This is a genomic window from Pseudomonas sp. GW821-FHT07B01 (assembly GCF_059419065.1).
The window spans coordinates 1-57,671 of sequence record NZ_JBWKRA010000012.1 but is presented as its reverse complement, the minus strand read 5'-3'; the positions used below and the strand labels follow the sequence as shown (position 1 = coordinate 57,671).

Genomic DNA, 57,671 nt, shown 5'->3' with positions numbered 1-57,671 from the left:
CGGCTTGTTTTTTACCCTTCCACACTTCTTGTGCGCACTTTGCGCGCCTGACCCGAGGATCTTCATGCAACTTAAGCCAGCTGTTACCGCTCTGGTCACTGCCGTCGCCCTGGCATCGCTGCTCAGCGGATGTAAAAAGGAAGAAGCGGCACCGCCCGCTCAAACCCCTCAGGTCGGCGTGGTCACCATTCAACCGCAAGCCTATACCCTGACCACCGAGCTGCCAGGCCGCACCACGGCCTTCCGCATTGCGGAAGTTCGGCCGCAGGTCAACGGCATCATTCTCAAGCGCCTGTTCAAGGAAGGCGCCGACGTGAAGGAAGGGCAACAGCTCTACCAGATCGACCCGTCGGTGTATGAAGCCACGCTCAAAAGCGCACAGGCGAGCCTGACCCAGACCAAGTCCATCACCGATCGCTACAAGCAACTGGTCGATGAACAAGCCGTCAGCCGTCAGGAATACGACACTGCCGTCGCCAACCGCATGACTGCCGAGGCAAACGTGCAAACCGCCCAGATCAACGTGCGCTACACCAAGGTGTACGCGCCGATCTCCGGGCGTATTGGCCGTTCTTCGGTCACCGAAGGCGCACTGGTCAGCAATGGCCAGGCCGACGCCATGGCGGTGATCCAGCAACTGGACCCGATCTACGTCGACGTCACGCAATCTTCAGCTGAAATGCTCAAGCTGCGTCGCGATCTGGCCAGTGGCCAACTGGAAAAAGCCGGCGACAACGCTGCCAAGGTCAAGCTGACCCTGGAAGACGGCACGGCCTACGCCCAGGACGGCAAGCTGGAGTTCTCCGAAGTGTCGGTCGACCAGACCACCGGTTCCGTGACCCTGCGTGCCGTGTTCCCCAACCCTGACCACGTGCTGCTGCCGGGCATGTTCGTACACGCCCAGTTGCTGGCCGGTGTGAACAGCAAGGCCATCCTGGCTCCGCAACAAGGCGTGACCCGTGACCTGCGCGGCATTCCGACGGCGCTGATCGTGAACAAGGACAACAAGGTCGAGCAACGCGAACTGGTTGCCAACCGTACCGCCGGTGCCTACTGGCTGGTGGAAAAAGGCCTCAATGCCGGTGATCGCGTCATCACCGAAGGCTTGCAGTACGTCAAGCCAGGCGCCGAGGTGAAGGTCACGGAAGCCTCCAACGCTAAACCCGCCGGTACTGCCGCAGCGCCTGCTGCCGCTGCTGGTCAAGGGGAGTAATCCATGTCGAAATTTTTTATCGACCGTCCCATTTTCGCCTGGGTAATTGCCCTGGTGATCATGCTGGTCGGGGCACTCTCGATCCTGAAGTTGCCCATCAACCAATACCCGGCCATTGCGCCAACGGCCATTGATATCCAGGTGACCTACCCAGGTGCTTCCGCACAAACCGTGCAGGACACCGTGGTGCAGGTGATCGAGCAACAGCTCAACGGTATCGACAACCTGCGTTATGTCTCCTCGGACAGTAACTCCGACGGCAGCATGACCATCACCGTGACGTTCAACCAGGGTACCAACCCGGATATCGCCCAGGTCCAGGTACAGAACAAGCTGAACCTGGCCACCCCACTGCTGCCGCAAGAAGTGCAGCAACAGGGTATCCGTGTGACCAAGTCGGTGAAGAACTTCCTGATGGTGATCGGTCTGGTGTCGGAAGACGGCAGCATGACCAAGGACGACCTCTCCAACTACATCGTGTCCAACATCCAGGACCCGATCTCCCGTACCGCGGGGGTGGGTGACTTCCAGGTGTTCGGTTCGCAGTACGCCATGCGTATCTGGCTCGACCCGGCCAAACTGAACAACTACCAGCTAACGCCAGTGGACGTCAGCAATGCCATCAAGGCCCAGAACGTGCAGGTGGCCACCGGCCAACTGGGCGGCCTGCCTGCCCTGCCCGGCACCCAGCTGAACGCCACGATCATCGGCAAGACGCGCCTGCAAAGCACCGAGGAATTCGCCAAGATTCTGATGAAGGTGAACACCGACGGCTCCCAGGTTCGCCTGGGTGACGTCGCGCGCATCGAACTGGGCGGCCAGAACTACAGCATCAGTGCACAGTTCAACGGCAAGCCGGCTTCGGGTATGGCGATCAAGCTGGCGGCCGGTGCCAACGCACTGGACACTGGCAAGGCCATCCGCGAAACAGTCAAGTCCCTGGAGCCGTTCTTCCCGCCAGGCATGAAGGCGGTGGTGCCGTATGACACCACGCCGGTCGTGACCGAATCGATCTCCGGTGTGGTTCACACCCTGGTCGAAGCGATCGTGCTGGTGTTCCTGGTGATGTTCCTGTTCCTGCAGAACTTCCGCGCCACCATCATCACCACCATGACCGTACCGGTGGTATTGCTGGGTACCTTCGGGATCCTGGCGGCGTGCGGCTTCACCATCAACACCTTGACCATGTTTGGCATGATCCTGGCCATCGGTTTGCTGGTGGACGATGCCATCGTGGTAGTGGAAAACGTCGAACGGGTAATGGCCGAGGAGCACCTGTCGCCCAAGGAAGCAACGATCAAGTCCATGGGCCAGATCCAGGGCGCCCTGGTGGGTATTGCCCTGGTACTCTCGGCGGTACTGCTGCCGATGGCATTCTTCGGTGGTTCCACCGGTGTGATCTACCGGCAGTTCTCCATCACCATCGTTTCGGCGATGGCGTTGTCGGTGCTGGTTGCCCTGATCTTCACCCCGGCTTTGTGCGCCACCATGCTCAAGCCGATTGATCCGGAAAAACACGGCCAGCCCAAGCGCGGCTTCTTCGGCTGGTTCAACCGCACCTTCGACCGTGGCGTACTCAAGTACGAGCGCGGCGTGGGCGGCATGATCAAGCACAAGATCCCGGCATTCCTGGTGTACGCGCTGATCCTGGCCGGCATGATCTGGATGTTCACCCGTATTCCAAGCGCGTTCCTGCCTGAGGAAGACCAGGGTGTGATCTTCGCCCAGGTGCAGACACCGGTCGGTGCTTCGGCTGAGCGCACGCAGAAAGTCGTCGACGACATGCGCGCCTTCCTGCTGAACGACAAGGAAGGCGAGCCAGGCGAAGGCAAGGCGGTGAAGTCGGTGTTTACCGTGAACGGCTTCAACTTCGCCGGTCGTGGCCAGAGCTCCGGGCTTGCGTTCGTGATGCTCAAGCCGTGGGATGAGCGTGATTCGAGCCAGTCGGTGTTCGAAGTGGCCAAGCGTGCCCAGGGTTACTTCTTCGGGGCCTTCAAGGACGCCATGGTTTTCGCCATCGTGCCGCCTTCGGTGCTGGAGCTGGGTAACGCCACCGGTTTCGACGTGTTCCTGCAAGACCAGGGTGGCGTCGGCCACGACAAGCTGATGGCTGCACGTAACCAGTTCCTGGGCGCTGCGGCACAAAGCAAGGTGCTGGCCGGCGTGCGCCCTAACGGCGTGAACGATGAGCCGCAGTACGAGCTGACCGTTGACGACGAGAAGGCCAGTGCCCAAGGCATCAGCCTCGCCGATATCCAGCAGACCCTGGCCATTGCCTTGGGTGGTAGCTACATCAACGACTTCATCGACCGTGGTCGCGTGAAGAAGGTGTATGTACAAGGTGACGCCGCCAGCCGGATGTCGCCCGAAGACCTGGACAAATGGTACGTGCGCAGCAACGACGGGAAAATGGTGCCGCTGTCGGCCATCTCGTCGGGCAAGTGGATCTACGGTTCGCCCAAGCTTTCGCGATACAACGGTGTAGCGGCGATGGAAATCCTCGGTACCCCGGCACCGGGCTACAGTACCGGTGATGCGATGGCCGAAGTCGAACGCATTGCCAAAGAACTGCCGGCCGGTATCGGTTATGCCTGGACAGGCCTGTCGTACGAAGAACGCCTTTCCGGTTCCCAGGCGCCAGCGCTGTACGCACTGTCGCTGCTGGTTGTGTTCCTGTGCCTGGCAGCACTGTACGAAAGCTGGTCTATTCCGATCGCGGTGATTCTGGTTGTACCTTTGGGTGTGATCGGTGCGTTGATCGCCACCAGCATGCGCGGCTTGTCCAACGACGTGTTCTTCCAGGTGGGCCTGTTGGTGACGGTGGGCCTGGCGGCGAAAAACGCCATCCTTATCGTTGAGTTCGCCAAGGAACTGCACGAGCAAGGCAAAGGCATTGTCGAGGCGGCTATCGAAGCGTCCCGCATGCGTCTGCGCCCGATCATCATGACCTCGTTGGCGTTCATGCTCGGCGTATTGCCGCTGGCGATCTCCACGGGCGCCGGCTCAGGCAGCCAGCATGCGATCGGTACCGGCGTGATCGGCGGTATGATCACGGCCACTGTTCTGGCGATCTTCTGGGTCCCGCTGTTCTACGCAACGGTATCCGCCGCTGGCGAACGCAAAAAGAAAGACACTACTGAAACTCCTAAAGAGGCTGGCCAATGAGCAAGTCGCTACTTTCCCTAGCCGTCACCGCATTCGTGCTCAGTGGCTGCTCGCTGATACCTGACTATCAGCGCCCCGATGCGCCGGTGGCCGCGCAGTTCCCGCAGGGGCCGGCGTATTCGTCGGCCCAGGCGCCGAGCCAGGCCGCTGCCGAGCAAGGCTGGAAGCAGTTTTTCCATGACCCTGCCCTGCAACAGCTGATCCAGACCGCGTTGGTGAACAACCGTGACCTGCGTGTCGCGGCGCTGAACATCGACGCCTATGCAGCGCAATATCAAATCCAGCGTGCCGACCTGTTCCCGGCCGTGTCGGCCACCGGTAACGGCAGCCGTTCGCGCACCCCGGCCAAGTTGTCGCAGACCGGCGAATCGACCATCGCCAGCCAGTACTCGGCGGGCCTTGGGATCAGCTCTTATGAGCTGGACCTGTTCGGTCGCGTGCGCAGCCTCAGTGAAGAAGCGCTGCAGAAGTACTTCGCCACTGAAGAAGCACGTCGCAGCACCCAAATCAGCCTGGTGGCCAGCGTGGCGAATGCCTACCTGACCTGGCAGGCCGACAAGGAGCTGCTCAAGTTGACCCAGGACACCCTGGCCGCGTTCGAGCAAAGCTACAAGCTCACCTCGCGCAGCAATGAAGTCGGCGTGGCCTCGGCCCTCGACCTCAGCCAGGCACGCACCTCGGTGGAAAACGCTCGTGTGCAACTGGCCCGTTACACCCGCCAGGTGGCCCAGGACGAAAACAGCCTGACCCTGCTGCTGGGCACCGGCCTGCCGGCGAATATCGCCAGCAAACCGCTGTCCGATGACCTGCTCAGCGAAGTGCCTGCCGGGTTGCCCTCGGACCTGCTGCAACGTCGCCCAGACATCGTGCAAGCCGAGTACAACCTCAAGGCCGCCAACGCCAACATCGGCGCGGCCCGTGCGGCGTTCTTCCCGAGCATCAGCCTGACCGCCAGCGCCGGTACTGCCAGCCCTACCCTGGGTGGCCTGTTCAAAGGCGGTTCGGGTACTTGGGCGTTTGCCCCGCAGATCAACATCCCGATCTTCAACGCCGGTAGCCTGCGCGCAAGCCTGGACTACTCGAAGATCCAGAAAGAGATCAACGTGGCCAACTATGAGAAGGCCATCCAGACCGGCTTCCAGGAAGTCTCCGACGGCTTGGCCGCGCGTGCGACCTACAAGCAGCAACTGGATGCCCAACGCGGCTTCGTCGAGGCTAACCAGGATTACTACCGCCTGGCCGAGCGTCGCTACCGCATTGGTGTCGACAGCAACCTGACCTTCCTCGACGCCCAGCGCCAACTGTTCAGTGCCCAACAATCGCTGATCACCGATCGCCTGGCGCAGCTCACCAGCGAGGTCAACCTGTACAAGGCCCTCGGCGGTGGCTGGAACGAGCAGACTGCGAAGAACGAGCCATTGAAAGAAGAAGCACCGCCGTTGAAGTTGTTCTGATAGCGCGGGTGTGAAAACCGCTTCCCTCACCGGAAGCGGTTTTTTTATGCCTGCATTGTTGCCCTTACAACTTGCGTTCGATCATCGCCCACAACCCACCTTCCCCTACTTTCATCGCCCCCGCACCGCCGCGCACCATGGCCGCCACCTGCATAAACCCAATAACAACAGGTTCACACCATGAGCACTTTCCAACCGCGCCAGCTGTTGCTGGCGGCTGCTGTCGCCAGTTCTGCCCTGCCCGTTCTCGCCCAGGATCATGGCTTTCTCGAAGACGCCAGCGCCAACCTCAACCTGCGTAATTTCTTCTTCAACCGCAACTACACCAACCCGACCAAGGCTCAGGGTGGCGCGCAGGAGTGGACGCAAAGTTTCATTCTCGACGCCAAGTCCGGGTTCACCCAAGGCACAGTCGGTTTTGGTGTGGATGTGCTGGGCTTGTACTCGCTCAAGCTCGATGGCGGGCGTGGCACAGGCGGCACGCAGTTGCTGCCGCTGGACCATGACGGCCGGCCAGCCGATGAATTTGGTCGGCTGGGCGTGGCATTCAAGGCGCGCTTTTCCAAGACCGAGCTGAAGGTGGGCGAATGGATGCCGGTGCTGCCGATCCTGCGTTCCGACGATGGCCGCTCCCTGCCACAGACCCTGCGTGGTGGGCAGATCACCTCGAAGGAAATCGACGGCCTGACCCTCTATGGCGGCCAATTCCGCGCCAACAGCCCGCGGGACGACGGCAGTATGAGCGACATGTCGATGTTCGGCAAAACCGCCTTCACCTCCGACCGTTTCAATTTCCAGGGCGCCGAATACGCGTTCAACGACAAACACACCCAAGTCGGCGTGTGGAATGCCCAGCTCAAGGACATCTACAGCCAGCAGTTCGTCAATCTGATCCACAGCCAGCCTGTGGGCGACTGGACCCTGGGCGCCAACCTGGGCTTCTTCTACGGCAAGGACGACGGCAGCGCCCGCGCCGGCGACCTGGACAACAAAACCTGGTCCGGCCTGTTCTCGGTCAGGTACGGCGGCAACACCTTCTACGTCGGCCTGCAAAAACTCACCGGCGACAGTGCCTGGATGCGCGTCAACGGCACCAGCGGCGGCACCCTGGCCAACGACAGCTACAACTCCAGCTATGACAACGCACAGGAAAAATCCTGGCAGGTTCGCCACGACTACAACTTCGCCGCCCTCGGTGTACCGGGCCTGACCCTGATGAACCGCTATATCAGCGGCAGCAACGTGCACACCGGCACCATCACCGACGGCAAGGAGTGGGGCCGCGAGACCGAAGTAGGCTATACGGTGCAAAGCGGCACGCTGAAAAACCTCAACGTGCGCTGGCGCAATTCGAGCATGCGCAGGGACTACAGCAACAACGAGTTCGATGAGAACCGGTTGATCGTCAGCTATCCGATCAGTCTGCTGTAAACCGGCATAGCACTTACTGTATGGTGCGCGCCTGCCGCTGCTGATCCCCTCAGCAGCGGCCTTTACTCGGGCCCTGCACGGCATGAAATCCTTCGCTACAGCAATCGCTTTGTTTGCCCTGGTCTTGAGCCTGGGGGGCTGTATCAGCGCACCCATCGCCCTGACACCACAGACCGAACAACGCCTGCTGGCCCAGGCGCCGATCCGCTTTTTGCTGACCTTCGACGATGGCCCAAGCGCCTCGGGCTACAACAATCCGAGCCGTTCGGTAGTGGCGGACCTGGCCAACAACCCGGTGCTGCCGGGGATCAAGGCGGTGTTCTTCCTGCAGACCGAAGCCGCTCGCGCAGGCGGCAGTTCCCGAGGCCGCAAGACCATGGAACGAGAATTCGCCGCTGGCCATATCCTGGCCTTCCACACGGCCACCGCTTTTCACACCAATCATCGCTGGCTGAACGACGCCACCCTGGAACACACCCTTACCGAAGGCGCCGCAGACATTGCTGCCATCACGGGCGCGCCCCCCGTGCTGGTACGCCCGCCATTCTGGAACTACGACAAGCGCACCTTCGCCGCCTACCAACGCCACGGCATGCAGGTACTGTTGACGGATTTGAGCGCCAATGACGGCAAGATCTGGGGCTTCAACGCCAGCCCGCGTCGGCGGGCCAACATGGATCGGCAACTGTCGGTGGTACGCGAACGCATCGCCTTGGGTGAACTACCGACAGTGGAGGGTGTGATCCCGGTAGTGGTGACCTTTCATGACATCAACCGCTACACCGCGCGGCATATGCAGGAGTACTTGCAGATTCTGATGGACAGCGCACGGGTCAACGGTTTGAAGACCGCCGCCCAGCCGTTCTACACCGACCACGCCGCGCTGGAACGCGCAGCGCTGGCCCGTACGGTCAAGGCTGTGAACGAGCCGGTGCATCTGCCGGGGGTGTGGAATTGGCTGTGGGATGCTGATTCCCACTAATACCTTAAACCTGTGACGATCCCCTGTGGGAGCTGGCTTGCCTGCGATGCAGACAACACGGTCCCCAGTCAGACCTCGTCGCTGCAATCGCAGGCAAGCCAGCTCCCACAGGTGATCGCCTTTCACATTCAGTCTTGTTGGCGAGACTCCACACCCAACTCATCCCACACTGACTCAGCCAAATGAAACGTCGCATTCGCTGCCGGAATTCCGCAGTAAATCGCACTCTGCATCAACACCTCCTTGATCTCGGCGCGGGTCACGCCGTTGCTGGCGGCGGCACGCAGGTGCAGTTTCAGTTCTTCACTGCGGTTCATGCCGATCAGCATCGCGATGGTGATCAGGCTGCGGGTATGCCGAGGCAGGCCGGGGCGGGTCCAGATGTCACCCCAGGCATGGCGGGTGATCATTTCCTGGAACTCGCTGTTGAACTCGGTCAGGGCATTGAGGCTGCGGTCGACATGGGCATCGCCCAGTACTTCGCGGCGCACCTGCAGGCCTTCGGCATAACGTTGTTTCTCGTCCACAAATAGCTCCTCAGCGGGCCAGCAGAAATTCGATCACCCGGTCGCTGAACGCAGCACCGGCCTGAACGTTGGACAGGTGCGCCGCATAGAACTCGGCATACTCGGCACCCTGCACATGGCTCTGGATAAAGTGGCCGCCGGCTGGCGGCGTCACCGCGTCTTCGGTGCCGGCAATCACCAGGGTCGGCACCTTGATCGAGGACAATTGCTCACGAAAATCCGCATCGCGCACGGCGCCGCAGTTGGCGGCATACCCCTCGGGTGACGTGGCCGCGAGCATGTCGGTGATCTGCTTGGCCTGATGCGGGTTGGCAGCGGCGAAATCCGCGGTGAACCAGCGCGCAATCGACGCATCGCGCAGCGCCACCATCGCGGCTGCGCCATCACGCAGGACCATTTCGATACGCGGGTTCCACACCTCGGGCGTGCCGATCTTGGCCGCGGTATTACACACCACCAGGCGTTGCAGGCGCTCGCCGGCATGAATACCCAGCCATTGGCCGATCAAGCCACCCATGGACAGTCCGCAAAAATGCGCCTTCTGGATATCCAGCGCATCCAGCAGCGCGATCACGTCTCGGCCCAGTTGCTCGATGCTGTAAGGCCCCTCGGTCACAAGGGATTGGCCGTGGCCACGGGTGTCGAATCGCAGCACACGAAAATGCTCGGTGAAGGCCGGGATCTGGATATCCCACATATGCAGGTCGGTACCCAGGGAATTGGACAGCACCAATACCGGTGCGTCGGCGGGCCCCTCGAGTTGGTAATGCAGTTCGCCCTCGGCGAGTTGTACAAAAGCCACAGCGTTCTCCTCAGGCAGTCAAAGCAAAATGTTCGGTCACCGCACGCGTGACCCAGGTAGACGCCTGGCCCAGGTAGTGGGCAGGGTCGAGCAGGCGATCCAGTTCAGCCGCCGACAGCTCGGCGGTGACGTGCGGCTCATCCGCCAGTACCGCGCGCAAATGGCGCTGCTCGGCGACCGCACGTTTGCAGCACTGTTCCAGCAGATGGTGTGCGGTGTCACGGCCCAAGCGTTGGGCGAGCACGATACTCACGGCTTCGGCCAGTACCAGGCCTTGGGTCAGGTCGAGGTTCTGTGCCATGCGTTCGGCATTCACCTCCAGCCCTTCACTGACCAGAATTGCCTGATGCAAGGCACCGGATACCAAGCGGCAAATCTCTGGCAAGGTTTCCCATTCGGCGTGCCACAAGCCCAGGCTGCGTTCGTGCTCCTGGGGCATGGCGCTGAACATTGTCGCCACCAGGCCGGGTACGCGGGTGGCTGCGCTGATCAGCACCGCGGCGCCCACAGGGTTACGCTTGTGTGGCATGGTGGACGAACCGCCCTTGCCCGGCGCCGAAGGCTCGAACACCTCCGCCGCTTCGGTCTGCATCAGCAGGCTGATATCGCGGCCCAATTTGCCGAGGCTACCGGCGATCAGGCCAAGCAGGCTGGCAAACTCCACCAGGCGGTCGCGCTGGGTGTGCCAGGGTTGCTCCGGCAAGCCCAGTTGCAACTCGGCAGCCAAGGCCTCGGCCACGGGCATGGCGTGTTCGCCCAGCGCTGCCAAGGTGCCCGAGGCGCCGCCAAATTGCAGGACCAGCAGGCGCGGTTTCAATTCGGCCAGGCGCTGGCGACTGCGCGTCACCGCGCCCAGCCAACCGGCGATTTTCATCCCCAAGGTGACCGGTGTCGCGTGCTGCAACCAGGTGCGTCCGGCCAACGGCACGCTGGCGTAACGCTGAGCCTGGGCGGCCAACACCTCCCCCAGGCGAGCCAGGTCGGCCTCGATCAATTCCACCCCACGGCGCAGTTGCAGCACCAGGCCGGTGTCCATCACATCCTGACTGGTTGCGCCCAGGTGGACATAACGCTCGGCGTCGGCATCCTCACTGGCGATCAACTTGCCCAACGCCTTCACCAATGGAATCGCAGAGTTGCCCGCCGTGGCAATCGCGCTGCCAAGGGCGTCCACGTCATACAGCGACGCCAGGCACGCCTGGGCAATCGGTGCGACGGCGGCCTGGGGAATCAACCCAACCCGGGCCTGCGCCCGAGCCAGCGCCGCCTCGAAATCCAGCATGCCCTGCAAGCGCCCCTGGTCACAGAACACCTCGGCCATGCTGTCAGCGGTGAAATAAGCGTCGAACAGTTGATTGCTCGTGCGCAACGTCATAACTCATCCCTTACAGATCGTGATGCAGGTACGCCGCCTGTTTCGGCAGGCGCAAGCTGAACAGGAAGGCCACCGCCATCATCGCGGTGACGTACCAATAAAAGGTGTTTTCCATGCCGATGGATTTGAGGCTCAGCGCAACCACTTCTGCCGAACCGCCAAACACCGCGTTAGCCACCGCATAGGCCAGGCCCACGCCCAAGGCACGCACCTGCGGCGGAAACATCTCCGCTTTGACCAGGCCGCTGATGGAGGTGTAGAAGCTGACAATCGCCAAGGCCAGAGTGATCAGCACAAATGCCAAAAACGGGCTGGTCACGGTTTTCAAGGTCAGCAGGATCGGCACGGTAAACAGCGTGCCAAGGCCGGCAAACCAGAGCATGGAATTACGCCGGCCAATCTTGTCGGCCAACATGCCGAACAACGGCTGCATGCACATGTACAGAAACAGCGCGCCGGTCATGATGTAGCTCGACGTCTTGGCGTGCATGCCCACGGTATTCACCAGGTACTTCTGCATGTAGGTGGTGAAGGTATAGAAAATCAGCGAGCCGCCGGCGGTGTAGCCCAGCACCGTAATGAAAGCTTTGCCGTGGTCGCGAAACAGCGCGACGATACTGCCGGCGTCCTTGTCTTCACGCATTTCCTTGCTGGTGGTTTCTTTCAGGGTGCGACGCAGCAGCAGGGAGATCACGGCGGCTATGGCGCCGATCACAAACGGGATGCGCCAGCCCCAGGCGCGCAGTTCTTCTTCGGTGAGGATCTGTTGCAGGATCACCACCACCAGCACCGCCAGCAACTGGCCGCCGATCAGGGTCACGTACTGGAACGAAGCAAAGAAGCCACGCTGGCCCTTGAGCGCGACTTCACTCATGTAAGTGGCCGTGGTGCCGTATTCGCCGCCCACCGACAAGCCCTGGAACAGACGCGCCACCAACAGCAACGCTGGCGCCCAGGCACCGATGGCGTTGTAGGTCGGCAGAAAGGCGATGACCAGGGAGCCGCCGCACATCATCAGCACCGAGATCATCATCGAGTTCTTGCGCCCGTGCTTGTCGGCCACCCGGCCAAACAACCAGCCACCGATCGGTCGCATCAGGAACCCGGCGGCAAACACCCCGGCGGTGTTGAGCAACTGCACCGTGGGGTCGTCCGAGGGGAAAAACGCCGGAGCAAAATAAATCGCGCAGAAGGCATAGACGTAGAAGTCGAACCATTCGACCAGGTTGCCGGAGGACGCACCGACAATCGCAAAGATCCTTTTGCTGCGTTCTTCTCCGGTGTAGTGGCTGGTTTTTGTTGTCATGTTTTTTTACTCAGTGGGAACGGTTATAGCCTAGACATACTTTGCAACAACCCTGTTCCGCAAGCAGACTTTTGGATAGGTGGAGCCTGAGAGGGCCTCATCGCGGGCAAGCCCGGCTCCCACATTTTGTGTTGTGAACACATTCAAGGTGGGAGCTGGCTTGCCTGCGATGGAGCCCTACAGCCAACTCAATAGTCGAAGAACACCGTTTCCTTATCTGTGCCCTGCAAAATCACATTCCACTGATAAACCCCTGCCGCATCCGCCTGGGCAATCAAGGTGCCACGACGTTCTGCCGGCACACACGCCAGCAACGGGTCATCGCCGTTCAATGCCTCACCGTCAAAATAAATCCGCGTCAGCAAGTGCTTCACCAACCCACGGGCAAACACCAGCACCACCAAATGCGGCGCCTGGGTGGTGCCCTTGAGCCCCGGCACACTGCCCGGCTTGATGGTGGTAAAGCGAAAACGCCCTTCGGCATCCACCGGCACGCGGCCAAAGCCTTCGAAGTTCGGGTCGAGCGCTTTGTCCTGCTCGTCTTCGGGGTGAGCATATTTGCCGGCGGCATTGGCCTGCCAGACTTCCAGCATGGCGTCGTTGACGACATCACCGTTGCCGTCCACCACTTGGCCGCTGATTGCCACGCGTTCGCCGAGGGTGGCGGTGACGGTCAGATCTTCACGGTTCAGCCAGGTCAGGCCAATGTGGTAATACGGCCCGACGGTGTGGGACGTGGTCGCGTTGAGTGTCATCTCATTTCTCCATCGGCGTGGCGTCGCGGCCGCGCAGGACGATGTCCCAGCGGTAGCCGAGGGCATAGGAAGGAATGGTTTTTTCCAGGTCGAAGCTAGCGATCAAGCGTTGCTTGGCGCTGGTATCCGGCACGCAGTTGTAGATCGGGTCGTATTCCAGCAACGGGTCGCCCGGGAAATACATTTGCGTCACCAGGCGCGTCAGCACGCTGGGGCCGAACAGCGAAAAGTGGATATGCGCCGGGCGCCAGGCGTTGTGGTGGTTGCCCCACGGGTAGGCGCCGGGCTTGATGGTCTGGAACTGGTACCAGCCGTCGGCGTCGGTGACGGTGCGCCCGGTGCCGGTGAAGTTCGGGTCCAGGGGTGCATCGTGCAGGTCGCGCTTGTGGTTGTAGCGGCCGGCGGCATTGGCCTGCCAGATCTCCACGAGGATGCCCGGCACTGGCAGACCGTTTTCGTCCAGCACACGGCCATGAATGATGATGCGCTCGCCTTGCGGCTCGCCGTCATGCTGGGCTGTCAGGTCGTTGTCCTTCTCATTGATACGTTCGGCGCCGATGGTCGGGCCGGTGATTTCCGACAAGGAATGGGGCAGGAACACCAAAGGCTGGGACGGCGAACGCAGGTTCGTCGACTGATACGCCGGGTGCAGGTAATCAGGTTGAGTGCCCGCTTGCGGGCGCCGATAACCGGGCTTGTCACTCATGGAGCAATCCTCTTTTATTGATCAGACGCGTTCAATCGCCAGGGCCAAGCCTTGGCCGACGCCCACGCACATGGTCGCCAGGCCTTTGCTGCCGCCGGTTTTTTCCAATTGGTGCAGGGCCGTCAGTACCAACCGCGCACCACTCATCCCCAAGGGATGGCCGAGGGCAATGGCGCCGCCGTTGGGGTTGACCTGGGGCGCATCGTCCGCAATACCCAGCTCGCGCAGCACCGCCAGGCCTTGGCTGGCGAAGGCTTCGTTGAGTTCGATCACATCAAAGTCGGTGACAGCCAACCCAAGGCGCTCCACCAGTTTGCGCACCGCCGGCACCGGGCCGATGCCCATCACGCGCGGGGCGACACCAGCACTGGCCATGCCCAGCACACGGGCGCGGGCGGTGAGGCCGTGTTGCTTGACGGCCTCGGCGCTGGCGAGGATCAGCGCGGCAGCGCCATCGTTGACGCCCGAGGCATTGCCAGCAGTGACGGTCTTGTCCGCGCCGTTGACCGGCTTGAGCTTGGCCAGGGCTTCCAACGTGGTGTCCCGTGGGTGTTCATCGTGTTCCACCAGGGTTTCGCCTTTTTTATGGGCGACCCGCACCGGAACGATTTCCTCGGCAAAGAACCCGGCGGCCTGGGCAGCGGCGGTGCGTTGCTGGCTGCGCAGGGCGAAAGCGTCCTGGTCGGCGCGGGAAACCTGATAGTCATCGGCCACGTTATCGGCCGTCTGCGGCATGGCATCCACGCCGTACTGGGACTTCATCAGCGGGTTGATAAAGCGCCAGCCAATGGTGGTGTCTTCCAACTTCATGTTGCGCGAGAACGCCGCGTCGGCCTTGCCCATCACAAACGGAGCGCGGGACATCGATTCGACGCCACCGGCAATCGCCAGCTCCATTTCACCACTGGCAATCGCACGAAAAGCGGTGCCGATGGCATCCATGCCCGAGGCGCACAGGCGGTTGAGGGTCACTCCAGGAATACTTTCCGGCAGCCCCGCCAGCAGCAACGCCATGCGTGCCACGTTGCGGTTATCTTCACCTGCCTGGTTGGCGCAGCCGAGGAAGACTTCGTCTACGGCGCTCCAGTCCACCGACGGGTTGCGCTCGATCAGCGCCTTGATCGGCAGCGCCGCCAGGTCGTCGGCACGCACTGTGGACAGGCCACCGCCGAAACGGCCGATAGGCGTGCGAATGGCATCACAGATAAAAACCTCGCGCATCAGGCTTCTCCCGGTGCTTGGCCGTGGGCAGCCGCGGTGCGCGCTTCGAGGTCACGCAGGGCGGTCAGTTCGGTCTCGGTGGGTTCAGCGGTGGTGCTCACTTGGTCGGCAAAGCGAATCGCCCAGCCGGTGGCGGCGATCACTTGCTCGCGGGTCACGCCCGGATGCAGCGCAGTGACCACGAACTCATGGCTGCCCTCCTCCGGCTCCATGATGCACAGGTCGGTAATGATGCCCACCGGGCCGGCGCCGGGCAGGCCCAGACGCTTGCGTGAGTCGCCACCTTCGCCGTGACCGACGGAGGTGATGAAGTCCAGTTTGTCCACAAACGAACGGGACGATTGCTTAAGGATGATCAACACGCTCTTGGCTGAACCTGCGATTTCCGGCGCGCCACCGGCACCCGGCAAACGCACTTTGGGCTGGTGATAATCACCGACTACGGTGGTGTTGATATTGCCGAAACGGTCGACCTGGGCCGCACCGAGAAAGCCGACATCAATGCGCCCGCCCTGCAACCAGTAGCGAAAGATCTCACCGGTGGGCACCACGGTGTCGGCGGTCTCCGCCAGCTCGCCATCGCCGATGGACAGCGGCAACACGCTGGGCTTGGCCCCAATCGGGCCCGACTCGTAGATCAGCACCACATCCGGCGAGGACGTCAGGCGCGCCAGGTTGGCCGCCTTCGATGGCAGGCCGATGCCGACGAAGCACACCGAGCCGTTCTTGAGGCGGCGTGCGGCGGCGACGGTCATCATTTCATTGGTGGAATAAGCCATTACTTAGCCTCCTGCGCGGCGGCCAGCTTGGCCTGGAATTCACTGAAGTCGGCAGTGCCGTGGATGTATTCGTCGATCCAGGCGGTAAAGGTGCCACGGTCGCGGGCAATCGGGTCCCACGCCTGGTAGAAACGGTTATCCCGCTCGTTGTAGCCGTGCGCGTAGGACGGATGGGCACCACCGGGTACGTGACACACCGCCGTCAGCGCCCAGGTCGGCAGCACGCAGCTGTTCATCGGCGCATTCAGGTCGTCGACGATTTCCTCGACGGTGACGATGCAGCGCTTGGCCGCCAGGGCCGCTTCCTTCTGCACCCCGAGAATGCCCCAGAGCAGCACGTTGCCTTTGCGGTCGGCTTTCTGCGCATGAATCACGGTAATGTCCGGACGCACCGACGGCACCGCCGCCAGCACTTCGCCGGTGAAGGGGCAGGTGACGGTCTTGATCAGCGGGTTGACCTTGGGCAAGTCGGAACCGGCGTAGGCACGCAACACCGCGAACGGCAGGCCGGAGGCACCGGCAACGTAGGCATTGGCCAGGTCGGCGTGGCTGTGTTCTTCGATCTCCAGCGCTTGCGGCCATTGTTTCTCTACCGCGTCGCGCAGCCGATGCAGGGAACCCACGCCCGGGTTGCCGCCCCAGGAGAAAATCAACTTGCGCGCACAGCCGGCACCGATCAACTGGTCGTAGATCAGGTCAGGCGTCATGCGCACCAGCGTCAGGTCTTTCTTGCCCTGACGAATGATTTCATGGCCTGCGGCCGTAGGGATCAGGTGGGTGAAGCCTTCGAGGGCGACGGTATCGCCGTCGTTCACGAAGCGCTTGACCGCATCACGCAGGGTGAGGATTTCAGCCATGGGGTTGGGCTCCCGGTGTTGATCGAAAAAGGCGCTGAGGTGGCGCCGAAGTGCTTGAAGATTAAGCCGGGGAAATGGGCCGAACAATCCGATAATCGACTGAGTGTTCGATTATCGAACCGATTGTTGCTTAACTAACCATCATAAGGAACAGGGTCAATGTGGGAGCTGGCTTGCCTGCGATGGCGCGAGTGGATTCAGCACCGCTATCGCAGGCAAGCCAGCTCCCACAGGGGTAGCGATTGGTTTCAGGTCGCATCGGCATGGCTGACCATGCCCTTAATCATTACCGCTGCCGTGGCCAAGGCCGCCGGTATCACCAATGCGGTGAGCACCTGCTCGAAGTTCCAGCCCAGGCCCAGCAAAGTAGCGCCCATCCACGCCCCCAGAATTGCGCCGAAGCGGCCGATACCGAGCATCCACGACACCCCGGTGGCACGGCCTTGGGTGGGGTAGAAACGTGCTGCCAGGGATGGCATCGCCGATTGCGCACCGTTGACGCACATCCCGGCGACCAGCACCAGGGTGGCCAACAGCGTGATGTTGCCCAGGCTCTGCCCCACCGCGTAGGCAAACACCCCGGCCAGCAGATAGAACGTGCCGATCACTTTGTGCGGGTTGAACCGGTCCATCGCCCAGCCCACGCCCACCGCGCTCAATACCCCACCAAACTGGAACAGCGCGCCGATAAACGCGGCCTGCTCCATGCTCGCGCCACTGTCGCGCATCAAGGTGGGGAGCCAACTGGTCAGCAGGTAAACGATCACCAGGCCCATGAAGTACGTGAGCCACAACAGCAAGGTGCCAGCGCTGTAGGTGCCCGAGAAGATCACCGCGAACACATTGCGGGCCTTGACGGTTTTTTGCTCCGGTACGCTGAAATGAGTGGCCTGGGCGACAATGCCGGGCTCGATGGGGGCAAGGGTCTTGCGCACCTTGTCGGTGCCGCGATTGCGTACCACCAGGTAGCGGGCAGACTCCGGCAGCCACACCAACAGCACCACCGCCAGGATCAAAGGCAGGATGCCGCCTATCAGCAACAGGCTGTGCCAGCCGAACGCGGGGATCAGCTTGGCCGAAATAAACCCACCACCGGCCATGCCGAGGTTGAAACCACAGAACATGCTGGTCACCAACAAGGATTTATGCCGCTCGGGGGTGTATTCAGACAGCAAGGTGGTGGCATTCGGCATGCCGGCGCCCAGGCCCAGGCCGGTGAGAAAGCGCAGCACCAGCAACTGGTCGACATTGGTGCTGTAGGCCGACGCCAGGCTGAACGCACCAAACACCAACACCGCGCCGACCAGCACGACTTTGCGGCCAAAGCGGTCGGCCAGCGGGCCGGAACCGAGTGCGCCAAACACCATGCCGATCAACGCGGCGCTCATCACCGGGCCAAGGCTGGCGCGGTCGATGCCCCAGTCCTGGGACAGTGCCGGCGCGATAAAGCCCATGGCGGCTGTATCGAGGCCGTCGAGAAAGACAATCAGGAAACACAGGATCACCACGCGCCACTGATAGCGCGAGAGTGGCTGGGTGTTGATAAAGGACTGTACGTCCAGGGTAGTACCGACAGATGGCTGATTCATTATTTTTATTCCACACCGATGGCGGGCTGACGACCTGGGGCCGTCATTCTTATTGGGCAGCTCCTCAGAGCGCTGCCGCACATTAATAAGCCAAGGGAAACACCGTCAATCGAGCCAGCCGGGATCTGTGCGGTCACCGAACAGCTTAGGCAAACAGCTGCGCACTCAGTTCACGGCTGGCGCTGAGCATGCTCGGTAGAAAGCGCTGCTCCAACTCACTGCGGCTGACCCGACCGGCGTGGGTGCTGACATTCAGCGCGGCCAATACCTGGCCGGACGCGTCATACACCGGCACCGCGATGGAGCGCAGGCCCTGCTCCAGTTCCTGGTCGACAATGCACCAGCCCTGCTGACGCACCTGTTGCAGGCATTCGAATAACGCTTGCGGTGTTGTCAGGGTGCGGCTTGTCTTGGTTTGCAGGTCGGCATGGTCGAGATAATCCTGCAGCGAGGCATCGTCGAGGGCGGCTAGCAGAATACGGCCCATGGACGTGCAATACGCAGGCAGGCGCCCGCCCACCGACAGGTCAACCGAGATCAGGCGCTGGGTGGTGGCGGAACGGGCGATATAGAGGATGTCATCGCCTTCCAGGGTAGCCATGTTGCAGGCTTCATGGAGCTGCTCGCTCATACGGTCCAGATAAGGCTGTGCCGAAACGGCCAGCGGTGTGGACGACAGATAGGCGTGACCGAGGGTCAGCACCTTGGGCAACAGCGAGTAGGTGCGCCCATCCGTGGTGGCGTAGCCGAGCTTGATCAAGGTGTGCAGGCAACGGCGCACGGCGGCGCGGGGAATTTCGGTGCGGTGGCTGATCTGGGCGATGGTCAGGTGACGCTTGCGTTCCTGGAACGCCTGCACCACGGCCAGGCCACGGGCCAGGGACGTCATGAAATCCGGATCACCGGTGAATGCCTGGATGCGCTTGGCCGGTGAAGCCACGATCGGCGGCGCCACTGATGCAAAGGAGTTGCGCAATTGATCGTTCATTTCAACGGGCCTTCTCTTGTTATCACCACGGGAGGGTTGGCGGCTATTACAAGCCGTGCCGGCCGCCCGGCACAAGTCAGCGCCGGTAACATTGGGCGATTATCGGACAACCATGCGATTATCGCAATTTGGCCGGCATGGGTGCAGACCCTGCAGATAACGTTCGAGATTTAGCTGATGTTGCCGAAAAGTGTAGGCATTTACCCTTCTCTCAGTATGAATACAGATATGAAGATGACGCTGTTCACAAATACGTCGGCGATATGTAACAAAACCCAAGCACGCCGTTGACGCTTTTTAACTTCATGATGATAGTGTTATTCAAATGCGCCGCTATAATGCAACCTGTGCAGAGGTCAGCCCGGTATCACTATCGGGAGGGGAGCTCACCAGGCATTGCAGGCTGCAGGCAACGCCGGTCACAAGTACTCGCTTAAAAGAACGGCCCTCAGGCCCGTATACCAACTTGAACGGTTCTACTGTTCTATTTGGAATCGCCCCGAGCACGACTTTCAGGCATGACACTGCGCAATCAATAACTCAACTCAATTAGGTAATACTGTGACGAAAGATGAACTGCGCGCGGAACTTGAGCGCCAGGAGCAACGTTACAAGGACGTCTACGGCGGGGAAGTCACCACCTACGCCGCGCAACCTGAGCCGGAACGCAAACCATGGCGCAAACGAGCCAGCCTGCTGGATCAGGCATTTGCCCAGGAAATCCAAAAGATCGAGCAGGAACTCAAGACCGAGGAGCCCTGAGCGTTTCGGTCGAGTTCAGCGCCTTGCAGTCGCTGCCGGTCAACCACTGGTTCAGCGGCCGCTGGTCAGTAACCTACAGCCACCCACGAAATTTCATACAAATGTTTCAGGCATGGCATTTTCATGACAAAAGCCCGCCTTCCGCGGCCCGCGCTTTATAAATCAAAGACTTGCCAAAGCCCCGAAAACCCTGGGATACGTGTGTCTTGCCGGTTTTTTTTCCAGGAAGATTGTTACCGATGAGCAGCTAATGCATCGATTACTGATGTTTTCTGGCATAATCGCGCCCCCTTACGACCGGGTCAGAAAACCTTCATGATCGATTTATTCAGCGGACTGGATGCTTGGGTTCTAGTGAGCCTGTTGCTCGCCCTGGCCTTTGTCCTCGCCTTCGAGTTCATCAATGGCTTTCATGACACCGCTAACGCGGTGGCCACAGTCATCTATACCAAAGCCATGCCGCCACACCTGGCCGTGTTCTTCTCCGGGGTGTTCAATTTCCTCGGCGTATTGCTCGGTGGTGTCGGTGTCGCCTACGCCATCGTGCACTTGCTGCCGGTGGAGTTGCTGATCAATGTGAACACCGGCCATGGCTTGGCAATGGTCTTCTCGTTGTTGGCAGCAGCGATCACCTGGAACCTGGGCACCTGGTACTTCGGTATCCCCGCCTCCAGCTCCCACACCCTGATCGGCTCGATCCTCGGTGTCGGCCTGGCCAACGCGTTGATCAACGACATCCCCCTGGCTGACGGTGTGAACTGGCAGAAGGCCGTGGATATCGGCGCGTCCCTGGTGTTCTCGCCGATGGCGGGCTTTCTGGTCGCCGCTCTAGTACTGATCGGTCTGAAGTGGTGGCGTCCGCTGTCGAAGATGCACAAGACCCCGGACCAGCGCCGCAAGCTTGACGACAAAAAGCACCCGCCATTCTGGAACCGCCTCGTCCTGGTGATTTCGGCCATGGCGGTGAGCTTCGTGCACGGCTCCAACGATGGCCAGAAGGGCATCGGCCTGATCATGCTGGTGCTCATCGGTATCGTGCCGGCGCAGTTCGTATTGGACCTGGGCAGCACCACTTACCAGATCGAACGTACCCGCGACGCCACCCTGCACCTGAACCAGTTCTACCAGCGCAACCACGAGACCCTCGGTGAATTCCTGGCCCTGGGCAAAAGCGTGAAGGATGACCTGCCGGGCAAGTTCCGCTGCAACCCGCAGCAGACCGAACCGACGATCAACGCGCTGCTGGGCACCCTCAAGGGCGTCTCGGACTACCACTCGCTGACGGCCGACCACCGCATCGAAGTGCGTCGCTACCTGCTTTGCCTGGATGACACCGCGAAAAAGGTCGGCAAGCTGCCAGGCCTGGACTCCCGTGAGAAGTCAGACCTCGACAAGCTGCGCAAAGACCTGACCGCCACCACCGAGTACGCCCCGTTCTGGGTGATTCTCGCGGTCGCACTGGCCCTGGGCCTGGGCACCATGGTGGGCTGGAAGCGCGTGGTACTGACCATTGGTGAGAAGATCGGCAAGCAAGGCATGACCTATGCCCAGGGCATGTCGGCGCAAATCACCACGGCCACCATGATCGGCTTTGCCAATATCTTCGCCCTGCCAGTGTCCACCACCCACGTCCTGTCTTCTGGCGTGGCGGGCACCATGGTTGCCAACAAAAGCGGCCTGCAAGGTGGCACCGTCAAGACCATCCTGATGGCCTGGGTATTGACCTTGCCAGCGACCGTAGGCCTCTCGGCCGGGTTGTTCTGGTTGGCGTCCAAGGCTTTGGGCAACTGATAGCCAGCCGGCGATAAAAAAGGTGCGATCCGCGAGGGTCGCACCTTTTTTTATGATCGTTCGTTCCCACGCTCTGCGTGGGAATGCCGCCGCGGACGCTCCGCGTCCCACTGGCGCACGGGTGACGCGGAGCGTCACGGGATGCGTTCCCACGCGGAGCGTGGGAACGATCAAAAACTGTGGTGCGTTTTGCCAAAAAAAAGGGCGACCGAAGTCGCCCAAAATGCCTTGCGTGCTCATGTAACCCGGAAAGACTTAAGGTTTTTTACGCTTGTTCGCGTCTTTCCAGATAAAAAATCCAAACCCTACAAAAAACAGCACCATGAGGCTAACAGTCAGCACTCCGGCGAAAACCACATTATCGAAAAACATGACCGGCCTCCTGCACTTGCCCTGTTGCGATAGGGCTAAGTTAATGGAGAAGGCGCAGTGGGAAATTGACCAGGATCAATGTCGCCCACAACGGGGCGTAAAGAAGGGGAATAACTGACCTGCATCAATGGATGCAGGGCGTTTCAACGTTTTTTCGGCTTGTTCTTGGACTTTTTCTTGGACTTGCCCAAGGGCATGGCTTGTTCAAAGGCTTGGCGCACTTCATTCAAGCGTTTGTCATTGAGGTCGTGCACGCGCTTGGCACGTTCGGCGTTCAGGTCGATCAGCTTGTCGTCATCACTCATGGCTTGGCTTACGTCGTGGCGGGAATGCCTCAATAATGCGGCCTGCCCCGCCCGACGGCAATTAAGCGGGCGACAAAATGCAGGCCATCGACCAAAATCGGCATTTTCTACCCTGCCCAGGAGGCGCATCCAGGTGGCCTTGCACAACGACCTTCCACCGCTGCTGGCCCTGCGCGCCTTCGAGGCCGTGGCGCGGCACTTGAGTTTTATCAAGGCGGCCAACGAGTTGTCGGTGACCCAAAGCGCGCTGAGCCACCAGGTACATAAGCTCGAACACCACCTGGGCAAACCGTTGTTTATCCGGCGAACCCGTGCGATTGACCTGACGTTGGCCGGGCAAGATTACTACGCGCAAATCCGCCCTGCCCTGGACGCCATCGCCGCTGCGACGCGCAACCAACGGGGTGCGCCCAGCGCCAGTGTGTTGCGTATCGGCTTGCTGGCATCCTTTGCCACGTTATGGCTGGCGCCGCGCCTAGCCGAGTTTCTACGGTGCTACCCGCATATCCAGGTGGAGTTGCTGCCCGCGATTCAATTGGCCAACGTCGCCACGGCCGAAGTTGATCTGGCCATCCGCTACGGCAAGGGCGACTGGCCCGACGTGCTCGCCACACGCCTGATGACCGAAACCCTGTCACCGGTATGCAGCCCGGCGTTCAAGGCCAGACAGGTCGCCACAGGCCCGTTGTTGATGGCGACCTCGCACCGCCCTTTCGAGTGGACCGATTGGTCGACCCATTACCAGGTCAACCTTGATCACCACCCCCGCGTGATGCTGCATGACTACAACATCGTGGTCGAAGCGAGCGTGGCCGGCCAGGGTATCGCCATGGGCCGCCATCGCCTGATTGAACGCAGGCTCCACGACGGCAGCCTGGTGGAGGCCTTTGACAGGCCGCCCTATCACAGCGACATCGGCTATTGGCTGATCGCCCCTCAGGGTCCGCTCAGTGAGGCGGCTGAATGCTTCAGTCAGTGGTTGAAGCAAGCGTGCGCCGACGCGTGAGTTTTTTAGATACGTCGGTTGAGATCTATCCGTTTGTCGCCCCTCGCCACCACCAACATGCTGGAACCTTCTGACACCAGAGGATTTCACCATGACTGACTCCATCCGCCAGCGCGTACACACCCTCGGCCTGACACTGCCTACGCACAGCCAACCCGCAGCCAACTACATCAATCATGTGATCAGCCAACACCAGCTGTTCATCTCGGGACAAATTCCCATGATCGATGGCAAACCCGCCTACCTTGGCCGGCTGGGCGATTCTCTCAGCGATGAAGATGGCGCCCAAGCGGCGGAATTGGCGGCGCTGGGCCTGCTGGGGCAATTGAGCGACGCGTTGGGCGATGACCTGTCGCGGGTGGTGCGCATCCTGCGCCTGGGCGTGTTCATTGCCAGCAGCGCCGACTTCCAGCGCCAAAGCCTGGTCGCCAATGGCGCTTCGAACCTGCTGGTCAATGCCCTCGGCGACAAGGGCCGGCACGTGCGCACCGCCGTAGGGGTCTGCAGTCTGCCGGCTGGTGTCGCCGTGGAAGTGGACGCCATTTTCGAGCTGCAGCCATGACCCCGCTGCAAGTCCAGCACTTGCGAGAAGCCACGCCCGGTTGCCAGTCCGGCATCGTGCACTTCAACCACGCCGGGGCGTCCTTGCCCAGCCAGGCGACGCTCGACGCCATCATCGAACAGCTGCAACGCGAAGCCCGCGACGGCCCGATGGAGGCCGGAGAACAGGGTGCCGTCTTAGTGGAAAAGGCCCGCCGAGCCGCCGGCAAACTGCTCAATGCGCCCGCCTCATCGATTGCCTTCGCCAGCAGTGGCTCGACGGCCTGGAGCATGGCCTTCCAGGCGCTGGGGCCATGGCAGCCGGGCGATCGTATTCTAGTGGGGCGCCACGAATGGGGCGGTAACCTGGCGAGCATGGAACTGGCCGTTCAAGCCGGGGCGCGGGTGGAGGTCATCCCGTGCGATGCCAGCGGCGCGGCCTGCCCGGTGGCGTTGGAGGCGATGCTGGATGCCAAGGTGAAGCTGATCGACCTCACCTGGCTGCCGGCCAACGGTGGCTTGATCAACCCGGCCCAGGCCATCGGCGATGTGGCCAGGCGGCATACCATTCCCTACTTCATCGACGCGGGCCAAGCCGTCGGCCAGGTGCCGGTGGATGTGCAAGCGTTGCAGTGCGATGTGCTCAAGTCCGCCGGCCGCAAACACCTGCGCGGGCCTCGCGGTACCGCGCTGCTGTATATCAGGCCGGATTTTCTGCCGCATCTGAACCCGGCCCAACGCGACGTGTTTTCAGCGCCCTGGACCGCCGAAGGCTTCGACCTGCGCAACGACGCCCGGCGCTTTGAAACCAGCGAAGTCTCTTTCGCCCTGCTGGCCGGCCTGGGCAATGCGTTGCACGAGATCAATCAACTGGGGATTGAGCAAGTATGGCAAAGGGTCTCGAAGACCAGCGCGCGAATCCGCGAGGCACTGCGTCAGATACCGGGAATTACCTTGCATGACTTAGGCAGAACGCATTCAGGCTTGATCGCGTTCAACCTGGCCGGCTGGGATAGTTTTGAACTCAAACAACGCCTGGGGTTAAAGCGCATCAACATCGGCGCCAATGGCGTGGCCTACACCCCGCTGGACATGCAAGCACGTGGGTTGAGCAGCGTTGCGCGCATCTCCGTCAGCCCGCTCAACACCGATGACGATATTGAGCTGCTGGTGAAGGCCCTGCGCGAACTGAACGGTTAGACCTCGATATCCACCCACAGGCCCTGGCGCGGCGCGTCTTCGATCAGCGGCGCCACGGGCACGGTGTTGTCAGCGTTGAGCAAGTCGCCGGGAATCGGCAAATGCTGCTCCGCGTCGTCGTCGGCTTCGCGCCGGCGTTTCTGCTGCTCCTGCTGGCGACGCTGCTCTTCGCGCAGCAGAAAGGTCGATTGCTCGGCATCGCCTTTTTTCAGGTCGATCGTGCTCTCGTTGGAGCCCGGTTGAACGGGCACCACCGGCGGAATATCCGGTTTCTGGCGTGCCGGGTCGAGTTGCGACGTGACCGGCACAACACTGACGGGCAGCATGGGTGGCAGCATGATAATTATTCTCCTGATCAACAGGCTGTCGGCGGGTGGCAGGGCGACTTGAGCACCGGCGTGCCAAGCTGTGACTCAGTCGACACTCTCAAGTGCCCGCCACCCGTCGATTCAATTTCCGCCTGCCCGTACAAACAGCGTAGTTTTTGTCAGAGTTCTTGGGCGCCGGGCCGTGTTCCGTTAACATAGTCGGCTTTTTCACGGCGGGAGTCAGGCAGCATGGCGCAGCAGTATCAACCGGGGCAACGCTGGATTAGTGACAGCGAAGCAGAGCTGGGGTTAGGCACCGTTCTGGCACAGGACGGCCGCTTGTTGACCGTGCTCTATCCGGCCACTGGCGACACTCGCCAGTATGCGCTACGGAATGCGCCCCTCACTCGCGTGAGGTTTTCGCCGGGTGACACCATCACCCATTTCGAAGGCTGGAAAATGACCGTACAGGAAGTCGACGACGTCGATGGCCTGCTGGTCTACCACGGCCTCAATGGGCAGAACGAGCAGGTCACCCTGCCGGAAACCCAACTGTCCAACTTCATCCAGTTCCGCCTGGCCAGTGATCGCCTGTTCGCCGGGCAGATCGACCCGCTGGCGTGGTTCTCGCTGCGCTACCACACCCTGGAACACACCAGCCGCCAGTTGCAGTCCTCGCTGTGGGGCCTGGGTGGCGTACGCGCCCAACCGATTGCCCACCAACTGCACATCGCCCGCGAAGTTGCTGACCGTATCGCGCCACGCGTGTTGCTGGCGGACGAAGTGGGGTTGGGCAAGACTATCGAAGCAGGCCTGGTGATCCATCGCCAACTGCTCTCGGGCCGTGCCAACCGCGTACTGATCCTGGTCCCGGAAAACCTGCAGCACCAATGGCTGGTGGAAATGCGCCGCCGCTTCAACCTGCAGGTTGCGCTGTTCGATGAAGAGCGCTTTATCGAAAGCGATGCCACCAACCCGTTCGAAGACACCCAGCTTGCACTCGTTGCGCTGGAATGGCTGGTGGACGACGAGAAGGCCCAGGACGCGCTGTTCGCCGCCGGCTGGGACTTGCTGGTAGTCGACGAAGCCCACCACCTGGTGTGGCACGAAGACAAGGCCAGCGCCGAATACTCGCTGGTCGAACAACTGGCCGAAGTGATTCCTGGCGTGCTGCTGCTGACCGCCACTCCGGAACAACTGGGCCAGGACAGCCATTTTGCACGCCTGCGCCTGCTGGACCCGAACCGCTTCCACGATCTGCAAGCCTTCCGCGCCGAGAGCGAAAACTATCGCCCGGTGGCCGAAGCCGTGCAGGAGCTGCTGGACAAGGGCCGCCTGTCGCCGACCGCGCACAAGACCATTCAAGGCTTCCTCGGTGACGAAGGTGAAGCCCTGCTCACCGCCGTCAACGATGGCGACACCGAGGCCAGCGCGCGCCTGGTGCGTGAACTGCTGGACCGCCACGGCACCGGCCGCGTGCTGTTTCGCAACACCCGTGCCGCGGTGCAAGGCTTCCCCGAGCGCAAGCTGCACGCCTACCCGCTGCCGAACCCGGACGAATACCTCGAACTGCCCCTGGGCGAACACCCCGAGCTGTACCCGGAAGTCAGCTTCCAGGCGCAACCGGACATCGAGGAAGAGAACCGCTGGTGGCGTTTCGACCCTCGGGTCGAGTGGCTGATCGACCAGTTGAAAATGCTCAAGCGCACCAAGGTCCTGGTGATCTGCGCCCACGCCGAAACCGCCATGGACCTGGAAGACGCCCTGCGTGTGCGCTCCGGCATCCCGGCCACGGTGTTCCACGAAGGCATGAATATTCTGGAGCGTGACCGCGCCGCTGCCTATTTTGCCGATGAAGAGTTCGGTGCCCAGGTGCTGATCTGCTCGGAAATCGGCAGTGAAGGCCGCAACTTCCAGTTCTCCCATCACCTGGTGCTGTTCGACCTGCCGTCCCACCCCGACCTGCTGGAACAGCGCATCGGGCGCCTGGACCGGATCGGCCAGAAACACGTGATCGAACTGCACGTGCCCTACTTGGAAACCAGCCCGCAAGAGCGCCTGTTCCAGTGGTACCACGAGGCGCTCAATGCCTTCCTCAACACCTGCCCGACCGGCAACGCCTTGCAGCATCAGTTCGGCCCACGCCTGCTGCCCTTGCTGGAAGCGGCCGACGACGGCGAGTGGCAAGCCCTGATCGACGAAGCCCGTGCCGAGCGCGAGCGCCTGGAGCAGGAGCTGCACACCGGTCGTGACCGTTTGCTCGAACTCAATTCCGGCGGCGCCGGCGAAGGCGATGCACTGGTCGAGGACATCCTCGAACAAGACGACCAGTTCGCCCTGCCGATCTACATGGAAACCCTGTTCGACGCGTTCGGCATCGACAGCGAAGACCATTCGGAAAACGCGCTGATCCTCAAGCCCAGCGAAAAAATGCTCGACGCCAGCTTCCCCCTGGGCGACGACGAAGGTGTAACCATCACCTACGACCGTAACCAGGCGCTGTCGCGCGAAGACATGCAGTTCATCACCTGGGAACACCCGATGGTGCAGGGCGGCATGGACCTGGTGCTGTCCGGTTCCATGGGCAACACCGCCGTGGCGCTGATCAAGAACAAGGCGCTCAAGCCAGGCACCGTATTGCTTGAACTGCTGTATGTCAGCGAAGTGGTCGCCCCGCGCTCCCTGCAACTGGGCCGCTACCTGCCACCGGCCGCCTTGCGCTGCCTGCTGGATGCCAACGGCAATGATTTGTCGGGCCGCGTGTCGTTCGTGACCTTGAATGACCAGCTGGAAAGCGTGCCACGGGCCAGCGCAAACAAATTCGTGCAGGCGCAGCGCGACCAACTCACCCCGCGCATCAACGCCGGTGAAGAGAAGATCGCCCCGCGTCACGCCGAGCGTGTAGCCGAAGCCAAACGTCGCCTGGCGGCAGACACCGACGAAGAGCTGGCGCGCCTGACCGCGCTGCAAGCGGTCAACCCGACCGTGCGAGACAGCGAGTTGGTCGCCTTGCGTAACCAGCGCGAGCAAGGCCTGGCCATGCTCGATAAAGCGGCACTGCGACTGGAAGCGATTCGGGTGTTGGTGGCGGGTTGATAATCCGCTGAACATAAAAGGCCCGCTTAGTGCGGGCCTTTTTAGAGATCGTTCCCACGCTCTGCGTGGGAATGCATCATGTGACGCTCTGCGTCACGACTTTAAAACGGACGCAGAGCGTCCAGAGCGGCGTTCCCACGCAGAGCATGGGAACGATCACTCGGTCTCACGCCGTTGCCGCCGCTGCCGGCACCTCAACCGCAGTCAACCCTTCCTTCATCCGATTGGCATCACGCACAAAAGTGCGCGAGGCCTGGAACAGGAACAGCATGGTCAAGAACAACGCCACTGGAATCAGGTACATGGCGTCATGCAAGCCTACCGCTTTGTAAGCCTCTGTCATCTGCTGCGCCCCAGCCGCATACATCGCTGAATGGGCAAAGTGATCGGACAACGCCCCGACCACCACCGGCCCCATGCCACCGCCGAGCAGATACAGCCCGGCAAAGAACAGCGCCATCGCCGTTGCGCGCAAGCGGGGTTCGACCACGTCCTGGATCGCGGTATACACGCAGGTATAGAAGTTGTAGGCAAACAGCCAGCCCACACTGAACAGCGCGACAAACAGCCCGATTTCGACACGCCCGGCATGCAATGCCCAGGCAGTGGTGACCGTGGAGATAATCAAGCTGAAGGCGGCGAACAACAGTCGGCCATTGGCGACCCGCTGATGAATCTTGTCGGCAATCCAGCCCCCCAGCGTCAAGCCCACCAAACCGGTCAGGCCGACGATGACACCCGTCGCGACGGCCGCGTCCTGCAACGGCATGAGGAAATAGCGCTGCAGCATCGGCACCAGGAACGAGTTGCACGCATAGGTGGCAAAGTTAAAGCACAACCCGGCCAGCACCAGCCACAGAAAGGTCGGCACAGCCAGCACGCGACGGATCGGGCGGTCGACGCGCTCTTGGGAGACTTGCACGGTTTCCGCCGCACCACGCTTGGGTTCTTTTATGTAGAACATAAACACCGCAAGGATAAGACCCGGCACCGCCGCAATAAAGAAGGGCGCGCGCCAACTGTCGAACGCCTTGACCATCGCACCGATTGTAAAGAACGCCAGCAACAGGCCCAACGGCAGGCCAAGCATGAAAATCCCCATGGCTCTGGCACGGCGGTGGGCGGGAAAGAGGTCGCCAATCAGCGAATTGGCCGCGGGTGCATAGCTGGCTTCGCCGATGCCAATGCCCATGCGCACCAGCAGGAAGGTCCAGAAACTGCCGACCATGCCGTTGACCGCCGTCAGCCCACTCCAGGCGAACAGGCCCCACCCCATCAACTTGCTGCGTGAACCGGTGTCGGCCAGGCGCCCGAGCGGCAGCCCGGCAATGGCGTAGACGATGGTAAAAGCGGTGCCGATGATACCGAGCTGGAAGTCGCTCAGGTGCCATTCCATGCGGATGGGCTCAATGATGATCGCGGGAATGGTGCGGTCAAAAAAGTTGAACAGGTTAGCGAGGAACAGCAGGAACAGAATGCGCCAGGCATTCGCCGCTTGGGTCGAGTTCTGCATGGGTCCGTCTCTTTTATTGTTATGAGAGCTGCGATGCCCGATGCATCCTGCTCAGGTCACTGCAACATAGTCAGGCTGTCAGTGATTGTCTGTAATGATTCGTAAAGCTGATAGGACATGATTTCACCCAGGCAACAGCGGATTTTGCCCACGAAAATATAAGTGCGTGCCCCTCTTCCCAATGGCGATGGCACGGATAGAATGGCGAGCCTTTCGTAGCACCCTCCTCCTACTTTTCTTATTGATGACGCCCATGTCCGAAGCCAGTCCGTGTCTGAATTGCGGTGCCTGCTGTTCACACTTTCGCGTGTCTTTCTTCTGGGGTGAGTGCGCCTCGTCCGGGGGCACGGTGCCCGATGACCTGGTGGTGCAGATCAACCCCAGCCGCGTGGCGATGATCGGCACCGATCAGAAACCTGCACGGTGCTGCAGCCTTGAAGGTGCAGTCGGACAGGCCACCAGCTGCTCTATTTATGAGCAACGCTCCAGCGTATGCCGTGAGTTCGACTCGTCCTGGAGCCAGGGCGTGCAAAATGTCGATTGCGACGCCGCCCGTGCCGCATTCGGCCTGGCGCCGCTGGAAGCCCCACACTTCGAACTCGACTTGCCCATCAGCGCTTAGCACCAAACGCTATGGAAGGCATGTCAAAATAATTTGAGATCAAAACGCCATTATTCATGGCAAATCTTCGGAGACTTCTATACTCGATCTCATCGGTCATCGCCTCTGGCAGTGACATGGCTCTATGACGGGATACGCTATGGAATGGCTGGGGCAGCACTTTTTTACCGACCTTCCAGACAGTGGGCATTTATTACTCAATTGCAGTCATAACCCCTTTCTGGTGCTACTGGCGTACCTGGTCGCCTGCGCGGCGGGCTTCGGTACGCTGGACATGGCCGAACGTGTGGGCCATGTCGAAGACCCCACCGCCCGCCGCCATTGGCGCTGGCTGGGCGCGGGTTGCCTGGCAGGCGGAATCTGGTCGACCCATTTCATCAGCATGCTGGCGTTCCAGGCCCCCATCGCCATTCACTACGAATTGATCATGACGTTCGCCTCGCTGCTGATCGCCCTGATCGCGTCGCTGCTCGCGATGCAGACCCTCAGTCATACCCACCTGCGTTTTCATCAGTACCTGGTGGCTTCGGTGTGGATGGGGCTGGGTATCGCGCTGATGCACTACGTGGGCATGTCGGCCATGCGTTCCCAGGCCCAGGTGTACTTCGAAACACGGCTGTTCCTGGCCTCGGTGGCGATTGCCATTGTCGCCAGCCTGGCGGCATTGTTGCTGTCCAGCTACCTGCGCAACGGAGCCGGCGTGTTTCACCAGTTGCTCAAATACGCCGCCAGCCTGGTGCTGGGAGCCGGAATCCTGAGCATGCATTTCACCGGCATGGCGGCCATGCAAATGCTGGTGCCCGGTGGCGCGGATCTTTCATTGCCGGTGGATGGCAGCCCGATTCAACTGGGGTTGTCGGTGGCGGTAATTACCTTGCTGGTGATCGGCAGTAGTGTCAGCGCAGCCCTGGCAGATAAAAAGCTGCAGCACAAAGAGCGGGACCTGCGCCGGGTCAATGCGCTGCTGAGCGAACTCGACCAGGCCCGCGCTTCACTGCAACAAGTGGCCCACTTCGATGCGCTGACCAGCCTGCTCAACCGCCGTGGTTTCAATCAGATCTTCGCGGAAAAGGTTGCGGAAAAAACCCGAAGCCAAGGCATGCTGGCGGTAATCTTCCTCGACATTGATCACTTCAAGCGCATCAATGATAGCCTTGGCCACGATGCGGGCGACCAGTTGCTCACGGTGCTGGCCGGGCATATCAAGGGCTCGATACGCAGCCATGAAGATGTAGTGGCACGCTTTGGCGGCGATGAATTCTGCATCCTGATCACTATTCATCACCGCGACGAAGCTCGGCAGATGGCCCAGCGCATCATGCAGAAGATGAAAGAGCCCATCGAGCTGGCTGGCCGGCGCATGGTGATGACCACCAGCATCGGCATCAGCCTGTTTCCCGAGGACGGCCACACCTGCGAAGAGCTGCTGAAGACTGCCGACCTGGCGCTGTACCAATCCAAGGACGCCGGGCGCAACAGCTTGCACTTCTTCAGCTCCAACCTGAAAACACGCGCCTTCCTTGAGCTGCAACTGGAGGAAGAACTGCGCGCCGCCTTGCGTACGCGCAACCAGCTGGTGCTGTTTTATCAGCCGATCTTCGACATGAAGCTGGGCAAGGTCACGCGCCTGGAAGCTCTGGTGCGCTGGCAACACCCCCAACACGGGCTGCTGGCCCCGGACCGCTTTATCGGCATTGCCGAGAACAACGGGCTGATCGCCGAGCTGGACCACTGGGTATTGCGCCAGGCCTGTCACGACCTGAGCCTGTTGTCTGACCGGGGCTACACCGAGTTGATCATGGCGGTGAACTGCTCGGCGTTGAACCTGGCGCGTGACGAACTGGCCGATGAAATCGAAGACGCCCTGCGCTTCGCCGGCATAGGCACCAACCGACTTGAACTGGAAGTCACTGAAAATGCGCTGATGGGCAACATCAGCAGCACCCTGGCGCTGTTGCGGCAAATTCGCGCCCTGGGTGTGTCACTGGCCATCGATGACTTCGGCACTGGCTATTCGTCGCTGGCTTATCTCAAGCGATTACCGCTCAACACCTTGAAGATCGACCGCTCGTTTATCCAGGACATTCCCAAATCCACCGCAGACAGTGAAATCGTCCAGGCGGTTATCGGCATGGCCCACACCCTGCACTTGCAGGTGGTTACCGAAGGCGTGGAAACCCAGGCACAGTTCGAGTTGCTGCTCAAGCATGGCTGTGACTACATCCAAGGCTACCTGCTCAGCCCGGCGGTGCCTTTCAATGACATCATCGGCGTGATGCAGGGGATTGCCATGCGCAACCCGCTATACCCGCTCAGCGTAGAGAACAACGACGCTCCACAGCCAAAAGACCCGGCGCCAGGGCGTATCGGCCCGCCGTCTATTGTCAGGCCGATTCGCTGAGACCCAGGCACGGGGAGTGGTGGTGTAATCGCTGCTTCTCTTCACGCCGGGTCATACCTGGAAACAATTGCGCCACTCATTCCTTCGGACCTCAACTGTTCCCGTGACGCTTACGTCACCCTCGGCTGTGACCTTTCTCTACGGCAAGGTGCCATCACGCGTTCAGCGGTTACTCGGCTACACACTTCAGCGCGTGAAAAATACGCACCTTTTTCGTGCGCGCCATTCTTATGCTGCCCTTTCCTGGATCAGGATCCATGGCGAGACCACCACTGCCCATAAGCTTGGATCCCGTTCGACCAGGTCCAATGCCCGCGTCGCAGACACCTCGCCAAGGGTGCCTGCAGCCAGCCAGGCGGCGACTTTGTCACGGTTGTCTTCGGCCATTCCTTCGGCGGCCTCGATCAAATCCAGGCCGGCATCGACCCACAATAGGGCACCCTTGGCAAAGAACGGTTCAAGCTCCTTCCAGGAAATTTCGGCGGTTTCACCGAGCAGCTTGGCATAGAGGGTGCTTGGTTCTTGCGTCATGGGAATTCACCTGGGTAGAAAATCGGCGCAATCATAGCCCCGTCGCTCAGGCAGAAAAACCCAGTAGCAAATGAAGTAGCGATTGAAACTGCCAGGAAAGCCAAGGAATGCCTTGAAAGCTGTTAGCAGCCCGGCGCAATTCTGTCTTTTTCTTTCACTTAAGCGACATACCCAGGTTTTGCCCCCAGCTGCCAGCTTTTCAAGCGATCAACCGGCGCTCTACACTGTACCGGTACAGTTGCCAGGGCAATGCCGGGGGGATATCCGCGATATCTGATCCGGTTCTGCAGCTCACAAGGCCGCTAGAACTATAAAAAATACAACAGTAAGAGTGGAGCACTATGAATAAGGCTACTAAGCAGATTTCCAAACTGTTTGCCGCTATGGTCCTGGCTGGGGTTGCCGGCCATTCGTTCGCAGCCGACACCATCAAGATCGGCATCGCCGGTCCCAAGACCGGTCCGGTGACGCAATACGGCGACATGCAATTCATGGGTGCCAAGCAAGCCATCAAAGACATCAACGCCAAGGGCGGCGTAGACGGCAAGATGCTTGAGGCCAAGGAATACGACGACGCTTGCGATCCAAAACAAGCCGTGGCCGTTGCCAACAAAGTGGTCAATGATGGCGTCAAGTTCGTCGTCGGCCACCTCTGCTCCAGCTCCACTCAGCCAGCATCGGATATCTATGAAGACGAAGGCGTCATCATGATCACCCCCGCTGCCACCAGCCCTGAAATCACTTCCCGTGGCTACAAGCTGATTTTCCGCACCATCGGCCTGGACAGCGCGCAAGGCCCAGCGGCGGGCAACTACATCGCCGACCACGTGAAACCGAAAATCGTTGCCGTGCTGCACGACAAGCAGCAATACGGTGAAGGTATCGCCAGCGCCGTGAAGAAGACCCTTGAAGAAAAAGGCACCAAGGTTGCCGTCTTCGAAGGCCTGAACGCCGGTGACAAAGACTTCTCCTCGATCATCCAGAAGCTCAAGCAAGCCAACGTCGACTTCGTCTACTACGGCGGCTACCACCCTGAGCTGGGCCTGATCCTGCGCCAAGCCAAGGAAAAAGGCCTGAACGCCAAGTTCATGGGCCCAGAGGGCGTGGGTAACGACTCCATCTCGCAAATCGCCCAAGGCGCTTCCGAAGGTCTGCTGGTGACCCTGCCGAAATCCTTCGACACCGACCCTGCCAACAAAGCCATCGTCGAAGAGTTCGCCAAGAACAAGCAGGACCCAACCGGTCCGTTCGTGTTCCCGGCCTACTCGGCGGTTGAAGTGATCGCCGGCGGTATCGCTGCTGCGAAGAGCGAAGACACCGCCAAAGTGGCCGAGGCCATCCACGCCGGTACCTTCAAGACCCCTACCGGCGACCTGAGCTTCGACGCCAAGGGCGACCTGAAGGACTTCAAGTTCGTGGTCTACGAATGGCACTTCGGTAAACCAAAAACCGAAGTCTCCCCTCAGTAAGCCAGGCGTTACTGGTCAACAAGCCCACTGTGCAAGCAGTGGGCTTTGTTTTACGAGGTTTATGGGCCATGTCACCCGCGATCCGGGCGCTGGCTCACCTGAAAATCTTAAAACCGTCACCAGCGGTTCGCTGGCAAACGCTTTGTGCAACCTGGTCACAGAACAGGGCACCGAGCCGGAAATGACTCCACCAGTGAAATGCGTATCGGGTTTTTAGGAGCGCTGTAATGCCTGAGATCTATCATTTTTTCCAACAGCTGGTTAATGGCCTGACCATTGGCAGCACCTATGCCTTGATAGCCATTGGCTACACAATGGTTTACGGCATCATTGGAATGATCAACTTCGCCCATGGCGAGGTGTACATGATTGGTTCCTACGTGGCCTTTATCGCCCTTGCCGGGTTGGCCATGATGGGGATCCACTCCCTGCCGCTATTGATGACCGCTGCGTTCCTGGCGTCGATCATCGTGACCAGTGCCTATGGCTACAGCATCGAGCGGGTTGCCTACCGCCCCCTGCGGGGCAGCAACCGTTTGATCCCGCTGATTTCCGCCATCGGCATGTCGATTTTCCTGCAGAACACCGTATTGCTGTCCCAGGACTCCAAGGACAAGTCCATTCCCAACCTGATTCCGGGGAGCATCTCCTTCGGCCCGGGTGGCGCACAAGAAGTGCTGATTTCGTACATGCAGATTCTGGTTTTCGTGGTCACCCTGGTGGCCATGCTGGGCCTGACGCTGTTCATTTCCCGCTCCCGTCTGGGGCGCGCCTGCCGGGCCTGCGCCGAAGACATCAAGATGGCCAACCTGCTGGGCATCAACACCAACAACATCATCGCCCTGACCTTCGTCATTGGTGCGGCGCTGGCGGCCGTGGCGGCCGTGTTGCTGAGCATGCAATACGGCGTGATCAACCCCAACGCCGGTTTCCTGGTGGGTCTCAAGGCCTTTACCGCAGCGGTATTGGGCGGCATCGGCAGTATTCCGGGCGCCATGCTCGGCGGGCTGGTGCTGGGTGTGGCCGAAGCCTTTGGCGCCGATATCTTCGGGGACCAGTACAAGGACGTCGTCGCGTTCGGCCTGTTGGTTCTGGTGTTGTTGTTCCGTCCGACCGGCATCCTGGGCCGTCCGGAGGTTGAGAAAGTATGAGCAGATATCTTAAATCGGCGTTTTTCAGCGCCTTGCTGGTGTGGGCCGTGGCCTTCCCGGTACTCGGCCTCAAGCTGAGCATTGTCGGCATCAACCTGGAGGTGCACGGCACCGGGCCTGTGACCCTGACCGTCATCGCCCTGTGTTCGGTGCTGATGTTCCTGCGTGTACTGTTCACCCAGCAGGTGGGTGCCTTGTTCAAGGGCAACCGTGGCCCGTTGGTGTCGCCCAAGGTCAGCCAATTTCTGACCCTGCCGCGCACCCAGCGCTACATCATCATCGGGTTGATCATCGCGGCGCTGATCTGGCCGTTCTTCGGCTCGCGCGGCGCGGTCGACATTGCCACGCTGATCCTGATCTACGTGTTGCTGGGCCTGGGCCTGAACATCGTGGTGGGCCTGGCAGGCTTGCTCGACCTGGGTTATGTGGGCTTCTACGCCGTGGGTGCCTATACCTACGCGCTGCTCTCGCATTACCTGGGCTGGAGCTTCTGGATCTGCCTGCCATTGGCGGGTATGGCGGCGGCGACGTTCGGCTTCCTGCTGGGCTTCCCGGTGCTGCGCCTGCGCGGTGACTACCTGGCCATCGTGACCCTGGGGTTCGGGGAAATCATTCGCCTGTTCCTGCGTAACCTCACCGATATCACCGGTGGCCCCAACGGTATCAGCAGCATTCCCAAGCCGACGTTCTTCGGGCTGTCGTTCGACCGCACTGCCGCCGAAGGCATGCAGACTTTCCACGAGTACTTCGGGATTGCCTACAACCCGGTGAGCAAAGTGGTGTTCCTGTACCTGGTGGCACTGTTGCTGGCATTGGCGGCCTTGTTCGTGATCAACCGCCTGCTGCGCATGCCCATCGGCCGTGCGTGGGAAGCACTACGCGAAGATGAAATCGCCTGCCGTGCCCTGGGCCTGAACCCAACCATCATCAAGCTTTCCGCATTCACCCTGGGCGCTGCATTCGCCGGTTTTGCCGGCAGCTTCTTCGCCGCTCGCCAAGGCCTGGTGACGCCGGAATCGTTCACCTTTATCGAGTCGGCGATCATTCTCGCCATCGTGGTATTAGGTGGCATGGGCTCGCAACTGGGCGTGATCCTGGCGGCCATCGTGATGATCCTGCTGCCGGAAATGATGCGTGAGTTCAGCGAATACCGCATGTTGATGTTCGGCGCCATGATGGTGCTGATGATGATCTGGCGCCCTCAAGGCCTGCTGCCCATGCAACGTCCACACATGGAGCTGCGCAAATGAGCCGCGAGATCCTGAAAGTCGAAAACCTGAGCATGCGCTTCGGCGGTTTGCTGGCGGTCAATGGCGTGGCCCTGACCGTCAAAGAGAAACAAGTGGTAGCACTGATCGGCCCCAACGGCGCCGGCAAGACCACGGTGTTCAATTGCCTTACCGGTTTCTACAAGCCGAGCGGTGGCAGCATCCTGCTGGACGGCCAGCCCATACAGGGCCTGGCCGGCCACGAAATCGCCCGCAAAGGCGTGGTGCGCACCTTCCAGAACGTGCGGTTGTTCAAGGACATGACGGCGGTTGAGAACCTGTTGATCGCCCAGCACCGTCACTTGAACACCAACTTCTTCGCAGGTCTATTCAAGACCCCGGCGTTCCGCAAGAGCGAGCGCGAGGCCATGGAATACGCGGCGTACTGGCTGGACAAGGTCAACCTGACCGAGTTCGCCAACCGCCCGGCAGGCACCCTCGCCTACGGCCAGCAACGTCGCCTGGAAATCGCCCGCTGCATGATGACCCGCCCGCGCATCCTGATGCTCGACGAACCTGCCGCGGGCCTGAACCCCAAGGAAACCGAAGACCTCAAGGCGCTGATCAGTGTGCTGCGTGAGGAAAACAACGCCACGGTGCTGTTGATCGAACACGACATGAAACTGGTCATGAGCATCTCCGACCATATCGTGGTGATCAACCAGGGCACGCCGCTGGCCAACGGGACGCCGGAGCAGATCCGCGACAATCCTGAAGTGATCAAAGCCTACTTGGGGGAAGCGTAAAATGCTGCAATTCGAAAACGTTTCCACTTTCTACGGCAAGATCCAGGCCCTGCACAGCGTCAATGTGGAAGTGCGCCAGGGTGAGATTGTCACCCTGATCGGCGCCAACGGTGCCGGCAAATCGACCTTGCTGATGACCTTGTGCGGTTCGCCGCAAGCCTACAGTGGCAGCATCCGCTACATGGGTGAAGAACTGGTGGGCAAGCACTCCGCCGAGATCATGCGCAAGAGCATTGCGGTGGTACCGGAAGGCCGTCGGGTGTTTTCGCGCCTGACCGTGGAAGAGAACCTGGCAATGGGTGGGTTCTTTACCGACAAGGGCGATTACCAGGAGCAGATGGACAAGGTGCTGCACCTGTTCCCCCGCCTCAAGGAACGCTTCAGCCAGCGCGGCGGCACCATGTCCGGCGGCGAGCAGCAAATGCTCGCCATCGGCCGGGCGCTGATGAGCAAGCCCAAGCTTTTGCTCCTGGACGAGCCTTCCCTGGGCCTGGCACCGATCATCATCCAGCAGATCTTCGACATCATCGAACAACTGCGCAAGGACGGTGTGACGGTGTTTTTGGTGGAGCAGAACGCCAACCAGGCGCTGAAAATCGCTGACCGTGCCTATGTGCTGGAGAATGGCCGGGTGGTGATGCAGGGTACGGGTGAGCAATTGCTGACCGATCCGAAGGTGCGGGAGGCGTACCTCGGCGGCTAAACGAAGGCTGCCATAGGAACCGGATCAAAAATGTGGGAGCGGGCTTGCTCGCGAATGCGGTAAATCAGCCAGGAAACTGTTGGCTGACACACTGCATTCGCGAGCAAGCCCGCTCCCACATTTGTTTGGTGTGAACCCTAATATTTAATTTATTTTCGAAGTTTGTGTAACGCAATTCGTCGAGCCCTCTCTAGTGGTGCATGCAGGCAATCAAGCCTGCGCATTCAACCACTGCTGGAGACACACCATGACCACCAAACTGTCCGCTGCCACCCTCGTCCTGGCCCTTGGGTCTGCCCTGAGCCTGTCCGCCCTGACCACCACCGCCCACGCGGCCGACGACATGCAGAAATGCTTCGGCGTGGCTGAAGCCGGCAAGAATGACTGCGCCGCGGGCGCCGGTACTTCCTGCGCTGGCACCTCCAAAACCAAAGACCAGGCCAATGCCTGGAAGCTGGTCCCCGCCGGCACTTGCACCAAGACCCCAAGCACCACCTCGCCGACCGGTTTTGGCCAGGAAGCGGCCTTCACCGCCAAATCCTGAACCCCGCGCAGCCTGAGTACTGATGATGACGCCTACAGCCCAACACGCGGTCTCACCGGCTCAGGTGCCCGGCCTCCCCTATCGGGCCGGGCTGGGGCTCAAGACCGAGCACTTCACCGAGGTGCTCGAGACCCGCGCCGACATCGGTTTTTTCGAAGTACACGCCGAAAACTACATGGTGGCCGGCGGCCCGTTTCATCACTACCTGGGGTTGATTCGTGCGCAGTACCCCCTGTCACTGCACGGCGTCGGCCTGTCCATCGGCGGCGAAGCCCCCTTGGATCGCGAGCACCTGGCACGCCTGGCCACGCTGATCGAACGCTATCAACCCCACTCTTTTTCCGAACACCTGGCCTGGTCCAGCCACGGCCCGGTGTTTCTCAACGACCTGCTGCCCCTGGCCTACGACGCCTGCACCCTGGAGCGGGTATGCGAACACGTGGATCAGGTACAGAGCGCGCTCAAGCGGCCGATGCTGTTGGAAAACCCCTCCACTTACCTGCAGTTCCAGCGCTCTACCCTGGACGAAACCGACTTCATCAGCCAGATCGTCCGCCGTACCGGTTGCGGCCTGCTGCTCGACGTCAACAACGTCTACGTGTCGTGCATCAATCACCAGCGCGACCCTCTGACCTACATCGACGCCCTGCCATTGCACGCGGTGAGTGAGATTCATCTGGCCGGTTTTGCCGAAGACACCGACAGCCTGGGCGACCGCCTGCTGATCGATGACCACGGCGCGCCGATCGATAACGCCGTGTGGCAGCTGTACGCACAGGTACTGGCACGGACCGGAGCGGTGGCGACGCTGATCGAGCGGGATAACCAGGTGCCCGCGTTCAGCGTGCTGCAAAAAGAGGCCCGGCAGGCCGAATGGTATTTGTCGCAGGTGGCCCGATGAGCATTCAGCAAACATTCGCCGAGGCTTTACTGGCCCCGCAAGCAACCTGCCCCGAGGGCGTGTTCAGCAGCAACGGTGCTGAACCGGCGAGCCGCTTTGCGGTGTATCGAAACAATGTCCATAGCGCTTTGATCAATGCTTTGGCAGCCGCCTACCCGGTGGCGCGGCAACTGGTCGGCGATGAGTTTTTCCGCGCCATGGCCGGTCTGTATGCCCAGGCCCACCCGCCCACCAGCCCCTTGATCAGTGAGTACGGCAGCACGTTCTCTGACTTTATCCAGGGTTTCGAACCGGCCTGGAGCGTGCCCTACCTGGCCGATGTCGCCCGGCTGGAACGCTTGAGGGTTCGCGCTTATCACGCGGCGGATTGTCTGGTTCTGGATCAGCACAGCGTACTTCGGCAACTGCAAGGTTGCGCGCAACTGGGGCAACTGCGTGTAGGACTGCATCCGTCACTTGCCACGCTGGAATCGTCCTACGCGGTGGTATCGATTTGGGCGGCGCACCAGGCCGACGGGGCCATCACCAGCTTTAACCCCTGGCATGCCCAAGGCGGGCTGGTCTTGCGCCAAGGGTTGGTGGTCAAGGTATTCGCCATCGACCGCGGGTCTGTGACCTTTATCAACCGACTCAACCAAGGCGCAGGGCTGGAAATGGCCATAGCTGATGCCCTGAAAGCCTCTGACGAATTCGATTTGCACCTATGTCTCACGCTGTTGATCAGCCACGACGCCATCACCCATTTGCATCTGCAATCAGAGGTATCGCCATGAACTTTCCCGCTCCCTGCCTGGTAAAACGAACCGTCGCACTGTTTGAAAAAATCCCCTACAGCCTGATCGCCTTTATCGCGCGCTTCTCCATTGCGGCGGTGTTCTGGAAGTCTGGCCAGACCAAGGTCGAAGGCTTTGCCATTGACCTGATCAGCGGCACCTTCCAATGGGGTGAGCCCAAACTCGCCGCCTCGACGCTCTTTTTGTTTCGCAGCGAATACCAATTACCTCTGCTGTCGCCAGAGGTGGCCGCGCACCTGGCAACCTTTGCCGAGCACTTTTTTCCAGTATTGATTCTGCTGGGGTTCGCCACGCGCTTCTCGGCCCTGGCCTTGATCGGCATGACCTTGACCATCCAGCTGTTCGTCTACCCTGACGCCTACCCCACTCACGGCACCTGGCTTGCGCTGTTATTGTTGTTGCTTGCCAAAGGCCCGGGCTGCCTGTCCATCGACCACCTGATTGCGCGTCGTTATCGCTGAAGCCGATCCAGCGCTTCGCCGCTGCGCTTGAACCAGTCCACCAGGTAGTCGGCCAACACCTGGGTACGTCGAGGCAAACCGCCCTGGTAGGGATGCACCAGGTACATCGGCATGCTGCGTGTCTGATAATCGCGCAGCAGCCAGCGCAATCGGCCGTCAGCCAGCTCCGTGGGTAGAACGTAGGACGGCAGGCGGGCAATACCGGCGCCGACCAACGCTGCTTTTTTCAACAGGTTGTAGTGGTTGGAGGCGAAGGTGCCGCTCACCTTTACCCGCAGCAATTCGTGTTGCTGGTGGTACAACCATTCCTCGCGGCCACTGTAATGACTGTTGAGCAAACAGCTGTGCGCCGCCAGGTCCGCCGGGGTCTGCGGCTCGCCATGCTGTTCCAGATAAGCCGGGCTGGCGCAGGTCATCTCATGCCAGGCCAGCAAAGGTTTAGCCACCAAGCGTTCATGTTCGATGGCGCCCGAACGTACCCCCAAGTCAAAACCATCCCGTGCCAAGTCTCGGTAGCTGTTATTGAGCTCCAGCTCGATCCGCACCTGCGGATATTGCTTGGAGAACTCCAGCAGCAAGCCATCAAAGAAGGTTTCACCCAACGACACTGGAACGGTCATACGCACAGGGCCAGCCAAATCATCTTTGAGCCGCGCCAATGCCTGGCGGGCGCGTTCCACCTGCACCACCAATGCTTGTGCCTGGGGCAGCAACGCCGCGCCGGCAGCAGTAAGGCTCAGCTTGCGCGTGGTGCGGTGCAGCAAAACCACGGCAAACTGCGCTTCCAACTGGCTGATGCGCTTGGACAACTGCCCTTTGCTGCAGCCCAATTGTGCGGCCGCCACGGTGAAACTGCCGGCTTCGATCAGCACGGCGAACGCCGCCAGGTCATCCATTTCGCTCATAGACTGTTTCCATTTGAAAACCAAAGGTTGCCTATTAGCACGTTTATCCAGTTAAAAAGCCACATTAGACTGAACGCAAATCCCAACCCCTGTAGGAGCGAGCTTGCTCGCGAAGAACGTCAACGATCACGCGGTAAGCCTGACTACACGCCGGCGAGCTTGAGTTTTTCGCGAACAAGCTCGCTCCTGCAAGGAATTAGCCCCAGAGGAACAGCACGATGAAAATCCTATTGATCGGTGCCAGCGGCACCATCGGTTCAGCGGTCAAGGCGGAACTGGCCCAGCGCCACGAAGTGATCAGCATCGGCCGCACCAGCGGTGACTTCCAGGTGGATATCAGCGATAGCGCCTCGATCCGCACGCTGTTCGAACAGACCGGCAAGTTCGACGCCCTGATCTGCGCGGCAGGCAGCGTCAACTTCGTGCCCTTGGCAGACATGAACGACAGCGATTTCGAACTGGGCCTGCGTGACAAGCTGATGGGCCAGGTCAACCTGCTGTTGATCGGTCGTGAGTACGCCAACGATAACGCTTCATTCACTTTCACCAGCGGCATCCTGAACCGTGATCCTATCCGCACCGGCGCTTCGGCGGCCTTGGTCAACGGTGCATTGGACGCCTTCGTCAAAGCGGCGGCCATTGAATTGCCACGCGGCCTGCGTATCAACTCGGTCAGCCCGACGGTGCTGCTGGAAGCCATGGGCAGCTATGCCCCTTATTTCCGTGGCTACAAACCTGCCCCCGCCGCCGATGTAGCGCTGGCTTACGCCAAAAGCGTCGAGGGCCTACAAACTGGTCAGACCTTTATCGTGGGGTGAGGGTGAGTGCTGTAAGAAACGCCTGAAGCTGGCAAGCGGGCTTGTGATGCACGGCCAGCCTGCGTAACGTGGCGGCACTTGCCTGGAGACCCGATAATGCGCGCCGCCCGTACCCTCGTCCTGTTTGCCTTGCTTCCTGTATTCGCCGCCTGCCAATTGTTCGAAAGCGAGCCGGCCAAGCCATCGACTGTCGGGCTGACCCGTATGCAGGGTGAGCTGACCGCGGTGGACGGCAAACTGCTGTTCCAGCCGTGCGGCGACCAGCGTAGCTACGTGGTCAACGACACCGGCGGCACCAGCGTCCTGCAGGAAGCCGCCTCACTGGCCGGCCAGCAGGGCAAGCTGTTTGCCGACCTGCGCGGCAAGTTTTCCGGGGTCGCCAGCGGCACCCAGGGTTCAGTGGACCTGCAACAGCTGTATCGCGTCGAACGCTCGACCTCAGCGTGCTCTGACCCGGATTTCAAGCGCATGATCCTGCGGGCCAACGGCCATAAACCCGCCTGGGCGATGAACGTCACGGCCAAGGGCATGGTGCTGGAGCGCGAAGGCCAGCCACCTTTGGCAGTGCCGTACGTCGAGGAACAACTGGGCGACGGCCGCTTCAACCTGATGACCGAAGCCAATAACCAGCACATCGAACTATGGGTGGCGCCCCAGCGCTGCGTCGACAGTGTGAGCGGCAGCCTGCAGCACATGAGCGCCGAGCTGCGCGTGAACGGCCAGGTGCAGCGTGGTTGCGCGGCGTTCGGCGGCTCGCGGGACGACTGATTAGCCCCTGTGCTGTTTTAACCTGACGGAAACTTGCCATTGGGGCTTATAATCGCCGGTTTGCAAAACAGCCGGCCTTCTTGCCCGCCGCCTACCGGATCCTGTCATGTTACGAATCACCGAACTCAAGCTGCCCATCGACCATCCCGAAGAAGACCTGCGCACGGCCATCGTGCAGCGCCTGGGCATCGCCAGTGATGACCTGCTCGATTTCACCCTGTTCAAGCGCAGCTACGATGCGCGTAAAAAGACCTCCGAGCTGTGCTTCATCTACACCGTCGACCTGAACGTGAAGGGTGAAGCCGCGCTGCTGCTCAAGTTTGCCGACGACCGCAACGTCAACCCGGCACCGGATGTCAGCTACAAGGTGGTGGGTCAGGCGCCGGAAGGCCTGGCTGAGCGGCCGATCGTGGTAGGTTTTGGTCCCTGCGGGATTTTCGCCGGCCTGCTGCTGGCACAGATGGGTTTCAAGCCGATCATCCTCGAGCGCGGCAAGGAAGTGCGCCAACGCACCAAGGACACCTGGGGCCTGTGGCGCAAAAGCGTGCTCAACCCAGAGTCCAACGTGCAATTTGGTGAAGGCGGCGCCGGTACCTTCTCTGACGGCAAGCTGTACAGCCAGATCAAGGACCCGAAATTCCACGGTCGCAAAGTGCTGCACGAGTTCGTCAAGGCCGGTGCGCCGGAAGAAATCCTCTACGTCAGCAAGCCGCACATCGGTACCTTCCGCCTGACCGGCGTGGTAGAAAACATGCGCGAGCAGATCATCGCCCTGGGCGGTGAAGTGCGCTTCGAACAACGGGTCACCGACGTGCTGATCGAAGACGGCCAGTTGAACGGCGTGGTCATCGACGGCGGCGAGCAGATCCTCTCCAAGCATGTGATTCTTGCCCTGGGCCACAGCGCCCGTGACACCTTCCGCATGCTCCACGGCCGTGGTGTGTACATGGAAGCCAAGCCATTCTCGGTGGGTTTCCGTATCGAGCACCCGCAGTCGCTGATCGATGCCGCACGCCTGGGCAAATACGCTGGCCACCCCAAGCTGGGTGCTGCGGACTACAAGCTGGTGCACCACGCCAAGAACGGCCGTTCGGTCTACAGCTTCTGCATGTGCCCCGGCGGCACCGTCGTGGCTGCGACCTCGGAGCCCCATCGCGTCGTGACCAACGGCATGAGCCAATACTCGCGTAACGAGCGCAATGCCAACTCTGGCATCGTGGTAGGCATTACCCCCGAGGTGGATTACCCGGGTGGCCCGCTGGCCGGTATCGAGTTGCAGGAGCGCCTGGAGTCCCACGCCTACATCCTCGGCGGCAGCAACTACGAGGCCCCGGCGCAACTGGTGGGCGACTTCATCGCCGGCAAACCCTCCACCGCGCTGGGCAGTGTGGAGCCGTCCTACAAACCCGGCGTGTCGTTGGGCGACCTGGCCCTGGCCCTGCCGGACTTCGCCATCGAAGCCATCCGCGAAGCCTTGCCGGCATTTGAGAAGCAGATCAAAGGTTACTCGCTGCACGATGCGGTGCTGACCGGCATCGAGACCCGCACCTCGTCACCACTGCGCATTACCCGCAACGAGTCGATGCAGAGCCTGAACGTCAAAGGCTTGTTCCCGGCCGGTGAAGGCGCAGGCTATGCCGGTGGGATTCTGTCGGCGGGTGTCGACGGGATTCGGATCGCCGAGGCGTTGGCGCGGGATATGCTCGGCATCGAGGCCTGAAGCACGCTGACGGCCAGCATAAATCCCGTGTGGGAGCTGGCTTGCCTGCGAAAGCGGTGGTGCAGTTAAAAACTCAGTGACTGACACGCCGCTTTCGCGGGCAAGCCCGCACACAGTTGGATAGTGGGGTGTCAGATATTAGCGCGCAGGATGTTAGCGGGTAGCGCCTCACCGCGTTCGACACTCGCCGCAACCGCCGCGATCAACCCTTCCAGCTCATAGCCCTGCCCCGCCAGCCACGCTTGATCGTAATAGGTCGTGGCATAGCGCTCACCGCCATCGCACAAGATCGCAACGATCGACCCCGACTCCCCCGCCGCTTTCATCTGTTGCGCCGCCATCAGCGCACCGATCAGGTTGGTTCCGCTGGACCCGCCAACCCGTCGCCCCAAACGCTCAGCCAGGTAATGCATGGCCGCCAGGGACAATGCATCCGGCACTTTGACCATGGCGTCAATCACCGCGGGCAGAAACGATGCCTCCACCCGTGGGCGACCAATCCCTTCAATTCGTGAGCCACAGTCCAGGCGCAGGCTGGCGTCACCACTCTGGTAGAAGTCGAAGAACACCGAGCGTTCAGCGTCGGCACATAGAACACGCGTGCAATGTTGACGATAACGCACATAGCGGCCCAGGGTCGCGGTGGTGCCGCCGGTGCCAGGGCTGGAAATCAACCAACTCGGCTCCGGGTGCTGTTCAAAGCGCATCTGCTGGAAGATCGATTCGGCGATGTTGTTGTTCGCCCGCCAGTCGGTGGCACGCTCGGCGTAGGTGAACTGGTCCATGAAGTGCCCCCCGCTTTCCTGGGCCAGGCGTTCGGATTCGGCGTAGATCTGCGTCGGGTCCTGGACCAGATGGCTCTTGCCACCATAGAAGGCAATCTGGGCGATCTTCTCTTGGGACGTGGTCGCGGGCATGACGGCAATGAACGGCAAGCCGAGCAAGCGCGCGAAGTAGGCTTCAGAGATCGCGGTGGAGCCGCTGGACGCTTCAATAACGGGGGCGCCAGGCTTGAGCCAACCATTGCACAGCGCATACAGGAACAACGAGCGCGCCAGCCGGTGTTTCAGACTGCCGGTGGGGTGGCTGGACTCATCCTTGAAGTACAACTCGATGCCTGGCAAACCCGGTAATGGCAGCGGGATCAGGTGGGTATCGGCGCTCCGCTGGAAGTCCGCTTCAATGATACGAATCGCTTCGCGGGCCCAGGTACGGTGGTCGCTCATGGTGGGTTCTCTAAAGGTTTTCAGCGGTGATCTTAGGATGTTTCCCACACTTCACACAGATACAGTGACGACGCAATTGGACACACAATTGCTAGTCTTTAACCCACCGATGTTCCGGCCAACCCCTTATAACAAATAAGAATATAACTTTTGTTTTAACAACTAACGGTACGGGTTAGGGTACCCACCTATTGAACCTGGATTGGAGAGCATCCCTTGCCTCTGCGTAGCACTTTCACCCGTTTCTTCCAGCTGGAAGCCGCCAGTGGTCTGTTGTTGATCGCCGCTGCCGCTTTGGCGCTGATTATCAACAACTCACCGTTGTCGCACCTCTACAACGCCTTTCTCGACACGCCGGTGGTGGCTCAGGTTGGCGCGTTGAAAATCGCCAAGCCGGCGCTGCTTTGGATCAACGATGGCTTGATGGCCCTGTTCTTCCTGTTGATCGGCCTGGAGGTCAAGCGTGAGCTGCTCGATGGTCACCTGTCCAAGCCTTCGCAAGTGGTGTTGCCTGGCGCAGCGGCCATCGGCGGCATGGTGGTGCCGGCGCTGATCTACTGGGCGCTGAACAAGGACAACCCGGCCGCCCTGGCCGGCTGGGCGATCCCCATGGCCACCGACATTGCCTTTGCGCTGGGCGTTCTGGCCCTGCTGGGCAAGCGCGTACCAGTGTCGCTGAAGCTGTTCCTGATGACCCTGGCGATCATTGATGACCTTGGCGCCATCATCGTCATTGCCTTGTTCTATTCCGCTGACTTGTCCACGGCATCCCTGGCGGGCGCGGGGGCGTGCTTGATTGCGCTGATTGCGATGAACCGCCTGGGCGTGATCAAGCTGGGGCCGTATATGATCATCGGCCTGATCCTGTGGGTGTGCGTGCTCAAGAGCGGTGTGCATGCGACCTTGGCGGGTGTAACCCTGGCGTTCTGCATTCCACTGCGCACCAAGAATGCCGAAACCTCACCGCTGCTGAGCCTGGAACACGCCCTGCACCCTTGGGTGGCCTACGCCATCCTGCCGCTGTTCGCGTTCGCCAATGCCGGTGTGTCACTCACCGGTGCCAGCCTGGAGAGCTTCACCCACTCCGTGCCCATGGGCATCGCCGCGGGCCTGTTGATCGGCAAGACAGTCGGTGTGTTCGGCCTCACCTGGCTGGCGATCAAGACCGGCATCGCCTCACTGCCCAGCGGCGCCAATTGGGGCCAGGTACTGGGCGTGGCGATCCTGTGCGGGATCGGCTTCACCATGAGCCTGTTTGTCGGCTCCCTGGCGTTTGTGCCGGGCGCCAGTGAGTTTGCCGGCGAAGATCGCATGGGGATTCTGACCGGGTCGATCCTGGCGGCCTTTATCGGGTATGCGGTGACGGCGATGGCAAGTCGCAAGAAAGCCGTCGTGGCATGATTGAAGTCAGTCAGTTGTAGGAGCGAGCTTGCTCGCTCCTACAAACAAAACCCCCAACCGGTCACCCGGTTGGGGGTTTTTCTTCGCCTGAAGCTTAAGGCTTAGCGAGTAACGCGGCTGGTACCGTCGACGGTCATGATGCGTACGCGGTCGCCAATGCGGAAGATTTCATTTTCCTGCACGGCTTGTACGTAGGCACGCATGCTGCCGTCGTCTTCGCGCACGGTGATTTCCACGCCCTGGGTACGGGTCAGGCCTTCTTCAGTGGCCGAGCCCAGCAGGCCGCCCGCAACTGCGCCGATCACAGCAGTAACGATGCTGCCTCGGCCGCCACCGATGGCGCTGCCGCCAACGCCGCCGATGACTGCGCCCGCGGCGCCGCCGATTGGGGTTTTGGTGCCTTCGATTTTCACCGGACGCAGAGATTCGATGGTGCCCATGCGAACGGTCTGTACACGACGCGCCTCATCACGAGAGTACGAGTCGCCGGTCAGACTCGAGGCGCAGCCACCCAGCAGCAACGACAGGGTGGTAAAGCAGGCAACTAGTAAAACGGACTTACGCATAGCATCAACTCCAAAGGACAGGTATTCATTAAACGCTGTGGCTTGGCGCGTGTCACGGCGCACCAGGCAGAAACTTGCTTTCATTCAGCCTGAGTACAGACTGCCAGCACCAGAGAACTCGACGAACGGTAACCAAGCCAGGGTACGGAACGATGCCATAACCGGCTCGATCAGTGTAGCCACACAGCCGAAAGCGTCCGAAGTCTCTTGAACAAAGACTTCGACGCAACGGTGTTGATTCAGGTGGGATGACGAAAGGTGACGCTCAGGGCGCCAGGCGCTCGCGGCACCATTGGCCGTCTTGCAAGCGGTAGTTGAGGCGATCATGCAGGCGGCTGGCGCGGCCTTGCCAGAACTCGATGCGCTCAGGCAGTAAACGGTACCCTCCCCAATGCTCGGGGCAATCGGGCTGGGTATCGCTGAAACGCTCTTCAGTGGCCTTGAGCAGCGCCTGCAGCTCTTCGCGATCACGAATGACTTTGCTCTGCGGAGAGGCCCAGGCGCCCAGGCGGCTGCCCAATGGGCGCACCTGATAATAAGCATCCGACTCTTCAGGCGTGACCTTGGCCACGCGCCCTTCAATGCGTACCTGGCGCTCCAGGGTTGGCCAGAAGAAGGTCATGGCCGCAAACGGCCGCGCCGCGAGTTGTTCACCCTTGGCGCTCTGATAGTTGGTGAAGAAGGTAAAGCCCTGTGCATCCAGGCCCTTGAGCAGCAGGATGCGGCAGTGCGGGCGACCGTCCTGATCCACCGTCGCCAGCGTCATGGCATTGGCCTCCACTGGCGGCTGTTCAGTTTTCACCGCATCAGCAAACCATCGGTGGAACAACGCAAACGGCTCGTCCGGGGCCTGGGCCTCGCTCAAACCGTCCCGTGTGTAGTCACGGCGCATATCGGCCAATGCCTGGGTCATGCAGCTTTATCCTTGTGGTTCAACAGCTCAGTTCTTCGCCTGGTCGTTCGAAGCGGGTGCCGCCTTGGCTTTTGCCGTGGCAGGTTTCTTCGCAGCCGGCTTGGCCGCAGCCTTTTTAGCCGCTGGCTTGGCCGCCGCTTTCTTGGCCGTGGCCTTTTTGGCAGGCGCTTTGGCCGCCGGTGCTGGTGCAGGCACATTCTGCACCGCGACCATTTCGGCTACGGGCGGGGTCTTGCCGGAGTTGTACTTGCTCAGCAGTGCCAACATCGTTGTACGCTGAGTGAACATGATTTCCATGCGACGGTTCAGCGCACGCCCCTGATTGCTGTCGTTGGCGGCACGCGGCATAAGGTCGCCCATGCCACGCAGCATCAAGCGATCCTGTTTCAGACCACTCAGGCTGAAAATCGAGGCAATGGACTGCGCACGTTCCTTGCTCAACGCCTGGCTGGCGGGAGCACTGCCAGTGGCATCAACGTGGCCCAGCACCAGTACGGCGGTCTTCGGGTCAGCTTCAACAGCCTTGGCCACCCGCGTGAACGGGCCCAGGGTCACCGGCAGTAACATGGCCGGGCGCTTCGGGTTGTAGGAACCGTCTACCGGAGCAATCACTACCAGGGTGTTGTCACGGCGCTCCAGTTGCAGGTTGCTGTCCTTGATGGCCGCACGCAGGCGTGGTTCGTATTCGTCCAGCCAGGCTTGGGTGATCTTCGGGTCAGGCATTTGTACATTGGTCACATCGACCTTGGCCAATGGCTTTGGCTTGCTTTCGAACGGCCACCACCAGCGCGGCTCGCTGTCGGTCTTGGCGACGACAGGTGCGGCGTCCGAGGCCGGGGTTGCCGCCTTGAGGTCGGCTTTCAGGTCGGCCTTGGCGTCGGCGGCTTTGTCTTCGGCACTCTTGGTGGAAAACGGCCACCAGCTGTAACCGGTGTCGGCTTTGGCAGCCGGGGCAGCGGCAGCAGCGGTGACAGGCTCAACAGGCTTGGCACCGGCGGCCGGCTTGGCGTCGGGTTTGGCATCCGACTTGGCGTCGGTCTGGGCCACTGGATCCTTGGTCGCCGTTTTGTCAGATCCAAATGACCACCAATGCCCACCTTCGGCATCATTTTGTGGAGTTTGTGCACAACCCGTAATAGTGAGGCACAGCGCCAGTGCCAAAGACTTGTTCGATAACATGAGATATCCACAAAATGAGAAAAAACCAGAGGGTCGCAGGACCCGTTAAACAGACGCTAAAAGAACATTCAAGTTACAACATGTCGTTCAGCATCTTTTTTATACTTGCCTTTGTAACAAAAAATTGTGAAACAGCAAGGGGTTTATAGACAACCGGCCAATATTCCGACCAACTTCTGGGCCCGCGGGTCCATAAGTACGTAGGGACCCAGGGTATTAGTCACAAAACCGAAGGCTACATCATGTTCAGGGTCGGCAAACCCGACTGAGCCCCCTGCCCCGGGATGCCCGAATGCACGTGGCCCAAGGCCGAACGTGGCATTGGGCAACTGCGGTTGATCCAACATGCAGCCCAGGCCGAAGCGGGTTTGGGTCAATAAGGTTTTATCCAGCCCGATACTGTGCTCGCGGGTCAATTGTTCGAGCATGTCGCTTTCCAGCAAACTACCGTCCAACAAACCACTATAAAACCCGGCCAGGCTGCGTGCATTACCGTGGCCATTCGCCGCAGGCTGCTGCATGCGTCGCCATTCAGGCTTATTAGTGCTGGTCAGAATAGACGGTGGATTGGCAAATGCACGGGTAGTCATCGCCGCCGGCTCGCGCATCATTACTTGAAGTAACCGTTGCGCGGCTTCATCCCCCATAGTGCCTTTGCTGCGCGCTATATGAGCGACGCGATAAAACTCTTCATCCGCCAGGCCTACATGGAAGTCCAACCCCAATGGGCGTGCCACCCGCGCCACGATCGACTCCCCCGGCCCGCGCCCGTCGGCGCGACGCAACAGTTCGCCAACCAGCCAGCCGTAGGTGATCGCCTCATAGCCGTGGCCCTGGCCCGGTGTCCACCACGGGGCTTCTGCCGCCAGGGTATCGACCATCAATTGCCAGTCGTACAACGCTTCGGTAGGCAGCATTTCGCGGATGGCGGGCAGCCCGGCCTGGTGGCAGAGCAACTGGCGCAGCGTGATCGCGTCCTTGCCAGCAGCGGCAAACTCCGGCCAGTACTCGGCTACCGGCGCATCGAGCTTGAGCTTGCCTTCGGCCACCAGTTGCAGGGCAGTCACTGCCGTGAAGGTCTTGGTGCAGGAGAACAGGTTAACGATGGTATCGCTGTGCCAGGCCTCGGCACCGTCCTTGTCGGCAGTACCGGCCCACAGGTCGACGACAGTTTGCCCGCCGATCTGGATGCACAGCCCGGCACCACGCTCCTGAGGATCATCGAACAGGGCGGCGAAGGCTTCGCGCACCGCTTCGAACTGCAGCTCGTAATGACCCTGAATCTGCACCTAAGTCCCCTCGGAAAACACCATGAAAAGTGGTCGCCATTCTTTCAGCCATTGTAGGTTTTGTGAACCCGTCAACGATGAATCAATGACCGTTTCCAGCGTGTCCACCGGCATGCCCAGCGCCCTGCCCCGCGCCTTTGCCGTCGCGCCCCGGCTTGCCGGCTTCACTTTCACGCATCGCTTGGGTGGCCTTGGCTTTTTGCGCCTCACGGCCCAGTTGGTCGAGCGCGGCCAGGTTGCTCTTGCGTACCGTCTCGACAAAACCCTGGAACGGTACATCGGTGATGCCGACCAGGCCGAAATGGCCGTTTTCACCATCCAGCAGACGCCCGGTTACCGGCTGGTCCAGGTACTGGAACCAGTGCACCCCGACAATCGACGGCTCGGCCACCGCCTGCTTGAGGAACGCGGAGTACGCCGCGCCGCGGTCCTCTTCGCGGGCCAGTTGCGTCACGCCGCCCCAGAACGGGCCGCGGTCGGCGGAGCCAAAGTTGAATTCGGTGATCAGTACCGGTTTGTCCAGCGCACGCAGGGCGGCGAAGTCATAACCGTCCTGGGGTTTCAAGGTGTACATGTTGAAGCTCAGCACGTCGCAATACTGCGCGCACGAGGCGACGGCCTCGGGCGTGCTCACCGCAAAACGGCCGCCCAGCAACAGCTGGTTGGGCGCGTGCCACTTCAGCGAGTCGGAAATGGTCTTGAAGTAAGCATCGGCGAAGGTCTTCTGGAAATACTTGAAGTCGGCTTCGATTTCCGGGTGTTCAGGGCTGGGCATCGGCGGCTCGAAGCCTGGGTCTTCCATCAGTTCCCAACCAGCCAGTTGAATACCCCAGGCTTTGGAAAGGCCCTCTTCATTGCGATATTTATCGCGCAGTTGCTTGAGGAAGGCGCGCTTGGCCGGCACGTCGGTGGTCATGCGCAGGGTGCCGTACGCCAGGGCGTAGCGAGATTTTGCATCCTCGCCAGGACCGGCCCAGGCCAGTTCGTTGTCGGCAAAGAAACCGATCAGCCAAGGATCGTCACGGTGATCGCGTGCGGCAATAGCCACTGCGCGCTCGGTGGCCATGGCAAAGCGCGGGTCGAACGGATCGGGCATGCCGCCCCACCAGTCGGTGCCGGTGCTGATGCTGGCATAGTCACCGACAATCGACAGCGGCAAGGTGTACGGCACGCGGTCGGCAGTAGCCAGGTCCGGATCGCTCCAGTTGCCGACGGTGTTGAAGCCCCAGGCTTGCAGGCGATCGAGGGTATGGGTCACCCAGCGTGGCTGGTCCAACGCGTCACCTCCGTAAGTGCGTTGCAGGTTGGCGCCGTAGAAATCGTACCAACGCCCCGAGCCAAAGCCGCGACCTTCGCCGGCGCCGTTGCCGGTGCGGCTGTCGTCGCTGCCGTAGTACTTGTCAAAGGGTTCGCCGGCCTTGGGCAGCGCCGCGAACATCCACTCGCGCCCCGCCACGTAGGTCTGGCTGTTGTCCGGCGCCACGGTGTTCACCCCCAGCGAGTAGAACGGATGCCCGTCCGGCGTCACCAGGTACCAGCGGCCGTCGCGCTTCTGGGTGCGGAAAAAGCCGCTGGCGTCGAAGGCCGGGCCCTTCTTCCAGCCACCGTATTGATCCAGGGAGGACTTGTCCCGCTCGGCCAGCCAGGTCTTGAGCTGCTGTTGTTCCTTGGCGGCCGATGCCTTGAGTTGCTCGTCGCTGCTGACCTTCTCCGGCCAGCGTGCGCGGTTGGATTGGCCATAGGCATCCACCAGTTCAGTGTAGGCAGCCTTCAATACTGGCTCGCTGTCCTGCACGCCGAAGCGCTCGAGCAGGATACTTTGAGCGGCATTGGGCTTGAGCATAGACAGGGTCACCGAGACGATCTGGCTGCGGTCGATTTCCCCGGCGCTGGCGGCCAGCAATACCCGTTGGCCATCCACCGTCATCGGCATCGGCGGGCCGGCCTTCATGCCCTGGCTCAGGGGAGCGTTGGCTTGCAGCGGGACCAGCAACGTCTGGGCCGGGCCGGCCGGCAGGTCGATGCGGCTGACGAGCGTCTTGCCGTCGGCGCTCTGCACCTTGACGTAAAGGGTCAGCGCCCAGTTCATCGCGCTCTGGATACGCAGGCTCATGGCGCTCGATTGCGACCAGTCCCACGTCCCCGTCTGCGGGCTGAGCACCAGGCTCGGCTCGGCCGCTGGGTTGAAGGTGATGCGGCGCAGCACCTCGCCTTCGGGGGTTTGTTCGGCGTTGTATTGCGGCAGGCTGGCGTCCTGGGTCGCCACCTTGACCACATCGGCAGGCCGGACGAAGTTGAACAGCGTTTGTTGCCCCTCGGGCGCCGCCATCAACGGCGCAGCGAACAGCAGGGCAAAAAGAGCGGGCAGCGTGCGAATCATACGAACAAGGTTCTCCCAAACGGCCGATGACTGGCCTGATGATAGTGATGAGATAGACCACAGAGTGGGCGAATCCGCCCACGGTGGCTTAAGAAATTTCGCGCCTGAACGGCGGCAACGCATTGAGGATCGCCTTGCCATAGCGCTGGGTAACCAGGCGACGATCGAGCAAGGTGATGGTGCCGCGGTCTTCTTCGGTACGCAGCAGACGCCCGCAGGCCTGCACCAGCTTCAGTGAAGCATCCGGCACCGAGATTTCCATGAACGGGTTGCCGCCCCGGGCTTCGATCCATTCGGCCAGTGCGGCCTCGACCGGGTCGTCCGGCACCGAGAATGGGATTTTGGCGATCACCACGTGTTCGCAGTAGGCACCGGGCAAGTCCACGCCTTCGGCAAAGCTGGCCAGGCCGAACAACACACTGGAATCCCCACCGTCGACCCGCGCTTTGTGCTTGTTCAGGGTTTCCTGCTTGGACAGGTTGCCCTGGATAAACACCTGCTTGCGCCAGTCGCGGTCGAGGCCGTCGAACACGTCCTGCATCTGTTTGCGCGACGAGAACAGCACCAAGGTGCCGCGGGAGCCTTCCACCAACGACGGCAGATCGCGAATGATCGCCGCTGTGTGCGCCGCCGCGTCCCGTGGGTCGGCCTTGAGATCTGGCACCCGCAGGACGCCGGCGTCAGCGTGATGAAACGGGCTGGGCACCACGGCGGTGACGGCCTTTTTCGGCAGGCCGGCGCGCATGCGGAAGCGGTCAAAGGTGCCCAGGGCCGTCAGCGTGGCCGAGGTTACCAGGCAGCCGTAGGCGACGTTCCACAGGTTGCGGCGCAGCATTTCAGCGGCGAGGATCGGACTGGCGTTGACCTCGATATCGAACAGCGCGCCGCTTTCCGACAACGTCAGCCAGCGGGCCATGGGCGGGTTGTCTTCCGGGTCTTCGACGGTAAAGGCGGTCCACAGCTCCCAATTGCCTTGGGAACGAGACAGCAAACTGCCGAACAAGGGATACCACTCTTCGGCCTGGTTGCTGGCGATGCCGATATTGACCTCGCCATCCATGCCTTCCTTGAGCAAGTCCGTCAGGCGGGTGAACAGGTCGGTCAGGCGTGAAAAACCTTTCTTCAGCTCGATGCCCATTTCGCGCATGTGCTCGGGAATCATCCCGCCGACAAAACGGTGGCGCGGGCGCTCTCGGCCTTCGACGTCTTCACCGGGCTTGAAGTCCGCCACCTGCTCGCAGGCGCTGAACATGAATTGCTGCTGGGTCTTGATCTCGCGCGCCAGCTCCGGCACTTGCTCGATCAACTTGCCCAAGTCGCCGGGTAACGGGTGCTGGGCCAGCAACTTGGTGAGATTCTTGGCAGTGGTTTCCAGCCAGTCGGCCGTGGAACGCAAACGGGTGTAGTGGGCGAAATGGCCAATGGCCTTGTCTGGCAGGTGGTGGCCTTCGTCGAAGACGTAGAGGGTGTCGCGGGGATCAGGCAGTACCGCACCGCCGCCCAAGGCGAGGTCAGCCAATACCATGTCGTGGTTGGTGACGATGACGTCCACTTTGCCCATGCCTTCGCGCGCCTTGTAGAACGCGCACTGGCCGAAGTTGGGGCAATGGCGGTTGGTGCATTGGCTATGGTCGGTGGTCAGGCGCGCCCAGTCTGAATCTTCCAGGGCGGTGGGCCAGCTGTCGCGGTCGCCGTCCCATTTGTTGCCGGCCAGCTTCTCGATCATGCTGGTAAACAGCTTCTGGCTGGCCTCATCCACCTCGATCTTGAAGCCTTCTTCTTCGAACAAGGAGGCGGTGGCGGTTTGGGCGTGGCCTTCCTGCAGCAATACGTCGAGCTTGGACAGGCACATGTAGCGGCCACGGCCCTTGGCCAGGGCGAAGGTAAAGCTCAAGCCGCTGTTGCGCATCAGGTCGGGCAAGTCTTTGTAGACGATCTGCTCTTGCAGCGCGACGGTAGCGGTGGCGATCACCAGGCGCTTGCCAGCAGCCTTGGCCGTAGGGATCGCAGCCAGGCTGTAGGCCACGGTCTTGCCGGTACCGGTACCGGCCTCGACGGCCACTACCGCAGGCTCACCCTCGAGGCGGCCTTCGTCGTCGGTGTCGATATCCCCGAGGACTTTTGCCACTTCGGCGATCATCAGGCGTTGGCCGTAGCGCGGTTTCAAGCTCTTGGCTTCGAGAAAACGCGAATAGGCGCCCTGGATCGTGGTTTTGAGTTCAGTGCTGATCATGGATAGTCGGGCGCAAAAAACGCTGGATAAATTTTCAGTGGTTCGGATCGGCCGCTATCATACCCCGCTAATTAATCCCGCGCAGAACGGAGTACCACAATGACCGCGTTTAGCCTCGCTTATACCCTGCATGTACTGGCCGCATTGATCTGGGTCGGCGGCATGTTTTTCGCCTGGATGATCCTGCGACCCGCCGCCATGGCGGCGCTTGACGGCCCTGCCCGGCTCAAGCTGTGGGCAAATGTGTTTCAACGTTTTTTTGTGTGGGTGTGGGTGGCGGTTGTGCTTTTACCGATCAGCGGCATTGGTTTGCTGCAACTGCGCTTCAGTGGTTTTGAGACCGCGCCGCGTTATGTACAGGTGATGATGGGGTTGTATCTGGTGATGACGGCGTTGTTTATCCGCATCCAGGCCTTGAAGTTCCCGGAGCTGAAGGCAGCGGTGGCGGCTGAGGATTGGCCGGCGGGCGCGGCTGCGCTGGGGCAGATTCGCAGGTTGGTGGGGATTAATTTGATCGTGGGGTTGGTGGTGGTGGCGGTGGCTTCGGCTCGGCCGATGTTCTGAGGCGAGTCTTACAACGCTATCGCGGGCAAGCCCGGCTCCCACACTGGAATGCATTCCAAATGTGGGAGCCGGGCT

General features: G+C 60.8%; 51 protein-coding genes. 27 read left to right on the top strand and 24 right to left on the bottom strand.

The genetic code is table 11. From position 1 onward, the window contains the following. Positions 1–64 precede the first annotated feature (64 nt). The 5 genes from AC07S6_RS15095 (at position 65) to AC07S6_RS15075 (ending at position 8,245) form a co-directional block, all read left to right on the top strand. Positions 65–1,213, top strand: coding sequence for an efflux RND transporter periplasmic adaptor subunit (locus AC07S6_RS15095; RefSeq protein WP_034125974.1), 1,149 nt, complete (start codon positions 65–67; stop codon positions 1,211–1,213). 3 nt (positions 1,214–1,216) lie between these two features. Further along, positions 1,217–4,378 (top strand): efflux RND transporter permease subunit, encoded by a 3,162-nt coding sequence (locus tag AC07S6_RS15090; RefSeq protein WP_057975640.1) that lies wholly within the window; start codon positions 1,217–1,219, stop codon positions 4,376–4,378. Beyond that, positions 4,375–5,832 carry an AdeC/AdeK/OprM family multidrug efflux complex outer membrane factor gene (gene adeC, locus AC07S6_RS15085; protein ID WP_495112559.1) on the top strand — a complete coding sequence of 486 codons (1,458 nt, stop codon included), beginning with the start codon at positions 4,375–4,377 and terminating at the stop codon, positions 5,830–5,832. The genes AC07S6_RS15090 and adeC overlap by 4 nt, the downstream gene beginning before the upstream one ends. A 180-nt stretch (positions 5,833–6,012) precedes the next feature. Then, entirely contained in the window at positions 6,013–7,263 is a 1,251-nt protein-coding gene (locus AC07S6_RS15080) for an OprD family porin (RefSeq protein WP_495112558.1), read from the top strand. 82 nt (positions 7,264–7,345) lie between these two features. Next, entirely contained in the window at positions 7,346–8,245 is a 900-nt protein-coding gene (locus AC07S6_RS15075) for a polysaccharide deacetylase family protein (protein ID WP_490613693.1), read from the top strand. Between the two features lie 128 nt (positions 8,246–8,373). On the opposite strand, the gene pcaC is transcribed toward AC07S6_RS15075, so the two are convergent. The 11 genes from pcaC to pcaR form a co-directional block, all read right to left on the bottom strand. Then, positions 8,374–8,772 (bottom strand): 4-carboxymuconolactone decarboxylase, encoded by a 399-nt coding sequence (gene pcaC, locus AC07S6_RS15070; protein ID WP_003189316.1) that lies wholly within the window; start codon positions 8,770–8,772, stop codon positions 8,374–8,376. Positions 8,773–8,782: 10 nt separating this feature from the next. Then, on the bottom strand, positions 8,783–9,574 hold the full coding sequence (gene pcaD / locus AC07S6_RS15065) for a 3-oxoadipate enol-lactonase (RefSeq protein ID WP_072446861.1): 792 nt from the start codon (positions 9,572–9,574) through the stop codon (positions 8,783–8,785). 10 nt (positions 9,575–9,584) lie between these two features. After that, the gene (locus tag AC07S6_RS15060) at positions 9,585–10,949 is read right to left on the bottom strand and encodes a 3-carboxy-cis,cis-muconate cycloisomerase (protein ID WP_495112557.1); all 1,365 of its coding nucleotides are present in this window, start codon (positions 10,947–10,949) and stop codon (positions 9,585–9,587) included. Between the two features lie 10 nt (positions 10,950–10,959). After that, positions 10,960–12,255 (bottom strand): MFS family transporter, encoded by a 1,296-nt coding sequence (locus AC07S6_RS15055; protein ID WP_014717296.1) that lies wholly within the window; start codon positions 12,253–12,255, stop codon positions 10,960–10,962. A 188-nt stretch (positions 12,256–12,443) separates the two neighbouring features. Beyond that, positions 12,444–13,010: a protocatechuate 3,4-dioxygenase subunit alpha gene (gene pcaG, locus AC07S6_RS15050; RefSeq protein ID WP_073522586.1), complete on the bottom strand. Its 567-nt coding sequence runs from the start codon at positions 13,008–13,010 to the stop codon at positions 12,444–12,446. Position 13,011: 1 nt separating this feature from the next. Beyond that, a complete protein-coding gene (gene pcaH, locus AC07S6_RS15045) occupies positions 13,012–13,716 on the bottom strand; it encodes a protocatechuate 3,4-dioxygenase subunit beta (RefSeq protein WP_236454991.1) in 705 nt (234 codons plus the stop codon). A gap of 21 nt (positions 13,717–13,737) precedes the next feature. After that, the gene (gene pcaF, locus AC07S6_RS15040; protein ID WP_175550967.1) at positions 13,738–14,940 is read right to left on the bottom strand and encodes a 3-oxoadipyl-CoA thiolase; all 1,203 of its coding nucleotides are present in this window, start codon (positions 14,938–14,940) and stop codon (positions 13,738–13,740) included. Next, positions 14,937–15,716, bottom strand: coding sequence for a CoA-transferase subunit beta (locus AC07S6_RS15035; RefSeq protein WP_034125965.1), 780 nt, complete (start codon positions 15,714–15,716; stop codon positions 14,937–14,939). Before AC07S6_RS15035 ends, pcaF begins: the two co-directional genes overlap by 4 nt. Then, complete coding sequence (locus AC07S6_RS15030) at positions 15,716–16,573, bottom strand: CoA transferase subunit A (RefSeq protein ID WP_014717292.1); 858 nt, start codon at positions 16,571–16,573, stop codon at positions 15,716–15,718. The genes AC07S6_RS15035 and AC07S6_RS15030 overlap by 1 nt, the downstream gene beginning before the upstream one ends. A 248-nt stretch (positions 16,574–16,821) precedes the next feature. Beyond that, positions 16,822–18,162, bottom strand: coding sequence for a 4-hydroxybenzoate transporter PcaK (gene pcaK / locus AC07S6_RS15025; RefSeq protein WP_490613691.1), 1,341 nt, complete (start codon positions 18,160–18,162; stop codon positions 16,822–16,824). A 145-nt stretch (positions 18,163–18,307) separates the two neighbouring features. After that, entirely contained in the window at positions 18,308–19,150 is an 843-nt protein-coding gene (pcaR, locus tag AC07S6_RS15020) for a pca regulon transcriptional regulator PcaR (protein WP_003189296.1), read from the bottom strand. A 561-nt stretch (positions 19,151–19,711) separates the two neighbouring features. On the opposite strand from pcaR, the gene AC07S6_RS15015 reads away from it, so the two are divergent. Both AC07S6_RS15015 and AC07S6_RS15010 read left to right on the top strand, forming a co-directional pair. Next, positions 19,712–19,912: a hypothetical protein gene (locus tag AC07S6_RS15015; RefSeq protein WP_003189295.1), complete on the top strand. Its 201-nt coding sequence runs from the start codon at positions 19,712–19,714 to the stop codon at positions 19,910–19,912. A gap of 315 nt (positions 19,913–20,227) precedes the next feature. Next, positions 20,228–21,703 (top strand): inorganic phosphate transporter, encoded by a 1,476-nt coding sequence (locus AC07S6_RS15010; RefSeq protein WP_003189291.1) that lies wholly within the window; start codon positions 20,228–20,230, stop codon positions 21,701–21,703. A gap of 255 nt (positions 21,704–21,958) precedes the next feature. On the opposite strand, the gene ccoM is transcribed toward AC07S6_RS15010, so the two are convergent. Then, on the bottom strand, positions 21,959–22,075 hold the full coding sequence (gene ccoM / locus AC07S6_RS15005) for a cytochrome c oxidase subunit CcoM (RefSeq protein ID WP_019817835.1): 117 nt from the start codon (positions 22,073–22,075) through the stop codon (positions 21,959–21,961). A 143-nt stretch (positions 22,076–22,218) separates the two neighbouring features. Next, positions 22,219–22,380, bottom strand: a complete 162-nt coding sequence (locus tag AC07S6_RS15000) for a hypothetical protein (protein WP_495112556.1) — start codon at positions 22,378–22,380, stop codon at positions 22,219–22,221. Between the two features lie 133 nt (positions 22,381–22,513). On the opposite strand from AC07S6_RS15000, the gene AC07S6_RS14995 reads away from it, so the two are divergent. From AC07S6_RS14995 to AC07S6_RS14985, 3 genes are all read left to right on the top strand, one after another. Continuing rightward, positions 22,514–23,386, top strand: coding sequence for a LysR substrate-binding domain-containing protein (locus tag AC07S6_RS14995; RefSeq protein WP_495112555.1), 873 nt, complete (start codon positions 22,514–22,516; stop codon positions 23,384–23,386). Between the two features lie 91 nt (positions 23,387–23,477). Beyond that, the gene (locus AC07S6_RS14990; RefSeq protein ID WP_495112554.1) at positions 23,478–23,948 is read left to right on the top strand and encodes a RidA family protein; all 471 of its coding nucleotides are present in this window, start codon (positions 23,478–23,480) and stop codon (positions 23,946–23,948) included. Beyond that, entirely contained in the window at positions 23,945–25,126 is a 1,182-nt protein-coding gene (locus AC07S6_RS14985) for an aminotransferase class V-fold PLP-dependent enzyme (protein ID WP_495112553.1), read from the top strand. The genes AC07S6_RS14990 and AC07S6_RS14985 overlap by 4 nt, the downstream gene beginning before the upstream one ends. Here AC07S6_RS14985 and AC07S6_RS14980 read toward each other — a convergent pair. Next, complete coding sequence (locus tag AC07S6_RS14980) at positions 25,123–25,464, bottom strand: hypothetical protein (RefSeq protein WP_014717286.1); 342 nt, start codon at positions 25,462–25,464, stop codon at positions 25,123–25,125. The genes AC07S6_RS14985 and AC07S6_RS14980 overlap by 4 nt on opposite strands. Positions 25,465–25,683: 219 nt before the next feature. On the opposite strand from AC07S6_RS14980, the gene rapA reads away from it, so the two are divergent. Beyond that, positions 25,684–28,530: an RNA polymerase-associated protein RapA gene (gene rapA, locus AC07S6_RS14975; protein ID WP_060764390.1), complete on the top strand. Its 2,847-nt coding sequence runs from the start codon at positions 25,684–25,686 to the stop codon at positions 28,528–28,530. Positions 28,531–28,696: 166 nt separating this feature from the next. Here rapA and AC07S6_RS14970 read toward each other — a convergent pair whose 3' ends face one another. After that, positions 28,697–30,043, bottom strand: coding sequence for a spinster family MFS transporter (locus tag AC07S6_RS14970; protein ID WP_495112552.1), 1,347 nt, complete (start codon positions 30,041–30,043; stop codon positions 28,697–28,699). Positions 30,044–30,296: 253 nt separating this feature from the next. Between AC07S6_RS14970 and AC07S6_RS14965 the strand changes: the two genes are divergently transcribed. Both AC07S6_RS14965 and AC07S6_RS14960 read left to right on the top strand, forming a co-directional pair. Next, positions 30,297–30,665, top strand: a complete 369-nt coding sequence (locus tag AC07S6_RS14965; RefSeq protein ID WP_054898407.1) for a YkgJ family cysteine cluster protein — start codon at positions 30,297–30,299, stop codon at positions 30,663–30,665. A 139-nt stretch (positions 30,666–30,804) separates the two neighbouring features. Beyond that, positions 30,805–33,066, top strand: coding sequence for a putative bifunctional diguanylate cyclase/phosphodiesterase (locus AC07S6_RS14960; RefSeq protein WP_495112605.1), 2,262 nt, complete (start codon positions 30,805–30,807; stop codon positions 33,064–33,066). Between the two features lie 228 nt (positions 33,067–33,294). Here the strand turns inward: AC07S6_RS14960 and AC07S6_RS14955 are convergent, their stop codons facing one another. Continuing rightward, positions 33,295–33,597, bottom strand: a complete 303-nt coding sequence (locus AC07S6_RS14955; RefSeq protein WP_034125956.1) for a DUF2288 domain-containing protein — start codon at positions 33,595–33,597, stop codon at positions 33,295–33,297. 341 nt (positions 33,598–33,938) lie between these two features. Here AC07S6_RS14955 and AC07S6_RS14950 point away from each other — a divergent pair, with 341 nt between their 5' ends. The 9 genes from AC07S6_RS14950 (at position 33,939) to AC07S6_RS14910 (ending at position 41,634) form a co-directional block, all read left to right on the top strand. Continuing rightward, complete coding sequence (locus AC07S6_RS14950) at positions 33,939–35,066, top strand: branched-chain amino acid ABC transporter substrate-binding protein (protein ID WP_003193533.1); 1,128 nt, start codon at positions 33,939–33,941, stop codon at positions 35,064–35,066. Positions 35,067–35,293: 227 nt separating this feature from the next. Further along, on the top strand, positions 35,294–36,217 hold the full coding sequence (gene livH / locus AC07S6_RS14945) for a high-affinity branched-chain amino acid ABC transporter permease LivH (RefSeq protein WP_003193535.1): 924 nt from the start codon (positions 35,294–35,296) through the stop codon (positions 36,215–36,217). Continuing rightward, complete coding sequence (locus AC07S6_RS14940) at positions 36,214–37,467, top strand: high-affinity branched-chain amino acid ABC transporter permease LivM (RefSeq protein ID WP_034125955.1); 1,254 nt, start codon at positions 36,214–36,216, stop codon at positions 37,465–37,467. Before livH ends, AC07S6_RS14940 begins: the two co-directional genes overlap by 4 nt. After that, positions 37,464–38,231, top strand: a complete 768-nt coding sequence (livG, locus tag AC07S6_RS14935; protein ID WP_003193538.1) for a high-affinity branched-chain amino acid ABC transporter ATP-binding protein LivG — start codon at positions 37,464–37,466, stop codon at positions 38,229–38,231. The genes AC07S6_RS14940 and livG overlap by 4 nt, the downstream gene beginning before the upstream one ends. Before the next feature lies 1 nt (position 38,232). After that, positions 38,233–38,934, top strand: coding sequence for an ABC transporter ATP-binding protein (locus tag AC07S6_RS14930; protein ID WP_003193540.1), 702 nt, complete (start codon positions 38,233–38,235; stop codon positions 38,932–38,934). 247 nt (positions 38,935–39,181) lie between these two features. Further along, entirely contained in the window at positions 39,182–39,478 is a 297-nt protein-coding gene (locus tag AC07S6_RS14925; RefSeq protein WP_034125953.1) for a BufA1 family periplasmic bufferin-type metallophore, read from the top strand. A 22-nt stretch (positions 39,479–39,500) separates the two neighbouring features. After that, entirely contained in the window at positions 39,501–40,379 is an 879-nt protein-coding gene (gene bufB, locus AC07S6_RS14920) for an MNIO family bufferin maturase (protein ID WP_495112551.1), read from the top strand. Further along, the gene (locus AC07S6_RS14915; protein ID WP_495112550.1) at positions 40,376–41,152 is read left to right on the top strand and encodes an HvfC/BufC N-terminal domain-containing protein; all 777 of its coding nucleotides are present in this window, start codon (positions 40,376–40,378) and stop codon (positions 41,150–41,152) included. Before bufB ends, AC07S6_RS14915 begins: the two co-directional genes overlap by 4 nt. Beyond that, complete coding sequence (locus tag AC07S6_RS14910; protein WP_034125950.1) at positions 41,149–41,634, top strand: DoxX family protein; 486 nt, start codon at positions 41,149–41,151, stop codon at positions 41,632–41,634. The genes AC07S6_RS14915 and AC07S6_RS14910 overlap by 4 nt, the downstream gene beginning before the upstream one ends. On the opposite strand, the gene AC07S6_RS14905 is transcribed toward AC07S6_RS14910, so the two are convergent. Next, entirely contained in the window at positions 41,625–42,539 is a 915-nt protein-coding gene (locus AC07S6_RS14905; protein WP_197900627.1) for a LysR family transcriptional regulator, read from the bottom strand. The genes AC07S6_RS14910 and AC07S6_RS14905 overlap by 10 nt on opposite strands. A gap of 218 nt (positions 42,540–42,757) precedes the next feature. Here AC07S6_RS14905 and AC07S6_RS14900 point away from each other — a divergent pair, with 218 nt between their 5' ends. The 3 genes from AC07S6_RS14900 (at position 42,758) to AC07S6_RS14890 (ending at position 45,845) form a co-directional block, all read left to right on the top strand. Beyond that, entirely contained in the window at positions 42,758–43,357 is a 600-nt protein-coding gene (locus AC07S6_RS14900; protein ID WP_181125358.1) for a short chain dehydrogenase, read from the top strand. Between the two features lie 96 nt (positions 43,358–43,453). Beyond that, entirely contained in the window at positions 43,454–44,125 is a 672-nt protein-coding gene (locus AC07S6_RS14895) for a COG3650 family protein (RefSeq protein WP_181125357.1), read from the top strand. 106 nt (positions 44,126–44,231) lie between these two features. After that, complete coding sequence (locus AC07S6_RS14890) at positions 44,232–45,845, top strand: NAD(P)/FAD-dependent oxidoreductase (RefSeq protein ID WP_181125356.1); 1,614 nt, start codon at positions 44,232–44,234, stop codon at positions 45,843–45,845. Positions 45,846–45,976: 131 nt separating this feature from the next. On the opposite strand, the gene AC07S6_RS14885 is transcribed toward AC07S6_RS14890, so the two are convergent. Beyond that, positions 45,977–47,071 carry a PLP-dependent cysteine synthase family protein gene (locus AC07S6_RS14885; protein WP_054897976.1) on the bottom strand — a complete coding sequence of 365 codons (1,095 nt, stop codon included), beginning with the start codon at positions 47,069–47,071 and terminating at the stop codon, positions 45,977–45,979. Between the two features lie 216 nt (positions 47,072–47,287). Between AC07S6_RS14885 and nhaA the strand changes: the two genes are divergently transcribed. Further along, positions 47,288–48,472, top strand: a complete 1,185-nt coding sequence (nhaA, locus tag AC07S6_RS14880; protein WP_495112549.1) for a Na+/H+ antiporter NhaA — start codon at positions 47,288–47,290, stop codon at positions 48,470–48,472. 101 nt (positions 48,473–48,573) lie between these two features. Here nhaA and AC07S6_RS14875 read toward each other — a convergent pair whose 3' ends face one another. From AC07S6_RS14875 to dinG, 6 genes are all read right to left on the bottom strand, one after another. Next, complete coding sequence (locus AC07S6_RS14875) at positions 48,574–49,038, bottom strand: outer membrane lipoprotein (protein ID WP_003189251.1); 465 nt, start codon at positions 49,036–49,038, stop codon at positions 48,574–48,576. Positions 49,039–49,303: 265 nt separating this feature from the next. After that, entirely contained in the window at positions 49,304–49,951 is a 648-nt protein-coding gene (gene pdxH, locus AC07S6_RS14870; RefSeq protein ID WP_490613684.1) for a pyridoxamine 5'-phosphate oxidase, read from the bottom strand. A gap of 27 nt (positions 49,952–49,978) precedes the next feature. Then, the gene (locus AC07S6_RS14865) at positions 49,979–51,130 is read right to left on the bottom strand and encodes an OmpA family protein (protein ID WP_080757662.1); all 1,152 of its coding nucleotides are present in this window, start codon (positions 51,128–51,130) and stop codon (positions 49,979–49,981) included. 143 nt (positions 51,131–51,273) lie between these two features. Further along, positions 51,274–52,419: a serine hydrolase domain-containing protein gene (locus tag AC07S6_RS14860; protein ID WP_060764380.1), complete on the bottom strand. Its 1,146-nt coding sequence runs from the start codon at positions 52,417–52,419 to the stop codon at positions 51,274–51,276. A gap of 82 nt (positions 52,420–52,501) precedes the next feature. Next, a complete protein-coding gene (locus AC07S6_RS14855) occupies positions 52,502–54,799 on the bottom strand; it encodes a beta-galactosidase (protein WP_495112548.1) in 2,298 nt (765 codons plus the stop codon). 88 nt (positions 54,800–54,887) lie between these two features. Further along, complete coding sequence (dinG, locus tag AC07S6_RS14850; protein ID WP_495112547.1) at positions 54,888–57,032, bottom strand: ATP-dependent DNA helicase DinG; 2,145 nt, start codon at positions 57,030–57,032, stop codon at positions 54,888–54,890. 99 nt (positions 57,033–57,131) lie between these two features. Between dinG and AC07S6_RS14845 the strand changes: the two genes are divergently transcribed. Further along, positions 57,132–57,596 carry a CopD family protein gene (locus AC07S6_RS14845; protein WP_054917898.1) on the top strand — a complete coding sequence of 155 codons (465 nt, stop codon included), beginning with the start codon at positions 57,132–57,134 and terminating at the stop codon, positions 57,594–57,596. Positions 57,597–57,671 lie beyond the last annotated feature (75 nt).

What these genes read in the sequence shown, in the direction of transcription:
- AC07S6_RS15095 (WP_034125974.1), top strand. Translation starts at nt 65, where the DNA reads ATGCAACTTAAGCCAGCTGTTACCGCTCTGGTCACTGCCGTCGCCCTG.
- AC07S6_RS15090 (WP_057975640.1), top strand. Translation starts at nt 1,217, where the DNA reads ATGTCGAAATTTTTTATCGACCGTCCCATTTTCGCCTGGGTAATTGCC.
- adeC (WP_495112559.1), top strand. Translation starts at nt 4,375, where the DNA reads ATGAGCAAGTCGCTACTTTCCCTAGCCGTCACCGCATTCGTGCTCAGT.
- AC07S6_RS15080 (WP_495112558.1), top strand. Translation starts at nt 6,013, where the DNA reads ATGAGCACTTTCCAACCGCGCCAGCTGTTGCTGGCGGCTGCTGTCGCC.
- AC07S6_RS15075 (WP_490613693.1), top strand. Translation starts at nt 7,346, where the DNA reads ATGAAATCCTTCGCTACAGCAATCGCTTTGTTTGCCCTGGTCTTGAGC.
- AC07S6_RS15060 (WP_495112557.1), bottom strand. Translation starts at nt 10,949, where the DNA reads ATGACGTTGCGCACGAGCAATCAACTGTTCGACGCTTATTTCACCGCT.
- AC07S6_RS15055 (WP_014717296.1), bottom strand. Translation starts at nt 12,255, where the DNA reads ATGACAACAAAAACCAGCCACTACACCGGAGAAGAACGCAGCAAAAGG.
- pcaG (WP_073522586.1), bottom strand. Translation starts at nt 13,010, where the DNA reads ATGACACTCAACGCGACCACGTCCCACACCGTCGGGCCGTATTACCAC.
- pcaH (WP_236454991.1), bottom strand. Translation starts at nt 13,716, where the DNA reads ATGAGTGACAAGCCCGGTTATCGGCGCCCGCAAGCGGGCACTCAACCT.
- AC07S6_RS15035 (WP_034125965.1), bottom strand. Translation starts at nt 15,716, where the DNA reads ATGGCTTATTCCACCAATGAAATGATGACCGTCGCCGCCGCACGCCGC.
- AC07S6_RS15030 (WP_014717292.1), bottom strand. Translation starts at nt 16,573, where the DNA reads ATGGCTGAAATCCTCACCCTGCGTGATGCGGTCAAGCGCTTCGTGAAC.
- pcaK (WP_490613691.1), bottom strand. Translation starts at nt 18,162, where the DNA reads ATGAATCAGCCATCTGTCGGTACTACCCTGGACGTACAGTCCTTTATC.
- pcaR (WP_003189296.1), bottom strand. Translation starts at nt 19,150, where the DNA reads ATGAACGATCAATTGCGCAACTCCTTTGCATCAGTGGCGCCGCCGATC.
- AC07S6_RS15010 (WP_003189291.1), top strand. Translation starts at nt 20,228, where the DNA reads ATGATCGATTTATTCAGCGGACTGGATGCTTGGGTTCTAGTGAGCCTG.
- ccoM (WP_019817835.1), bottom strand. Translation starts at nt 22,075, where the DNA reads ATGTTTTTCGATAATGTGGTTTTCGCCGGAGTGCTGACTGTTAGCCTC.
- AC07S6_RS15000 (WP_495112556.1), bottom strand. Translation starts at nt 22,380, where the DNA reads ATGAGTGATGACGACAAGCTGATCGACCTGAACGCCGAACGTGCCAAG.
- AC07S6_RS14990 (WP_495112554.1), top strand. Translation starts at nt 23,478, where the DNA reads ATGACTGACTCCATCCGCCAGCGCGTACACACCCTCGGCCTGACACTG.
- AC07S6_RS14985 (WP_495112553.1), top strand. Translation starts at nt 23,945, where the DNA reads ATGACCCCGCTGCAAGTCCAGCACTTGCGAGAAGCCACGCCCGGTTGC.
- AC07S6_RS14980 (WP_014717286.1), bottom strand. Translation starts at nt 25,464, where the DNA reads ATGCTGCCACCCATGCTGCCCGTCAGTGTTGTGCCGGTCACGTCGCAA.
- rapA (WP_060764390.1), top strand. Translation starts at nt 25,684, where the DNA reads ATGGCGCAGCAGTATCAACCGGGGCAACGCTGGATTAGTGACAGCGAA.
- AC07S6_RS14970 (WP_495112552.1), bottom strand. Translation starts at nt 30,043, where the DNA reads ATGCAGAACTCGACCCAAGCGGCGAATGCCTGGCGCATTCTGTTCCTG.
- AC07S6_RS14965 (WP_054898407.1), top strand. Translation starts at nt 30,297, where the DNA reads ATGTCCGAAGCCAGTCCGTGTCTGAATTGCGGTGCCTGCTGTTCACAC.
- AC07S6_RS14960 (WP_495112605.1), top strand. Translation starts at nt 30,805, where the DNA reads ATGGAATGGCTGGGGCAGCACTTTTTTACCGACCTTCCAGACAGTGGG.
- AC07S6_RS14955 (WP_034125956.1), bottom strand. Translation starts at nt 33,597, where the DNA reads ATGACGCAAGAACCAAGCACCCTCTATGCCAAGCTGCTCGGTGAAACC.
- AC07S6_RS14950 (WP_003193533.1), top strand. Translation starts at nt 33,939, where the DNA reads ATGAATAAGGCTACTAAGCAGATTTCCAAACTGTTTGCCGCTATGGTC.
- livH (WP_003193535.1), top strand. Translation starts at nt 35,294, where the DNA reads ATGCCTGAGATCTATCATTTTTTCCAACAGCTGGTTAATGGCCTGACC.
- AC07S6_RS14940 (WP_034125955.1), top strand. Translation starts at nt 36,214, where the DNA reads ATGAGCAGATATCTTAAATCGGCGTTTTTCAGCGCCTTGCTGGTGTGG.
- livG (WP_003193538.1), top strand. Translation starts at nt 37,464, where the DNA reads ATGAGCCGCGAGATCCTGAAAGTCGAAAACCTGAGCATGCGCTTCGGC.
- AC07S6_RS14930 (WP_003193540.1), top strand. Translation starts at nt 38,233, where the DNA reads ATGCTGCAATTCGAAAACGTTTCCACTTTCTACGGCAAGATCCAGGCC.
- AC07S6_RS14925 (WP_034125953.1), top strand. Translation starts at nt 39,182, where the DNA reads ATGACCACCAAACTGTCCGCTGCCACCCTCGTCCTGGCCCTTGGGTCT.
- bufB (WP_495112551.1), top strand. Translation starts at nt 39,501, where the DNA reads ATGATGACGCCTACAGCCCAACACGCGGTCTCACCGGCTCAGGTGCCC.
- AC07S6_RS14915 (WP_495112550.1), top strand. Translation starts at nt 40,376, where the DNA reads ATGAGCATTCAGCAAACATTCGCCGAGGCTTTACTGGCCCCGCAAGCA.
- AC07S6_RS14910 (WP_034125950.1), top strand. Translation starts at nt 41,149, where the DNA reads ATGAACTTTCCCGCTCCCTGCCTGGTAAAACGAACCGTCGCACTGTTT.
- AC07S6_RS14905 (WP_197900627.1), bottom strand. Translation starts at nt 42,539, where the DNA reads ATGAGCGAAATGGATGACCTGGCGGCGTTCGCCGTGCTGATCGAAGCC.
- AC07S6_RS14900 (WP_181125358.1), top strand. Translation starts at nt 42,758, where the DNA reads ATGAAAATCCTATTGATCGGTGCCAGCGGCACCATCGGTTCAGCGGTC.
- AC07S6_RS14895 (WP_181125357.1), top strand. Translation starts at nt 43,454, where the DNA reads ATGCGCGCCGCCCGTACCCTCGTCCTGTTTGCCTTGCTTCCTGTATTC.
- AC07S6_RS14890 (WP_181125356.1), top strand. Translation starts at nt 44,232, where the DNA reads ATGTTACGAATCACCGAACTCAAGCTGCCCATCGACCATCCCGAAGAA.
- AC07S6_RS14885 (WP_054897976.1), bottom strand. Translation starts at nt 47,071, where the DNA reads ATGAGCGACCACCGTACCTGGGCCCGCGAAGCGATTCGTATCATTGAA.
- AC07S6_RS14875 (WP_003189251.1), bottom strand. Translation starts at nt 49,038, where the DNA reads ATGCGTAAGTCCGTTTTACTAGTTGCCTGCTTTACCACCCTGTCGTTG.
- pdxH (WP_490613684.1), bottom strand. Translation starts at nt 49,951, where the DNA reads ATGACCCAGGCATTGGCCGATATGCGCCGTGACTACACACGGGACGGT.
- AC07S6_RS14865 (WP_080757662.1), bottom strand. Translation starts at nt 51,130, where the DNA reads ATGTTATCGAACAAGTCTTTGGCACTGGCGCTGTGCCTCACTATTACG.
- AC07S6_RS14855 (WP_495112548.1), bottom strand. Translation starts at nt 54,799, where the DNA reads ATGATTCGCACGCTGCCCGCTCTTTTTGCCCTGCTGTTCGCTGCGCCG.
- dinG (WP_495112547.1), bottom strand. Translation starts at nt 57,032, where the DNA reads ATGATCAGCACTGAACTCAAAACCACGATCCAGGGCGCCTATTCGCGT.
- AC07S6_RS14845 (WP_054917898.1), top strand. Translation starts at nt 57,132, where the DNA reads ATGACCGCGTTTAGCCTCGCTTATACCCTGCATGTACTGGCCGCATTG.